The organism is Rhodoplanes sp. (assembly GCF_013377085.1).
Lineage (GTDB): Bacteria > Pseudomonadota > Alphaproteobacteria > Rhizobiales > Xanthobacteraceae > Rhodoplanes.
On sequence record NZ_JACAAX010000033.1, the window covers coordinates 1 to 57491 of the forward strand.

52 protein-coding genes (1 of these 52 running past the window's edge) are annotated in these 57491 nt (G+C 69.5%); 41 read left to right on the forward strand and 11 right to left on the reverse strand.

All coding sequences use genetic code 11. From position 1 onward, the window contains the following. Positions 1-121: 121 nt before the first annotated feature. Positions 122-454 (reverse strand): heat shock protein HspQ, encoded by a 333-nt coding sequence (hspQ, locus tag HXX10_RS20545; RefSeq protein ID WP_296524745.1) that lies wholly within the window; start codon positions 452-454, stop codon positions 122-124. Between the two features lie 123 nt (positions 455-577). Then, positions 578-1621 (reverse strand): CoA ester lyase, encoded by a 1044-nt coding sequence (locus tag HXX10_RS20550; protein ID WP_296524747.1) that lies wholly within the window; start codon positions 1619-1621, stop codon positions 578-580. A 232-nt stretch (positions 1622-1853) separates the two neighbouring features. Here HXX10_RS20550 and HXX10_RS20555 point away from each other — a divergent pair, with 232 nt between their 5' ends. Beyond that, positions 1854-2831 (forward strand): AEC family transporter, encoded by a 978-nt coding sequence (locus HXX10_RS20555; RefSeq protein ID WP_296524749.1) that lies wholly within the window; start codon positions 1854-1856, stop codon positions 2829-2831. 24 nt (positions 2832-2855) lie between these two features. On the opposite strand, the gene HXX10_RS20560 is transcribed toward HXX10_RS20555, so the two are convergent. Continuing rightward, positions 2856-4079: a UbiH/UbiF family hydroxylase gene (locus tag HXX10_RS20560; protein WP_296524751.1), complete on the reverse strand. Its 1224-nt coding sequence runs from the start codon at positions 4077-4079 to the stop codon at positions 2856-2858. A 199-nt stretch (positions 4080-4278) separates the two neighbouring features. Between HXX10_RS20560 and HXX10_RS20565 the strand changes: the two genes are divergently transcribed. From HXX10_RS20565 to HXX10_RS20590, 6 genes are all read left to right on the forward strand, one after another. Then, positions 4279-5334, forward strand: coding sequence for a putative sulfate exporter family transporter (locus HXX10_RS20565; RefSeq protein ID WP_296524753.1), 1056 nt, complete (start codon positions 4279-4281; stop codon positions 5332-5334). 28 nt (positions 5335-5362) lie between these two features. Further along, the gene (locus HXX10_RS20570) at positions 5363-6247 is read left to right on the forward strand and encodes a LysR family transcriptional regulator (RefSeq protein ID WP_296524755.1); all 885 of its coding nucleotides are present in this window, start codon (positions 5363-5365) and stop codon (positions 6245-6247) included. Positions 6248-6409: 162 nt separating this feature from the next. Continuing rightward, entirely contained in the window at positions 6410-7291 is an 882-nt protein-coding gene (locus HXX10_RS20575; protein WP_296524756.1) for a DUF2182 domain-containing protein, read from the forward strand. Between the two features lie 146 nt (positions 7292-7437). Beyond that, positions 7438-8193: a TerC family protein gene (locus HXX10_RS20580; RefSeq protein WP_296524758.1), complete on the forward strand. Its 756-nt coding sequence runs from the start codon at positions 7438-7440 to the stop codon at positions 8191-8193. Positions 8194-8492: 299 nt separating this feature from the next. Then, on the forward strand, positions 8493-9470 hold the full coding sequence (locus HXX10_RS20585; RefSeq protein ID WP_296524760.1) for a quinone oxidoreductase: 978 nt from the start codon (positions 8493-8495) through the stop codon (positions 9468-9470). 10 nt (positions 9471-9480) lie between these two features. After that, positions 9481-10176, forward strand: coding sequence for a CPBP family intramembrane glutamic endopeptidase (locus tag HXX10_RS20590; protein WP_296524762.1), 696 nt, complete (start codon positions 9481-9483; stop codon positions 10174-10176). Between the two features lie 7 nt (positions 10177-10183). On the opposite strand, the gene HXX10_RS20595 is transcribed toward HXX10_RS20590, so the two are convergent. From HXX10_RS20595 to HXX10_RS20605, 3 genes are all read right to left on the reverse strand, one after another. Beyond that, complete coding sequence (locus tag HXX10_RS20595) at positions 10184-11185, reverse strand: FkbM family methyltransferase (RefSeq protein ID WP_296524764.1); 1002 nt, start codon at positions 11183-11185, stop codon at positions 10184-10186. A gap of 143 nt (positions 11186-11328) precedes the next feature. Next, positions 11329-12009, reverse strand: coding sequence for a dethiobiotin synthase (gene bioD, locus HXX10_RS20600; RefSeq protein ID WP_296524765.1), 681 nt, complete (start codon positions 12007-12009; stop codon positions 11329-11331). Further along, positions 12006-13166 carry an aminotransferase class I/II-fold pyridoxal phosphate-dependent enzyme gene (locus HXX10_RS20605; RefSeq protein ID WP_296524767.1) on the reverse strand — a complete coding sequence of 387 codons (1161 nt, stop codon included), beginning with the start codon at positions 13164-13166 and terminating at the stop codon, positions 12006-12008. The genes bioD and HXX10_RS20605 overlap by 4 nt, the downstream gene beginning before the upstream one ends. Positions 13167-13328: 162 nt before the next feature. On the opposite strand from HXX10_RS20605, the gene HXX10_RS20610 reads away from it, so the two are divergent. Next, positions 13329-14660, forward strand: a complete 1332-nt coding sequence (locus tag HXX10_RS20610) for an adenosylmethionine--8-amino-7-oxononanoate transaminase (RefSeq protein ID WP_296524768.1) — start codon at positions 13329-13331, stop codon at positions 14658-14660. Next, positions 14657-15568 (forward strand): 2-dehydropantoate 2-reductase, encoded by a 912-nt coding sequence (locus HXX10_RS20615; RefSeq protein WP_296524770.1) that lies wholly within the window; start codon positions 14657-14659, stop codon positions 15566-15568. The genes HXX10_RS20610 and HXX10_RS20615 overlap by 4 nt, the downstream gene beginning before the upstream one ends. Here HXX10_RS20615 and HXX10_RS20620 read toward each other — a convergent pair. Beyond that, positions 15519-16703, reverse strand: a complete 1185-nt coding sequence (locus HXX10_RS20620) for a hypothetical protein (protein WP_296524772.1) — start codon at positions 16701-16703, stop codon at positions 15519-15521. The genes HXX10_RS20615 and HXX10_RS20620 overlap by 50 nt on opposite strands. Positions 16704-17035: 332 nt before the next feature. Between HXX10_RS20620 and asnB the strand changes: the two genes are divergently transcribed. Genes asnB through nadE form a run of 4 tightly spaced genes read left to right on the forward strand, consistent with a single transcriptional unit; the run spans position 17036 to position 21910 of the window. Next, the gene (gene asnB, locus HXX10_RS20625; RefSeq protein WP_296524773.1) at positions 17036-18994 is read left to right on the forward strand and encodes an asparagine synthase (glutamine-hydrolyzing); all 1959 of its coding nucleotides are present in this window, start codon (positions 17036-17038) and stop codon (positions 18992-18994) included. Between the two features lie 8 nt (positions 18995-19002). Then, the gene (locus tag HXX10_RS20630) at positions 19003-19269 is read left to right on the forward strand and encodes an acyl carrier protein (protein ID WP_296524776.1); all 267 of its coding nucleotides are present in this window, start codon (positions 19003-19005) and stop codon (positions 19267-19269) included. A gap of 56 nt (positions 19270-19325) precedes the next feature. After that, complete coding sequence (locus tag HXX10_RS20635) at positions 19326-20870, forward strand: class I adenylate-forming enzyme family protein (RefSeq protein WP_296524778.1); 1545 nt, start codon at positions 19326-19328, stop codon at positions 20868-20870. Next, positions 20867-21910 carry an NAD(+) synthase gene (gene nadE / locus HXX10_RS20640; protein ID WP_296524780.1) on the forward strand — a complete coding sequence of 348 codons (1044 nt, stop codon included), beginning with the start codon at positions 20867-20869 and terminating at the stop codon, positions 21908-21910. Before HXX10_RS20635 ends, nadE begins: the two co-directional genes overlap by 4 nt. Before the next feature lie 137 nt (positions 21911-22047). Here nadE and rimO read toward each other — a convergent pair whose 3' ends face one another. Further along, complete coding sequence (gene rimO / locus HXX10_RS20645; protein WP_296524784.1) at positions 22048-23412, reverse strand: 30S ribosomal protein S12 methylthiotransferase RimO; 1365 nt, start codon at positions 23410-23412, stop codon at positions 22048-22050. 140 nt (positions 23413-23552) lie between these two features. Next, the gene (locus HXX10_RS20650) at positions 23553-24287 is read right to left on the reverse strand and encodes a TIGR02206 family membrane protein (protein WP_296524786.1); all 735 of its coding nucleotides are present in this window, start codon (positions 24285-24287) and stop codon (positions 23553-23555) included. Between the two features lie 283 nt (positions 24288-24570). Here HXX10_RS20650 and HXX10_RS20655 point away from each other — a divergent pair, with 283 nt between their 5' ends. The 12 genes from HXX10_RS20655 (at position 24571) to HXX10_RS20710 (ending at position 38933) form a co-directional block, all read left to right on the forward strand. Continuing rightward, the gene (locus HXX10_RS20655; RefSeq protein ID WP_296524788.1) at positions 24571-25053 is read left to right on the forward strand and encodes a hypothetical protein; all 483 of its coding nucleotides are present in this window, start codon (positions 24571-24573) and stop codon (positions 25051-25053) included. Between the two features lie 86 nt (positions 25054-25139). After that, positions 25140-26039 (forward strand): SDR family oxidoreductase, encoded by a 900-nt coding sequence (locus HXX10_RS20660; protein ID WP_296524790.1) that lies wholly within the window; start codon positions 25140-25142, stop codon positions 26037-26039. Positions 26040-26222: 183 nt separating this feature from the next. Then, complete coding sequence (locus tag HXX10_RS20665; protein WP_296524792.1) at positions 26223-26618, forward strand: hypothetical protein; 396 nt, start codon at positions 26223-26225, stop codon at positions 26616-26618. A gap of 316 nt (positions 26619-26934) precedes the next feature. Further along, positions 26935-30003 carry an autotransporter domain-containing protein gene (locus HXX10_RS20670; protein WP_296524795.1) on the forward strand — a complete coding sequence of 1023 codons (3069 nt, stop codon included), beginning with the start codon at positions 26935-26937 and terminating at the stop codon, positions 30001-30003. Positions 30004-30141: 138 nt separating this feature from the next. After that, complete coding sequence (locus HXX10_RS20675; RefSeq protein WP_296524797.1) at positions 30142-31245, forward strand: NAD/NADP-dependent octopine/nopaline dehydrogenase family protein; 1104 nt, start codon at positions 30142-30144, stop codon at positions 31243-31245. Positions 31246-31261: 16 nt separating this feature from the next. Next, a complete protein-coding gene (locus HXX10_RS20680) occupies positions 31262-32269 on the forward strand; it encodes an LLM class flavin-dependent oxidoreductase (protein ID WP_296524800.1) in 1008 nt (335 codons plus the stop codon). 117 nt (positions 32270-32386) lie between these two features. Next, positions 32387-33370: a tripartite tricarboxylate transporter substrate binding protein gene (locus tag HXX10_RS20685; RefSeq protein WP_296524802.1), complete on the forward strand. Its 984-nt coding sequence runs from the start codon at positions 32387-32389 to the stop codon at positions 33368-33370. A gap of 184 nt (positions 33371-33554) precedes the next feature. After that, positions 33555-34004 carry a tripartite tricarboxylate transporter TctB family protein gene (locus HXX10_RS20690; RefSeq protein WP_296524803.1) on the forward strand — a complete coding sequence of 150 codons (450 nt, stop codon included), beginning with the start codon at positions 33555-33557 and terminating at the stop codon, positions 34002-34004. Between the two features lie 163 nt (positions 34005-34167). Continuing rightward, complete coding sequence (locus HXX10_RS20695; protein ID WP_296524806.1) at positions 34168-35670, forward strand: tripartite tricarboxylate transporter permease; 1503 nt, start codon at positions 34168-34170, stop codon at positions 35668-35670. 311 nt (positions 35671-35981) lie between these two features. Beyond that, entirely contained in the window at positions 35982-37013 is a 1032-nt protein-coding gene (locus HXX10_RS20700) for a tripartite tricarboxylate transporter substrate binding protein (protein ID WP_296524807.1), read from the forward strand. A 223-nt stretch (positions 37014-37236) separates the two neighbouring features. Continuing rightward, positions 37237-38121, forward strand: coding sequence for a DUF2147 domain-containing protein (locus tag HXX10_RS20705; RefSeq protein WP_296524809.1), 885 nt, complete (start codon positions 37237-37239; stop codon positions 38119-38121). A gap of 299 nt (positions 38122-38420) precedes the next feature. Further along, a complete protein-coding gene (locus tag HXX10_RS20710; protein ID WP_296524811.1) occupies positions 38421-38933 on the forward strand; it encodes a MarR family winged helix-turn-helix transcriptional regulator in 513 nt (170 codons plus the stop codon). A 119-nt stretch (positions 38934-39052) separates the two neighbouring features. On the opposite strand, the gene HXX10_RS20715 is transcribed toward HXX10_RS20710, so the two are convergent. Further along, positions 39053-39421: a hypothetical protein gene (locus tag HXX10_RS20715; RefSeq protein ID WP_296524813.1), complete on the reverse strand. Its 369-nt coding sequence runs from the start codon at positions 39419-39421 to the stop codon at positions 39053-39055. A gap of 386 nt (positions 39422-39807) precedes the next feature. On the opposite strand from HXX10_RS20715, the gene HXX10_RS20720 reads away from it, so the two are divergent. The 4 genes from HXX10_RS20720 (at position 39808) to nrdR (ending at position 43440) form a co-directional block, all read left to right on the forward strand. Continuing rightward, on the forward strand, positions 39808-41148 hold the full coding sequence (locus HXX10_RS20720) for a L,D-transpeptidase family protein (RefSeq protein ID WP_296524815.1): 1341 nt from the start codon (positions 39808-39810) through the stop codon (positions 41146-41148). Between the two features lie 42 nt (positions 41149-41190). Next, positions 41191-41397, forward strand: a complete 207-nt coding sequence (locus HXX10_RS20725; RefSeq protein WP_296524817.1) for a serine hydroxymethyltransferase — start codon at positions 41191-41193, stop codon at positions 41395-41397. 151 nt (positions 41398-41548) lie between these two features. Then, complete coding sequence (glyA, locus tag HXX10_RS20730; RefSeq protein WP_296524818.1) at positions 41549-42850, forward strand: serine hydroxymethyltransferase; 1302 nt, start codon at positions 41549-41551, stop codon at positions 42848-42850. Between the two features lie 107 nt (positions 42851-42957). Beyond that, positions 42958-43440, forward strand: a complete 483-nt coding sequence (gene nrdR / locus HXX10_RS20735) for a transcriptional regulator NrdR (RefSeq protein WP_296524820.1) — start codon at positions 42958-42960, stop codon at positions 43438-43440. Between the two features lie 56 nt (positions 43441-43496). On the opposite strand, the gene HXX10_RS20740 is transcribed toward nrdR, so the two are convergent. Next, a complete protein-coding gene (locus tag HXX10_RS20740; RefSeq protein WP_296524822.1) occupies positions 43497-44195 on the reverse strand; it encodes an alpha/beta fold hydrolase in 699 nt (232 codons plus the stop codon). A 275-nt stretch (positions 44196-44470) separates the two neighbouring features. Between HXX10_RS20740 and ribD the strand changes: the two genes are divergently transcribed. From ribD to nuoG, 12 genes are all read left to right on the forward strand, one after another. Beyond that, entirely contained in the window at positions 44471-45568 is a 1098-nt protein-coding gene (gene ribD, locus HXX10_RS20745) for a bifunctional diaminohydroxyphosphoribosylaminopyrimidine deaminase/5-amino-6-(5-phosphoribosylamino)uracil reductase RibD (RefSeq protein WP_296524874.1), read from the forward strand. Between the two features lie 201 nt (positions 45569-45769). Further along, positions 45770-47038, forward strand: a complete 1269-nt coding sequence (locus tag HXX10_RS20750) for an amino acid ABC transporter substrate-binding protein (RefSeq protein WP_296524825.1) — start codon at positions 45770-45772, stop codon at positions 47036-47038. A gap of 509 nt (positions 47039-47547) precedes the next feature. Further along, on the forward strand, positions 47548-50259 hold the full coding sequence (locus HXX10_RS20755; protein ID WP_296524826.1) for a bifunctional acetate--CoA ligase family protein/GNAT family N-acetyltransferase: 2712 nt from the start codon (positions 47548-47550) through the stop codon (positions 50257-50259). A gap of 505 nt (positions 50260-50764) precedes the next feature. Continuing rightward, positions 50765-51130 (forward strand): NADH-quinone oxidoreductase subunit A, encoded by a 366-nt coding sequence (locus tag HXX10_RS20760; protein WP_296524828.1) that lies wholly within the window; start codon positions 50765-50767, stop codon positions 51128-51130. Beyond that, a complete protein-coding gene (locus tag HXX10_RS20765) occupies positions 51121-51696 on the forward strand; it encodes an NADH-quinone oxidoreductase subunit B family protein (RefSeq protein WP_296524830.1) in 576 nt (191 codons plus the stop codon). Before HXX10_RS20760 ends, HXX10_RS20765 begins: the two co-directional genes overlap by 10 nt. A 15-nt stretch (positions 51697-51711) precedes the next feature. Continuing rightward, positions 51712-52317, forward strand: coding sequence for an NADH-quinone oxidoreductase subunit C (locus HXX10_RS20770; protein ID WP_296524832.1), 606 nt, complete (start codon positions 51712-51714; stop codon positions 52315-52317). 11 nt (positions 52318-52328) lie between these two features. After that, the gene (locus HXX10_RS20775; RefSeq protein WP_296524833.1) at positions 52329-52781 is read left to right on the forward strand and encodes a thioesterase family protein; all 453 of its coding nucleotides are present in this window, start codon (positions 52329-52331) and stop codon (positions 52779-52781) included. Between the two features lie 8 nt (positions 52782-52789). Continuing rightward, entirely contained in the window at positions 52790-53980 is a 1191-nt protein-coding gene (locus HXX10_RS20780) for an NADH-quinone oxidoreductase subunit D (RefSeq protein ID WP_296524835.1), read from the forward strand. Beyond that, positions 53980-54735 carry an NADH-quinone oxidoreductase subunit NuoE gene (gene nuoE, locus HXX10_RS20785; protein WP_296524837.1) on the forward strand — a complete coding sequence of 252 codons (756 nt, stop codon included), beginning with the start codon at positions 53980-53982 and terminating at the stop codon, positions 54733-54735. Before HXX10_RS20780 ends, nuoE begins: the two co-directional genes overlap by 1 nt. Then, a complete protein-coding gene (gene nuoF / locus HXX10_RS20790) occupies positions 54735-56036 on the forward strand; it encodes an NADH-quinone oxidoreductase subunit NuoF (RefSeq protein ID WP_296524876.1) in 1302 nt (433 codons plus the stop codon). Before nuoE ends, nuoF begins: the two co-directional genes overlap by 1 nt. A gap of 4 nt (positions 56037-56040) precedes the next feature. Further along, positions 56041-56244, forward strand: coding sequence for a hypothetical protein (locus HXX10_RS20795; RefSeq protein ID WP_296524839.1), 204 nt, complete (start codon positions 56041-56043; stop codon positions 56242-56244). Between the two features lie 14 nt (positions 56245-56258). Continuing rightward, positions 56259-57491, forward strand: partial view of an NADH-quinone oxidoreductase subunit NuoG gene (nuoG, locus tag HXX10_RS20800; RefSeq protein ID WP_296524841.1) — the 5' portion only. 849 nt of this gene lie beyond the right edge of the window; only the first 1233 of its 2082 coding nucleotides appear in the window; its start codon is at positions 56259-56261; the stop codon falls past the right edge of the window.

Here is a 57491-nt window from a genome sequence, read left to right on the forward strand (position 1 = left end):
AGACCGGGGTTATGGGTCCCGGGCTCGCGGCCTACAGCCGCGCCCCGGGACGACGGAGGCTGCGGATGTCGGCTCCTCCATCGCCCACTCGTAAACTTAGCCGGGCGACAGGACCGCCGCCTCAGTTCAGCACCTCGAAGCGGCGGCGGTAGGAGCCGTCCTCGCTGCGCTCGAACACCTCGGAGACCTGCGGGTGGCGGACCGGCTCGCCCGACTCGTCGGGCAGCAGGTTCTGCTCCGACACATAGGCGATGTACTCGGTCTCGGCGTTCTCGGCGAACAGGTGGTAGAACGGCTGGTCCTTGTGCGGCCGCACGTCCTCCGGGATCGCCTCGTACCACTCGTCGGTGTTGGCGAACACCGGGTCGACGTCGAAGATCACGCCCCGGAACGGATAGATCCGGTGCCGGACAACCTGGCCGATCGTGTACTTGCCGGTGCGCGCTCTACTCATGGGGCGAAAATAGCGCAGCTTCACGTCGGCGAACAGCCTCCCGGCCGCAGGACTGACCTCCGGCCGGAACCATCGGCCGGCCGGAGCGGGTTCGCGGCCGGCCCGGTCGGACCGAAGCCCGGGTCACAGCCCGTAGCGGGCCGCCATCTCCGGGTCCTTGGCGGCGACCAGCCGGGCGAGGTCGACCACCACCTTGGCCTGCTTCCAGGTGGCGTCGTCCTGCATCTTGCCGTCGATCATCACGGCGCCCGAGCCGTCCGGCATGGCATCGAGGATCTTGTGGGCGAGCTTCACCTCGTCCGGGTCGGGCGAGAACACCCGCTTGGCGATGTCGATCTGGGACGGGTGCAGCGACCAGGCGCCGGCGCAGCCGAGCAGGAAGGCGTTGCGGAACTGCGCCTCGCAGGCCTCCGGGTCGGAGAAGTCGCCGAACGGCCCGTAGAAGGCCTTGATGCCGGTCGCTGCGCAGGCGTCGACCATGCGGGCGAGCGTGTAATGCCACAGATCCTGCTGGAAGCTTTCGCGCGGCGCGCCGGCGGCGGTCGCGTCGGCCAGCACCTTGTACTCCGGGTGGCCGCCGCCGACCCTTGTGGTCTTCATGGCGCGCGAGGCGGCCAGATCGGCCGGGCCGAGGCTCATCCCGTGCATGCGGGGCGAGGCCGAGGCGATCCTCTCGACATTGTTGACGCCTTCCGGGGTCTCCAGGATGGCGTGGATGAAGATCGGCTTGCGCAGCGCGAAGCGCGCCTCGAGCTGGGCCAGGAGCTGGTCGAGATAGTGAATGTCCCAGGGCCCTTCGACCTTGGGAATCATCACCACGTCGAGCTTGTAGCCGACCGCCTCGACGATCTCCAAAAGGTCGTCCAGCACCCAGGGCGAGTTGAGCGCGTTGATGCGCACCCACAGGCCGGTGGCGCCGAAGTCGTTCACCCGCGCCATCTCGATGAAGCCGCGGCGGGCATCCTCCTTGGCGTCGGCCGGGATCGCGTCCTCGAGATTGCCGAGCACGACGTCGACCTGGCCGGTCAGCTCGCGGACCTTGGCCCGCAGCTTCTCGATGTGCGGGGGGACGAAATGGATCATCCGCTCGAGCCGCACCGGGAGCTCACGGCACGGCGCTGGCGCGCCGATCGCGAGCGGCTTGTAGAAATTGCGTGGAAGCTTCATCGATCTTGTTTCCGCCCTTGGGCTCGTCCCAGGAGGCTGGCGCGTCACGCGGGCAGCCGGACAGGGCGCCGGCCGCTGCATGGCTGCGCGTGCCCGAAACGCTGCACGAGCCGCCGTGAAATGCTCTAATCGAGATCGCTTGGTCGCCCCTCCAACCTAGAGGAAGCTGCGTCGTCCGCCAAGCCGGACCGGCGGTTCCCTCGCTGCAACCTTCGTCGGCTCGCCCACCGCCATGATGGACGTCCTCAACCTCGCACTGCCGTTCTTCGGCCTGATCTTTCTCGGCATGGCCTGCGGGAGGTTCGCCCGCATCCCGGACGCCGGTCTCGCCTGGATGGATTTCTTCGTCATCTATGTGGCGCTGCCGGCGCTGTTCTACCGGGTGCTGGCACAGACGCCGGCCGGCGAGCTGACCCAGCTCTCCTTCATCGTCGCCACCACGCTCGCCACCTTCGCGGCCTTCGTCGTGACCTTCGGGATCGCCATCGCGGTCGAGCGCGGCCGGCTGAGGGTGGCGACCATCATCGGGCTCGCCGGTGCCTACGGGAATGTCGGCTATATGGGGCCCGGCCTCGCCGTGTCGGCCCTCGGCACCGAGGCGGCGGCGCCGGTGGCGCTGATCTTCTGCTTCGACACGCTCCTGGTGTTCACCGTCGCGCCGCTGCTGATGACCATGGCGGGCCACCACGGCAAAGCCGGGGGCGACAGGAGTGCGCTCGCCACCGCCGGCCTGGTGGCCCGCCGCATCGTGCTGCATCCGTTCATCGTCGCCAGCGTGCTCGGCGTCGCCTCGGCGGCGATCGGCCTGCAGCCGCCCGTGGCGCTCGACCGGCTGCTGCAGTTCCTGCAGAACGCCGCGGCGCCCTGCGCCCTGTTCGCTCTCGGCGTCACCGTGGTGGCGCGCCCGGTCGACGCCGTGACGATCGAGCTGCCGATCGCCATCGGCGTCAAGCTGCTCGTCCATCCGGCGATCGTGCTGGTGCTGATGTCGCTGTTCGGCCCGTTCGCCGAGACCTGGGTCTACACGGCCGTGCTGCTCGCCGCGCTGCCGACGGCGCTCAGCGTCTTCGTGCTGGCTCGCCAGTACGACACCTGGGTGGCGGAGGCGTCGAGCCTGGTGATGTACGGCATCCTCGTCTCGGTGTTCACCGTGACGGGGCTGCTGTGGCTCCTGAAAGCCCACCTTCTGCCGCTGAACATTTTTGGGTGAAATCCCCCGTCGGCTGGTGGCCGGTCAGCTCAGCGGCTCGCCGCGCAGGAGCTTCGGCTCGGCCAGGGCCGGGGCGACGCCTTCGCGCATGACGGCGCGGCGCAGCGGGCCGAGGCGGCCGAGCATCCACAGGCCGACGCCGCGGACGCCCTGCACGGGCAGGAGGTCGCTTAAAAGGCTGCGGTTGAGCAGGTCGACGGCCAGCGTGCGGCTCGCCACGTCGGCGCGGCGGCGACGGTCGTACTCGTCCGTCACAGTCGGGCCGCCCGGGTCGGTCCCCTCCCGGCGGGCGTCGGCGATCAGCTCGGCGACGGTCGCGGCATCGCGAAAGCCGAGATTGAGGCCCTGGGCGCCGATCGGCGGCACCACATGGGCGGCATCGCCGACCAGCACGACGCGCCCGCCGGCAAAGCGCCGGGCGGTCTCGACCGAAAGCGGGAAGGCGCCGCGGCCGGGCTCGACCGTCACGGGGCCGAGGATCGAATGGGAGCGCCGCTCGACCTCGGCATTCATGGCCTCGGGGGTGAGCGCCTGCAGGCGGTCGGCCTCGGCGGGGGCGACCACGCACACCACGCTGACCCGCCGGCCGGGCAGGGGAACGACCGTGAACGGCCCCTCGGCGGAGTGGAATTCCGTCGATATGTCGTGATGATCACGCGAAATGCCGAGGTTGAAGGTGAGCGCCGTCTGGGGGTAGGTCCAGCCCCGCGTGGCGATGCCGGCGGCCTCCCGGCAGAGCGAGCGGCGGCCGTCGGAGCCGACCGCGAGCTTCGCCACGATTTTTCGCCCGTCGGCGCAGCCGACCGTGACGCCCGTCGCGCCGATCGCCACCGTGCTGGCGTTCTCGGCCATGACGGTAAGGTTCGACAGCGTCGCTGCGCGCGCTTCCAGCGCCGCGACGAGGTCGCGATTCGCAATGTTCCAGCCGAACGCATCGAGGCCGATCTCGGTTGCCTCGAACCGCACCTCGGGGGCGCGCCACAGCCGGCCGGTGTCGTCGACGATCCGCATGGCCCGCAAGGGAGCGGCCGCGCCCCGGCACGCCTCCCAGACGCCCAGCGCCGTCAGCGCGTCGACCGAGCCGACCAGCAGCGCCGTCGTGCGATTGTCGCGCGGCACCGGGCGGCCGGCGACCAGGACGGTCGCGGCTCCCGTCGAGGCGATTGCGACCGCGGCCATCAGCCCGGCCGGGCCGCCGCCGACCACCACCACGTCACAGGATACCGTCTCGCCGGTCGTCGGCGTCATCGTGCAGCTCCCCTGAGGACGAAGCTCGGCCGCGCTCCTCGTCGGCCCGTCATAGTCGATCCGCTGCCTCGAGGCGAAGCGGACGCTATGACGCGGCTTCCAGGACTAATCGAAAATATCGATTGAAACGACAAAAATAACTTGTTTGATAGAATAGAAGCAACCGGCTTCTCTGCTGCGGAACAGCGAGGAGACCGCCATGCCGCCGATCGCCGACCCGACCGCCGTTTTGCCGGAGGCCCCATGCCCCGAAGCGTCCCGTCCAATAATTCATCGTCGGGCGTTGTGGCCCGGGCTGGCGCTGGCTGCAGCCGTGGCGGCAGCGGCGCTGGCGCTGCGCAGCCTGCCCGGCGTGGCGATCCTCAGCCCGATGATTCTTGCGGTGGTGATCGGCATCGCCGTCCGAAACACGGTCGGGACTCCCGCGGCGGCGCAGCCGGGGCTCGGGGTGGCGATGCGGCCGCTGCTGCGGATCGCCATCGTCCTGCTCGGGCTTCAGCTCACCCTCGCCGACATCGCCGAGCTGGGCTTTTCGAGCGTCGCGATCCTGGCCGCTACTCTGACGGCGACGTTCCTGTTCACGGTCTGGTTGGGCCGGCGCCTCGGCGTCGATCCGGGTCTCGCCCGGTTGGTGGCGGCCGGCACCTCGATCTGCGGTGCGTCGGCCGTGGTTGCGGCCAACACGGCGACCCGGGCGAGCGACGAGGACGTCGCCTATGCGGTCGCCTGCGTGACGCTGTTCGGCTCCCTCGCCATGGTGCTCTACCCGCTGCTGCCGGGCCTGCTGCATCTCGGCCCGCGCGCCTATGGCCTGTGGGCGGGCGCCTCGATCCACGAGATCGCCCAGGTGTTGGCGGCCGCCTTCCAGGGCGGCAGCGAGGCCGGGCATGTCGGCACCATCGCCAAGCTCTCCCGGGTCATGATGCTGGCGCCGGTGGTGCTGGCCCTCGGCTTTGCCACGGCGAAGCCCGCTGCGGCCGGCGGGTGCGCAGCGGCGCCGGCGCCGGTACCTTGGTTCGTGCTCGGCTTCGTGGCGCTCGCCGTCGCCAACAGCGTGGTGACGATCGACCCCATGGTGCGGCAGTGGATCGTCCTCGCCACCACGGTTCTGCTGGCGATCGCGCTCGCCGCCATGGGGCTGGAGACCGATATCCGGCGGCTCGCCGCCAAGGGCCTGCAGCCGCTGCTGCTCGGCGCTGCCGCCAGCCTCTTCATCGCGGTGTTCAGCCTCGTCCTGGTGGAGGTCTTCGCCTGAGACCGGCCGGCCCGGACGGGGCGGCCCGATGACGCTCGAGCAGCTCCGCATTTTCGTCGCGGTCGCCGAGCGCCAGCACATGACCCGCGCCGCCGAGGCGCTCGGCCTGGTGCAGTCCGCCGTCAGCGCCGCGGTCGCGGCCCTGGAGGCGCGCCACGCGACCGTGCTGTTTCATCGCGTCGGGCGGCGGATCGAGCTGACCGAGGCGGGGCGGGTCTTCCTGCCCGAGGCCAAGGCCGTGCTGGCGCGGGCGGCGGCCGCCGAGCTGGCGCTGACCGAGACCAGCGGCCTCGTGCGCGGCAGCCTGGCGGTCGCCGCCAGCCAGACCATCGCCGCCTATTGGCTGCCCGGCCTCCTGGTGCGGTTCCGCCGAGACCATCCGCAGATCGCGGTGCGGCTCGTGGTCGGCAACACGGCGCAGGTCGCCCAGGCCGTGGTGGATGGCGTGGCCGATCTCGGCTTTGTCGAGGGGGCAATCGACGAGCCCGCCTTGAACGACCACCCGTTCGCCGGCGACCGCCTGATCCTGGTGGCTTCGCCGGCGCATCCTTTCGCGGCGGCGCCGGCCCTCGAGCCCGCCGACCTGCTCGCCGCCGATTGGATTCTCCGCGAGCCGGGCTCGGGCACGCGCTCGGAGTTCGAGGAGGCCTTGCGGGCCGCGGGGCTCGATCCCGGCCGGCTGCGGGTGGTGCTGGAGCTGCCGTCCAACGAAGCGGTGCGATCGGCGGTCGAGGCGGGCGGCGGCGTCACGGTGGTGTCGGATCTCGTCGCCGCGTCCGGCCTGCGCTCCGGCCAGCTTGCCCGTGCCGCTTTCGCGCTGCCCGTGCGAAATTTCCATCTGCTGCGCCACCGCGAGCGGTATCACAGTCTCGCGGCCCGGACCCTGGCGGCCCTGATCGGCTCGAAACCGTAAAAGGGCCAGGCCTCGGGGGCTTTGCCGATGTCCGCGTCGGAGCGAATGCGCTAAGACTCGGCGCGATCGCGGACGCGCCGCCGCACATCGCCCGGGCTCGCCATGACCGATACGCCCCATTCTCCTGCTACGGCCGAGCCGCCCAGTGGCCGCGGACCGGCCGTGTTGCTCCTCTCGCGGCCCGTTGTGGTCGCGGTCGGCTGCCTGGTCGTGCTCGGGGGGCTCGGCTGGGTCTATCTCGGCCTGATGATCGCCGGCATGGCCGGCAGCGGATCGATGGCCACCTTCGGGCCCGGCATGGGACTGCTCGACCTCGTCACCGGCGGCGTCGAGCTCGACGGCTTCGCCAAGGCGCTGGCCGACGCGATCTGCCAGCCGAGCTTCGGCCATCACGGCGGCGCCAGTCCGGCGGCGCTCGCGACGCTCGCTTTGATGTGGGCCGCCATGGCGCTCGCCATGATGCTGCCGACCGCCGGACCGATGATCCTCACCTATGCGGAGATCGCCGCCACGGCGGCGCGCCGCGGCGAGCGCATCGCCTCGCCGCTCGCGCTGATCGCCGGCTATGTCGGGGTTTGGCTCGCCGTCGCGCTGGTCGCCGCGGTCCTGCAAGCCGTGCTCGCCCAGGCGGCGCTGCTCGACCCGGCGATGGCCTCGGCGAGCCCGCTGTTCTCGGGTGGCGTCTTCGTGGCGGCCGGGGCCTACCAGTTCTCGGCGCTGAAATATGCCTGCGTGACGCGCTGCCAGCGGCCGTTCCCGTTCTTCCTGGTGCGCTGGTCGAGCGCCACCGGCGACGTCTTCCGGCTCGGGGTCCGGCAGGGCCTGTTCTGCCTCGGCTGCTGCTGGGCCATGATGCTGCTGATGTTCGCGGTCGGGGTGATGAATGTGGTCTGGATGGCGCTGCTCGGCCTGGTGATGGGGGCCGAGAAGATCGCCACCACGACACGCTTCAGCAAGGCGATCGGCGTCGTCTTCATCCTGATCGGCGCCTGGATGATCGGCGACGCCGTGCTGGCGCACTGGCCGACCGCCCGCGCCGCGTGATCGGCCCGCCCTGACGCCGGGTGGCCCGAGCATTCGCGTTCGATGGTGTCGCGCGCAGCCGCGCCGATGCGCCGCACCGCGGCCGGCTTGCGCGCGGTGGGCCGAGCCGCCGATATCTCGGCTGCCGAAATTGGAACCCCCTCCGCATGCTCGACCTCCTGACCGACCCGAACGCCTGGGCCGCCCTCGTCACCCTGAGCGCCCTCGAGATCGTTCTCGGCATCGACAATGTCGTGTTCATCTCGATCCTGGTGTCCCGCCTCGATCCCAAGATCGCCGACAAGGCGCGAAAACTCGGTCTCGGGCTGGCGCTCGTCTTCCGCATCCTGCTGCTGTTCACCCTGACCTGGCTGATGGGCCTGTCCGAGTCGCTGTTCTCGGCGTTCGGCCGCGGCTTCTCGTGGCACGACATCATCCTGATCGTCGGCGGCCTGTTCCTGATCGCCAAGGCGACGCACGAGATGCACGCCGAGATCGAGGCGGCGGAGGACGCCGACGAGCCAGGGGCCGGGCCGGCCGTCGAGGCGGCGTTCGGCCTCGTCATCGTGCAGATCATCGCCGTCGACCTCGTCTTCTCGATCGACTCGATCGTCACGGCGATCGGCATGGCGCAGGACATCCGCATCATGGTGATGGCGGTGCTGATCGCGGTCGCGGTGATGTATGTGGCGTCCGGACCGGTGGCGCGCTTCGTCGCCGCCCACCCGACGACCAAGATGCTGGCGCTCGCCTTCCTGGTGCTGATCGGCGTCGCGCTGGTCGCCGACGGCTTCGAGGTGCATATCCCGCGCGGCTACATCTACTTCGCCATGGCGTTTGCCGGCGCGGTCGAGGCCTTCAACATCATCGCGCTGCGCAAGCGCCGCCGGCGGCGCATGGTCGAGCCCCAGAAGCCGGGGTGAGCGACCGTCGTCAAGGGGCGAGGCCATAGGCCGCGAGCCCGGGACCCATACCCCCGGTGCTGGTGGCTCACGACAGGCAGGGGATATGGGGTCCGGGCTCGGCCCTGCGGGTCGCCCCGGAACGACCGAGATTCTCCCATGCCAGCTCTGCGCGCGGTACCCGGGCCTTCGTCCGTCGCGCCGCTTGCGCCGGCAGGGCGAGTTTCTATGATCGCGCTCCCGAGCGGGGCGCCGCTCGTCCTCGTCCGCACCATTTGCCCGGGCGTCGTCCCGGGATCCGACATCCGAAGGAGAGTTCCATGGTGGCTGCTGTGCGCGTGCACAAGGTCGGCGGACCCGACGTCCTGACCTACGAGGAGGTCGACGTCCCGGCTCCGGGGCCCGGCCAGATCCGCATCAAGCAGGCCTCCTGCGGCATCAACTTCATCGACACCTATTTTCGCGAGGGCATGTACCCGGCGCCGAACGGGCTGCCCTTCATCGCCGGCAACGAGGGCGCCGGCACCGTGACGGCGGTCGGCCCGGACGTCGGCGACTTCAAGGTCGGCGACAAGGTCGCCTATGTGGTCCCGCTCGGCGGCTACGCGGCCGAGCGGCTGCTGCCGGCCGCCCGCGCCATAAAGGTGCCGGACGGCATCGATCTGGTGCAGGCCGGCGGCATGATGCTCAAGGGCATGACGGTGTGCTACCTGCTGCGCCGCACCTTCAAGGTCGGCCCGGGCCACACCATCCTGATTCACGCGGCCGCCGGCGGCATCGGCCTGATCGCCTGCCAGTGGGCGAAGCTGCTCGGTGCCACCGTGATCGGCACGGTCGGCTCCAAGGAGAAGGGCGAGCTCGCGAAAGCCAACGGCTGCGATCACCTGATCTACTATCGCGACGAGGACTTCGTCGCTCGCGTCAAGGAGATCACCGGCGGCGCGCTGTGCGACGTCGTCTATGACGGTGTCGGCAAGACGACCTTCCCGGCCTCGCTCGACTGCATCCGGCCGCTCGGCCTGTTCGTCTCGTTCGGCAGCGCCTCGGGCCAGATCGACGCCTTCAACATCAACATCCTGCAGGCCAAGGGCTCGCTGTTCGCCACCCGGCCGACCCTCAACCACTATGCGGCGAGCCGCGCCGACCTCGAGGGCCTGGCGAACGAGCTGTTCGACGTGGTCAAGAGCGGCCGCGTGAGGATCCCGATCCAGCAGACCTACGCCCTGAAGGACGCCCAGAAAGCGCATCGCGAGCTCGAATCGCGGGCGACCACGGGCGGCTCGATCCTCGTGCCCTGACGGCGCGGGGGTGCCCTGGGGTTTTGTCGCAACGGTCGCGATCGCCGTCCTGGCCTTCGGGCTCGGGCAGGCGGTCGCGGCCGTCGGCCTGTCGGTCTTTCTCAGCCCGGAGGCGCTCGCCGCCCCGGCGCTGCCGGCCGACGGCGCCGCCGTGGCGTGGGTGGTGGTCGCCGCCAATGTGGTCCAGACCGTCACGCTGGTGCTGGCCGCACGCGTGCGCGATCCGTCGGCGCGCGCCTATCTCGGCCTCGACCTGCCGGGCCGCCGCGACCTGCTGATCGGCTTTGCCAGCCTCGTCGTCCTGGTGATAGCCGCCGATGCGGCGACGCTCGCGGCCGGGCGCGACCTCGTGCCGCAAGTCCAGATCGAGACCTATCGCAGCGCCGCGGCGCAGGGCGTGCTGCCGCTGCTGTGGGTCGCGCTGGTCGTGGTCGCGCCGGTCGGCGAGGAGCTGCTGTTCCGCGGCTTCGTGTTCCGCGGCTGCGCCGTCTCCGACACCAGCGCGCCGCCCACCATCGTCATCTCGAGCTTCCTGTTCGCGCTCCTGCACGTCCAGTACGACTGGGTCGGCATCGTGCTGATCTTCTTCGTCGGCCTGCTGCTCGGCGTGCTGCGCTGGAGGAGCGGCTCGACCACGCTGGTCATCCTGCTCCACGTCGCCCTCAACCTCGAGGGCACGATCGAGACGATGATCATGGCGGGGTAGGCGAGGATCACTCCCCGAGAATCTGGCCGCCGTCGTAGCCGCAGGCGATGCGGCCGAGGGCGAAGCGAAAGGCTTCGCCGGTCAGGTCGGGCAGAGGCGCGGCGTCGCCACGCGCTGCCGCGCCGCGTGCAAGGATCTCCGCCAAAACCGTGTCGTCGAGCCAGGGCAGGCTGGCGAAGAAGCCGTGCGCGAGCGTCTCGGCCAGCGCGTGGTCGGGATGCGCGGCGTTCTCCGGGGCGCGGCCGATCTCGTACATGTGGCGGACCGCGTGCCAGTCGGCCCGCTCCCTCGGGACGCGCGCAAAAATCTCCGGATGCTCCTCGGCGACGTAGAAGCGGTTGAGCGTGTCGAACAGTGCGAAGCGGTAGCCTTGCGCCAGCAGGGCCGGCTCGAAGGCCTCCCAGGCCGGCTCGCCGGTGACGGGCGCCACCGCCTCGACCAGCACGAGCTTGGGTCGCCAGCGCGTCCAGTCGTTGCCGGCCAGGACCTCGGCCTCGCCGCCCTCGACGTCCACTTTCAGAAGGTCGATGTCGGTCAGGCCGTGCGTGGCGAACACGGTCGCCAGCGTCGCCATGGGCCGGCGCTCGGTGGAGAACGCCGCCCCGAAGGCGCCGGCCTTTTCGGCATGCGCCGCAATCGTGGTGGAGAAGCCGTGCAGCCGGTCGACCTTGTGGAAGTCGGCCTCGCCGTCGCGGGCGCCGACCAGCGCGCCGACGCGGATGTCGCGCGGCCGCAGCCGCGCGTAGAGCGCGAGGAGGTCGGCCTGCGGCTCGACCACGAGGCCCTGCCAGCCGCGCTGGTAGAACCAGAACGACACGTTGTCGGCGACCGGATGGCCGGCGCCGATGTCCACATAGGTGCCGGTCGCCTGGCCCGCGAAGGCGAGCGCGACGTGATAGTCCTCGAGGTTCTGGGTGTAGGAGAGATCCACGGCGCCGCCCCGGTTCGCGATGACGGCGCAGTGCATCACGACACGCGACGGCACGCCACCGCGGCCGTCAAAAGCCATGCCGATCGTTCATTCGCGCGTCATTCCGGGGCGCTGCGAAGCAGCGAACCCGGAATCCAGCAACAGGCTCGGGCGTCGTGGTTGGATTCCGGCTCCGGCGCGACGCGCCGTCCCGGAATGACCCGGCTTCGAGCTCGCGCCGCTCAGAGCTTGGCGACGAGCTCGGCGAAGACCGCGTGGTCGGGGCTGCTCTCGGGCGGCAGGCGCGGCAACACCAGCACCGGCACGCCCTTGGCGAAGGCCTTCAGCGACGACACCGTCTCGTCGAGCGGGATCGAGCTGCCGGGCGTCTGGCTCACCACCACGGTGCCGACCGTCAGGCCGCGGCGCGCCAGCACGTCGAGGGCCGTCAGGGTGTGGCTGATGGTGCCCAGATAGCTGCCGGCGACCAGCACGACCGGAACCCCGAGCGCGACCATCAGGTCGAGCACGGTGCGGGTCTCGTCGAGCGGCGCCATGATGCCGCCGACGCCCTCGATCACCAGCGCGTCCTTGCGCTTGGCGATGCGCTCGCGGCACATCGCGATCACGGCGTCGCCATCGATGCTGCGGCCCTCGCGACGGGCGGCGAGATGGGGCGAGAGCGGGGCCTCGAACCGCCAGGGCGCCACATCGGCGATCCGCTCCGGCGTGACCTCTGCGCCGGTTGCCGCGATCAGCAGGCCGGCATCGCTGCCTTCGGCCTCACGCGGGTCGTAGCCGCTCTGCACCGGCTTGAGCACCTCGACGGTGCGGCCGCGGCCCTTCAGGGCCCGGATCAGGCCGCGGGACACGAACGTCTTGCCCACCTCGGTGCCGGTGGCGCTGACGAACACGACAGTCATGAGACATTCCCCAGTACGCGGCCGCGGATCAGGTCGGCGAGCCGCTCGATCTCCTTTTCCGGGTGGGCGGGCGTGAAGGTCAGCCGCAGCCGCGCCGTGCCGGGCGGCACGGTCGGCGGCCGTATCGCCACCACCAGGAAGCCTTCGTCGGCGAGCATGCGCGAGGCGGCGAGGGCCGCGTCCGTGTCACCGACCACCACGGGCACGATCGGGCTCTGAGGGTCCGGCAGCCCGACCCGCCGAGTGAACAGCCGCGCGCTGGCGAGGGGGCCCTCCGCCAGGCTCGGATCGGCCTCGATCAGGTCGAGCGCCGCGACCGCCGACGCCACCACGCTGGGCGGCAGGCCGGTCGAGTAGACCAGGGTGCGGGCCCGGCTCTTCATCAGCTCGATGACGGGACGCGTCGCGCACAGATAGCCGCCATAGGCGCCGATCGCCTTGGAGAGCGTGCCCATCTGCAGCGGCACGTCGGCGGGCTCGTCATGGGCGTAGGTCGAGCCGCGGCCGCCGCCGATCACGCCGATGCCGTGGGCGTCGTCGGCCATCAGCCAGGCGTCGTGGGCGCGGGCGAGCCGGCCGAGCGCCGGCAGTGGCGCCAGATCCCCGTCCATCGAGAAGACGCCGTCGGTCAGCATCAGGGCGTGGCGATGCGCGGCGCGGTGCGTGGCCAGCAGCTCCTCGGCATGGGCGAGATCGTTGTGGCGAAAGACGCAGAGTCGCGCCCGGCTCATCTGGGCGCCGGCGAACAGGCAGGCATGGGCGAGCTCGTCGATGACGATCAGATCGTCCGGCCCGACCAGGGCCGGGATCACGCCCGTATTGGTCAGATAGCCGGAGCCGAACACGCAGGCCGCCTCGGCTCCCTTGAGGCGGGCGAGCCGTTCCTCGAGGGCGCCGTAGAGGGGATGATCGCCGGTGACGAGCCGCGAGCCGCCCGATCCGGCGCCGTAACGATCGAGCGCCTCGCGAGCGGCTGCCAGGATTGCCGGATGATGCGAGAAGTTGAGATAGTCGTTGCAGGAAAAGGACAGGTATCGCTTGCCGCCGCGCTCGACCACGACACCCGGCTCGCGGGCCGTGTGGACGATGTTGCGGCGCAGGCTCGCGGCCGCGAGGGAGTCGAGCTTGGCGGTGGCGAAGGCAGTGAGGGAATCCATCGGCTCAGCTTGAAGACGGGTGAAACGCGCGTATCGAGAAGGGTTTCGCCCCGATTTGCGTTGCGGTACTGCAAGGTCGCGCCGCACGGGTCGCCGTGCGACGATAGGTCAGGGTGGCCGGCCGCGATGACAAGAGCAACCGACGATGGTGAGGGTCACGCCATGCATGGCCCGCATGATGGTGGCCCGAACGAACTACTTAAGGGGGGCGGCGCGTCCGCAGAACCCCCACCATGGTATGGTGCCGGTTGCTCGCATGTCTGGCTGCCCTATACGCAGATGAAGACCAGCGCGCCGCCGCTGCCGGTGGTGCGGACGCAGGGCAGCCGCATCGAGCTGGCCGATGGCCGCGAGCTGATCGACGGCGTCGCCTCGTGGTGGACGGCCTGCCACGGGTACAATCATCCGCACATCAGGGCCGCGCTCGCCCGCCAGCTCGAGATCTTGCCGCATGTGATGCTGGGCGGCCTCCTGCACGAGCAGGCCGCCCGGCTCGCCGCCCGGCTGGCGGCGCTGCTGCCCGGCGATCTCGACCGGGTGTTCTTCTCGGATTCGGGCTCGGTCGCCGTCGAGGTCGCCATGAAGATGGCGGTCCAGTACTGGATCAACAGCGGAGTTCGCGGGCGCAAGAAGTTCGTCGCCTTCCGGGGCGGCTATCACGGCGACACCACCGGGACCATGGCGGTGTGCGATCCCGACGAGGGCATGCACCGGCTTTTCAAGGGCCTGCTGCCGGAGCAGATCATCGCCGACCTGCCGCGCGACGAGACCTCGTCCGACGCGCTCGACCGCCTGCTGGCGGAACGCGGCGACGAGATTGCCGGCATCCTGGTCGAGCCGCTGGTGCAGGGCGCCGGCGGCATGCTGTTCCACGACGCCGCGGTGCTGGCGCGCCTGCGCGCCGCCGCCGACCGGTCTGGAATCCTGCTGATCTTCGACGAGATCTTCACCGGCTTCGGCCGCACCGGCGCGATGGTCGCGTGCGACTCCGCGGCCACCGGAGGCGCGGGCGTGGTGCCCGACATCGTCACGCTCGGCAAGGCGCTGACGGCCGGCACGCTGCCGCTCGCCGCGACGGTCGCGTCTAAAAAAGTCTTCGACGCCTTCTGGTCGGACGACCCGATGCATGCGCTGATGCACGGCCCGACCTTCATGGGCAATGCGCTCGCCTGCGCGGCCGCCAATGCCTCGCTCGATCTGTTCGAGCGTGAGCCGCGGCTCGACCAGGTGCGGGCCATCGAGGCGCATCTGACGACCGCCCTGGCGCCGTGCCGCGGCCTTCCGGGTGTCGTCGACGTGCGGGTGCGCGGCGCCATCGGCGTGGTCGAGCTGGACAGGATCGACATCGCAGCCTTGAAAGCACGGTTCGTGCAGGAGGGCGTGTATGTCCGCCCGTTCGGCCGCATCGTCTATCTCACGCCGGCCTTCACGATCGGCGAGGCGGATCTCGCCCGACTGACCGGCGCGATCGTGAAAGTCCTGAGCACGCGATGAGTGAAAAGCCCGGAGCCACGCCCGTCGCCGTGATCGGCGCTGGCGCCATCGGCGGCCTCCTGGCCGCGCATCTGGCCCAGGCGGGCCATGCCGTCACGTTGTGCGTGCGAACTCCATTCGAGCGGCTGGTGGTCGAGCGCGACGGTCGCGCCGACACGATCGACGCCACCATCGTGTCGTCGCCGGAGGGGCTCGTGCCGGTTCCGTGGGTGCTGGTGGCGACCAAGTCGCAGGACACGGCGGCGGCCGGGCCGTGGCTGCGCGCGCTGGTCGGCCCGGGCACCGCCGTGGTCGTCGTGCAGAACGGCATCGGCCATGCCGAGCGTGTCGCGCCCTTCGTCGGCGATGCGACCGTGCTGCCGGCACTGATCTATTCGGGGGTCGAGCGCCTGGCCGCCGGACATATCCGCCTGCACACGGAAGGCCGCATCACGGTGCCGGCCGGCCCCGCCGGCGACGCCTTCGCGGCCCTGATGGAAGGGTCGGGCCTGACGGTCCAGCGCGAAAACGACTTCACCACGGCGCTGTGGCGCAAGGTGCTGTCCAACGTGGCGGCGAACCCGATCACGGCGCTGACGCTTCGGCGCATCGGCGTCTTCAACGAGCCCGACATCGCCGCGCTCGGAGAAACCCTGCTGACGGAGGCTGTCGCGGTGGCCCAGGCGGAGGGCGCCGAGGTCGGCGCCGACGACGTCGCCCGCACGCTGCAGATGCACCGGACCTACAATCCCTCGACCGGCACCTCGATGCTCTACGACCGGCTCGCCGGCCGGCCGATGGAGCACGACTACATCACGGGCGCGATCGTCCGCATGGCGGCGCGGCACGGCATCGACGTGCCGTTCAACCGCGCGATCCTCACGCTGCTGCGGGCCCTGGATGCGGGCGAGCCGTCAGCCCGCCGATGAGCTGACTCCAGGCTTCGCCCGCCAGTCCGGTCAGCATGGCGTCGCCCTTGGCGATCGCGGCCAAGACCTCTGGATCGCGGGAGTGGACCGTGGTCGATCCGCGCTGGAGGATGACGCAGTTGGCCTGCAGCAGGGCTTCGAGGATGCTGGGCTCGCAGCGGCCGGCGAGTGCCACGGCGCCACGCGCATGGGCGTCGCGGATCAGGCCGGCGACGACGCCGTCGGCTGCGTTTTCGCGCGCCAGAATCTGCAGAACCGTGGCGAGGCCGTTGCGGCGAACGTGATACAGGAACGCGCCGGCCGGCGCCCCGTCGCGATCCGTCACCTTCGCGCAGACCAGATCGCCGAAGGCCGGCATGTACGCCGCATGGGCGAGGCGGCCCGCGAGATGCGCCGCCGACCAGGCCGGCCGCAGGGCGAAACGGCTGCTCAGATCCGTGATCAGCGATACGGCGGCATCGCCCTCGACCGGGGTGGTCGAGTAACCGTCGGGAGCCGGGGGAACGTCCCACCAGGTTTCGCCGAGCTTGTTGGCGACGACGCGATCGGCGAACGCGCCGAGCGGATGCAGCGCGCCGAGCGCCCGCCATCGCCGCGCCGCGAACGTGATGGCGGCGCCGGCCGGCCGCAGCACCCGCAGCCACTTCATGCTGAACGCCGAGACGGCACGTCCGCCGAGCCGCGTCCACATGCGCCGCGACAGCGCGCTCGACGTCTCGCTGAACGCCAGATCGGGCGCGCTGCCGACGAAGGAGCGCAGCAGGCGGGCGCCGGCGAGCGAATCCTGCTTCGGATCGGCGACCATCAGGCTGCACGCATGCGCGGCCCGAACCGCACGCCCGTTCACCGTCATCGGCTGCGACAGCGAGCCGACGAAGCCGGACACGTGCCCGGCCGCCGTGACATGCACCAGCGAGGGCGACGCGGCATGGAAGTCGGGGCCGTCGATGAACAGGTCGCGCAGATAGGTCTCGACGGCGGGCAGCGGCACGTCGTCGCCGGGCCGGAAGGTCGTCTTGAAGAGACGAGCCACCGCCGGGACGTCGGCTGCGGCGAAGGCGCGGATCTCGGACCGCTGGGGCACGACCGCCGGAGCGGTGACGGCCGGGGCAGCGCCGTGAGCCTGAGTCGTCAAGGCAGTCGTCATGAATACCGACGGTTTGTCAGAACCAAAGGGATCGAGCTCGATCCTGCCGGATGCGTCGAGCGGGTGGCATCGAGACAGGGCACATGTGTAGCACCCGGTCCGATTACCAGAAGAGAGCGGGCGCAGGGCGGCTGGCCGAAGTGATTTGTGCGGTTACGGTTATCGCGGGAGCTGTGCACCCTTATCCACGGCAGGCGGCCGGCCATCGGCAAGCGGTTTAACGTTAACCCTCGATTGACGCTGCATTCGCCGGACCGATCACCTAGGTTCAATCGGCCAGCGTGCAGGGGCGGCACGCATCACGATGAAGGAGCAGGTTCGTGTGCGGCATCGCCGGATATTTCGGACGCCCGGGTTCGGCCGAGCCACCCACCGAATTGCTCGGTCGGATGATCGCGACGATCGCACATCGCGGTCCTGACGCGCGTGGCATCCATGTCGAGGACGGGGTCGGCCTCGCACATGCGCGGCTCAGCATTCTCGATCTCGCCGGCGGCGCCCAGCCGATGGCCGACATCGACGACGAGGTGGTCGTCACCTTCAACGGCGAGATCTTCAACTATGTCGAGATGCGCGACGAGTTGATCGGACGCGGCTGCCGGTTCCGCACCGCCTCCGACACCGAGACGATCCTGCAGGCCTATCGCGTGTGGGGGCCGGACTGCGTCGAAAAATTCAACGGCGACTTCGCCTTCGCATTGTGGGACAGGCGCGCGCGTCGGCTGATGCTGGCGCGCGACCGCGTCGGCGTGCGCCCGGCCTTCTGGGCGCGGCGCGGGGGCTGCCTCTATTTCGGCTCGGAGATCAAGGCGCTGCTCGCGGCGCCCGGCTTCGCGCCGGAGATCGACCCGATCGCGCTCGACCAGGTGCTGACCGTCTGGTTCCCGCTGGCGCCGCGCACCATCTTCAAGGATATTTTCGAGCTGCCGCCCGGCCATCTGCTGGTCGCCGATGCCGATGGCGTGCGGGTGAAGCCTTACTGGCAGCTTTCCTTCCCGGACGCACAGGACCGGGCCGGCTGCGACACCCGCGATCCGCGCGACGTCGCCGACGAGCTGCGGGCTTTGCTGGAGGATGCCACCCGGATTCGCCTGCGCGCGGACGTGCCGGTCGGCGCCTATCTGAGCGGTGGCCTCGACTCCTCGATCGTCACCGCGATGATGAAGTCGCTGGCGCCGGAGCAGTTGCGGACCTTCTCGGTCGCCTTCGAGGACGCCGAGTTCGACGAGCGGCCGTTCCAGGAGCTGATGGCGGCCGCGCTCGGCACCGAGCATCGCGTGATCACCTGCACGGCCGACGACATCGGACGGCTGTTTCCGGAGATCGTCGCCCATGTCGAGCGGCCGCTGGTGCGCACCGGTCCGGCGCCGCTCCACGGGCTCGCCGCCTTCGTGCGGTCGCAGGGCTTGAAGGTGGTGCTGACGGGCGAGGGGGCCGACGAGGTCTTTGCCGGCTACGACCTGTTCAAGGAGGCGAAGCTGCGGCGCTTCTGCGCGGCGCAGCCGGGCTCGCCGCGCCGAAAGCTGCTGCTGCAGCGCCTCTATCCGTATCTGCCGCAACTCAAGACCCAGTCGCAGAGCTATCGCGAGGCGTTCTTTCTCGGCGACGGCGACGATCTGGGCGATCCGCTGTTCTCTCACCTGCCTCGCTTCCGCACGATGCGCGGCATCAAGACGTTCTATGGGCCTGCCCTGCGTGAGGCCCTCGGCGCCTACGATGCACTGGCCGAACTGCGCGAAAAATTGCCGGCCGACTTTTCGCGCTGGCACCCACTGTCGCAGGCCCAGTATCTCGAAACCGCGTTCCTGCTGCCCGGCTACATCCTGTCGTCGCAGGGCGACCGGGTGTCGATGGCGCACGCGGTCGAGGGTCGCTTCCCGTTCCTCGACCCGCGGGTGATCGACTTCGCCACCCGTATCCCGCCGCAGCTCAAGCTGCGTGCCTTGCGCGAAAAGCACATCCTGCGCGAGGCGACCCGCGACCTGCTGCCGGCCGCGATCGCCGACCGGCCGAAGCAGCCCTACCGCGCCCCGGACAGCCACGCCTTCCTGCGGTCCGGACGGCACGGCTATGTCGAGCAGGCGATGTCACCCGTGGCGCTCGCCGCGGCCGGGCTGTTCGAGCCGGCGGCCGTGCAGAAGCTGTTGCGTAAATGCTCGACCAGCCGCGCCGTCGGCGCCCGCGACAACGCCGCCTTCGTCGGCATCCTGTCGACCCAGCTTTTGCACGGGCGGTTCGTCGGCCGTGCGACCGCCGAGAGCTCATCACAAGCAGCCTGAGGACCCCCATGCCCGCACTTCATCGTGACAAGATCCGCGCCTTCATCCGCGACAACTTCCTGTTTCGCGAGGACCGCGACGCCATCGCCGACAGCGACTCGCTGCTCGACGCCGGCCTGATCGACTCGACCGGGATTCTCGAGCTGGTCGCCTTCCTCGAGGCGGAGTTCGGCCTGGCGATCGCCGACGCCGACATCGTTCCGGAGAATCTCGACTCGATCGAGCGCATCGACGCCTTCGTCGCGACCAAGCTGCACACCTCGGCCGCCGCCTGAGCCGCGGTCCGGCACCGTTTGGTCGCAGCACAGTCCGTCATCGAGGAGCCGAGCCCATGCGGGTCGAGGAATTTCTGGTCGCGAGCGCGCAGCGATCGCCCGGCAAGCCGGCGCTGGTCGCCGGCGCCCGGCGGCTGACCTTTCGCGATCTCGACGTCGCGTCCGATCGCCTGGCCGGTGCGTTGCAACGGCACGGCGTAAAGCGCGGCGACCGCGTCGTCGTCTTCATGGACAACTGCGCCGAGGCCGTGATCGCGATCTTCGCGAGCCTGAAGGCCGGCGCCGTGTTCAGCCCGATCCATCCCTCGACCAAGGCCGACAAGCTCGCCTTCGTCCTCGACAACTGCCGCGCCGCCGCGCTGGTGACGCTCGGCCGTCTGGCGAAGCCGGCGGCGGCCGCGTTGGTGCAGGCCCCGAGCGTGACGACGACGATCGTGGCCGATCCGCGCGGCGACAGCCCGGCCGAGTGGCTGCGCTTCGATGAGCTGGTCGCGGCCGAACCTGCACCGCTGCGGCCGGCCGGAATCGCGCCCGACCTCGCCATGCTGATCTACACGTCGGGGTCGACCGGGTTCCCCAAAGGCGTGATGATGACCCACGACAACGTCGTGGCGGCCGCAGCGTCGATCACCACCTATCTGGACAGCCGCGCCGACGACGTCGTGCTCAGCGTGCTGCCGCTGTCCTTCGACTACGGGCTCTATCAGGTCCTGATGGCCGCCAAGGTCGGCGCCACCCTGGTGCTGGAAAAGTCCTTCGCGTTCCCCCAGGCGATCCTGCAGAAGATCATGGCCGAGCGCGCGACCGTGTTCCCGCTGGTGCCGACCATGGCGGCGCTGCTCTTGGAGATGAGGGATTTGCGGCCCGGCAGCCTACCGACGCTGCGGACCATCACCAACACGGCCGCGGCCCTGCCGGCCACGCATATCGCCCGGCTGCAGGCCTTGTTCCCCGGCGCGCGGCTGTTCTCGATGTACGGGCTCACCGAGTGCAAGCGCTGCACCTATCTGCCGCCCGAGCAGCTCGGCGTCCGGCCGGACTCTGTCGGCATCGCGATCCCGGGCACCGAGGCTTACGTGGTCGACGAGACGGGCGCGCGGGTGCCGCCCGGCGTGGTCGGCGAGTTGGTGATCCGCGGGCCGCACGTGATGAAGGGCTACTGGGAGAATTCCGAAGCGACCGCGCGGGCGCTGCGGCCGGGGCCGTATCCCTGGGAGAACGTGCTCTACACGGGCGACCTGTTCCGCGCCGATGCCGAGGGCTTCCTCTACTTCGTCGCCCGCAAGGACGACATCATCAAGTCGCGCGGCGAGAAGGTGAGCCCGAAGGAGATCGAGACCGTGCTCCACGCCATCCCGGGCGTGCGTGAGGCCGCCGTGATCGGCGTCGACGATCCGATCCTGGGCGCCGCGATAAAAGCCTTCGTGGCGGCCGAGCCGGGCCGCCTGACGGTCCAGGACGTGATCCGCCACTGCGCCCAGCGCCTGGAGGACTTCATGGTGCCGAAATACGTCGAGTTCCGTGACGTCCTGCCCAAGTCGGACAACGGCAAGATCGACCGCCGCGCGCTCGCCGCGCCCGTGATGGAGGCCGCCGAATGAACAAGCCGCTCCGCCTGCACTCCATCGATACGATCGACGAGGCACCGGTTGCGCCGATCGCGCCGGCCGCCGTCGACTTCTCGGTGCAATCGCTGCATCTCGATCCGGCCGCCGAGACGGCCCGCATCGTCGCGGCGTTGAAAACCCAGGTGCTGCGCACGCTGCGCCGCCGCGGCGTCGTCGTCGGCCTGTCGGGCGGGATCGATTCCAGCGTCACGGCGGCGCTGTGCGCCCGCGCCTTCGGTCCGGACAGGGTGCTGGCCGTGCTGATGCCGGAACAGGATTCCGATCCCGACAGCCTGCTGCTCGGCCGCCGGATGGCGGCAGCGGTCGGGATCGAGACCGTGACCGAGGACATCGCGCCGATGCTGCAGGCCGCCGGCTGCTACGCGCGCCGCGACGCCTTCATCCGCACGGTCGTTCCGGAGTATGGCCCGGGCTGGAGCTGCAAGGTGGTCATCGCCAATGCGCTGGAGGGCTCGCCCTACAGCCTCACCTCGCTGGTGGTGCAATCGCCGCAGGGCGTTCAGCGCAAGATGCGCCTGCCGATCGAGGCCTATCTCGGCATCATCGCGGCGACCAACATGAAGCAGCGCACCCGCAAGCAGCTCGAGTATTTCCACGCCGACCGGCTCAACTACGCGGTCGCCGGCACGCCGAACCGGCTCGAATACGACCAGGGCTTCTTCGTCAAGAACGGCGACGGCGCCGCCGACTTCAAGCCGATCGCCCATCTCTACAAGACGCAGGTCTATCAGCTCGCAGCACATCTGGGCGTGCCGGAGGACATCCGCCGGCGGCCGCCGACCACCGACACCTGGTCGCTCGCCCAGACCCAGGAGGAGTTCTACTTCTCGCTGCCGTGGGACCGCATGGACCTGTGCCTCTTCGCGCTGAATCACGGCATCGCCGCCGCTGTCGCGGCGCCCGTCGCCGGCCTCACGGTCGCGCAGATCGAGCGGGTGTGGCGCGACATCGCGTCGAAGCGCCGCGTCGCCCAATACCTGCACGCCGCACCGCTGCTGGTGGAGACGGTTTAGAGGCTGGTCATTCCGGGGCGCGGACCTTCAGGTCCGGGAGCCCGGAATCCATAGCCCCGGTGCCGGTGGCTCACGGGAGACAGTGGTTATGGGTTCCGGGATCGCCGCTTCGCGGCGCCCCGGAACGACAGACTCGGTCAAAACCCCACCGCGGTCCCGTGCAGATCATACGCGTCGGCGCGCTCGATCTTGACGGTGGCGATCTCGCCGACCCGCAGCGGGCGGCGCGAGGCGACGTAGACGGCGCCGTCGATCTCGGGCGCGTCGGCCTTGCTGCGGCCCTTGGCGACGCTCGCCCCCACCTCGTCGATGATCACCTGCTGGCGGCTGCCGACCTTGCGCTTGAGGCGGCGGGCCGAGATCGCCTGCTGGCGCTGCATGAAGCGGTGCCAGCGCTCTTCCTTGACCTCGTCCGGCACGGCGTCGCCGAGGTCGTTGGCCGGAGCGCCGCGCACCGGCTCGTACTTGAAGCAGCCGACGCGGTCGAGTGCGGCCTCGTCGAGCCAGTCTAGCAGCTCCGAGAATTCCGCTTCGGTCTCGCCCGGGAAGCCGACGATGAAGGTCGAGCGCAGCGTCATGTCGGGGCACAGCTCGCGCCAGCGGGCGATGCGTCCGAGAGTCTTCTCCTGCGCGGCCGGACGGCGCATGCGCTGAAGCACCGCGGGCGAGCCGTGCTGGAACGGGATGTCGAGATAGGGCAGCACGCGGCCCTCGGCCATCAGCGGGATCACCTCGTCGACATGCGGGTAGGGGTAGACGTAGTGCAGCCGCACCCAGACGCCCAGCTCGCCCAGCGCCGCCGACAGATCCAGGAACTTCGCCCGCACCTCGCGGTCGCGCCAGGTGCTGGCGGCGTATTTGAGATCGACGCCGTAGGCCGAGGTGTCCTGCGAGATGACCAGCAGCTCCTTGACGCCGGCCGCCACCAGCTTCTCGGCTTCTCGAAGAATATCGGCGGCGGGACGGGAGACGAGGTCGCCGCGCAGCTTCGGGATGATGCAGAAGCTGCAGCGGTTGTTGCAGCCCTCGGAAATCTTCAGGTAGGCATAGTGCCGCGGCGTCAGCTTGATGCCTTGCGGCGGCACCAGATCGAGGAACGGCGCATGCGTCGGCGGCACGGCGCGGTGCACGGCCTCCATGACGCTCTCGTATTGCTGCGGCCCGGTGATCGCCAGCACGTTGGGGAATTTCTCGGTGATGGCCTCCGGCTCGGCGCCCATGCAGCCCGTCACCACCACCTTGCCGTTCTGGGCGAGCGCGTCGCCGATGGCGGCGAGCGACTCCTGTTTGGCGCTGTCCAAAAACCCGCAGGTGTTGACCAGCACCAGGTCGGCGCCCGAATGGGTGCGGGTCAGCTCGTAGCCCTCGGCGCGCAGCCGCGTGACGATGCGCTCGGAATCGACCAGCGCCTTGGGGCAGCCGAGCGAGACGAAGCTCACTTTTCGCGGGGCGGGCGCCGTGTCGTCGGGCACGCGGTCGGACAGGGTCGAGGGGATCTGCATCGAGACAGCCGTGCTGTGGCGGGAGGGCCGTGTCCTAGAGCATTTTCCGGCGAAGTGGAAACGGCTTCGCCGGAGAGCTTGCGCCCGCTCGAAAGCCCGCGGCGAATCGGGAAGGGCCTTCCCGGGCACTCACGCCCCTCTTATGCCGCCTCGGCCTCCGCCTCGGGTGCCGACTTTCCCCGCAAACGCCACGGCAGCAGCACCAGCAGGAAGCCGAGGCCGGCGAGCCCCGCCATCACGGCGACCCGGGCCGGCCAGGGGCCGAGCAGGGCGACGAAGGGCGGGATCAGGCTGGTGTCGGCCGGATTGCCCACATAGGCGTAGTTCGAGCCGAGGACGACGTTGACGGCAAAGACCAGGCCCACATAGCCCAGCGTGAAGCCGGCGGCGCGGCGGAAATCGCTCCAGTCCGGGCGGAAGCCCAGCACGGCGATGTCGTAGACGGCGTAGCCGAAAATGATGGTGTGGGCGGTCCAGAAGCACCAGAACAGCAGCGAGGCAGGGCCCTGGGCGAGGGTCGGCTGGATGAAGGCCTGGGTGGTCAGGGCGAAGGCCCAGAAATACAGGGTGGCGCGCAGCCAGCGCTTCTGGCTGAGCAGCGCGAGCGGCGCGATCAGGCCGCCGACGTCGCAGATATGGAGCGGCAGGCCGGCGACGATGTCGATGCCGGACCAGTTCCAGGCGACGTTGTAGACGCTCCACTCGGCGAAGGCGAAGGCGCCGAGCACCAGCCGCAGGCGCTTCTCGCCGGCATCCGACAGGCGGCGCCCGAGTATGACCAGGGCGGTGATCGCCGCGAAGCAGATCAGCACCGTGACCAGGTGCAGGCTGCCATAGGGCGTGAACACGTCGAAACGACCGACCGCGGCGTCCATCGGCATCCCCCTAAAAATACCGCTCCGGCGCGAATCGCGGCCGGCCCTTCACCACAATTTGCGCCGGCCAGGTTGCACCAATAAGGCAGTCTCCCGGCAGACCTGGGGCCGGCCGACTCGGCCGGCTGGTGGGCGCCGGCGGCGCAGGGCGTGAACCGGACCATGGCCCCGATGCACCGATCGTCGAGTGGGAATCCGGGACGGGGATCACGCCAGGAGGCGACGGCCTTCGGCCTTCCGAGGAGGACTTGGCATGCAAGGACTTGGGACGAGAGGACGTCGTGTGACCGGGCTGGGCGTGCGAGGGCTCGGCGTGATCCGCTCCGCGGGGCTCGCCGGCGTGGCCGCGGTTGCGATCCTGGTGCTCGCCGCTCCGGCGCCCGCACAGGCGCAGATGGCCGGCTTCGGCGGCGGCGGCCAGGAGCAGATGATGACCCAGATGGCGCCCCTGATGGAGATGATGAAGCAGCGCATGGGCAAGCGCCGCTACGCCCAGCTCATGCAGACCTTCGGGCCCATGATGGCCAACATGATGGACTCGGGCGGAGGCGGCGGCTTCGGCGGCTTCGGCGGCGGCTTCGGCGGCGGCCCCGAAGGCTATGGCGGGGGCGGCGGCTACAGCCCGGCGGGCTTCGGCGGCATGGGCGGAATGAACTTCGGCGGCATGGATATGGGCTCGATGATGGGCATGATGGGCTCGTTCGACTGGCGCTCCATGCAGGGAATGATGGGCACGTCCCGCCGCGCCCGCCGCGCCCGGCACTGAGGCGTCTCCTGCGGCCCGGCCTGCCGGCTTGCCGGCGGGCCGCGGAACCGCCACATCCGGGCCTGGACGGGCGCCGGGGCGTCCGCGTGAGCAGGGCGGGCGAGATGGCGAGCGGTGCGGCGAATCCGGTCGGTCAGGATTTGGACGGCAAGACGGTCGTCATCACCGGGGCGACCGGGGGCATCGGGCTGGAGACCGCCGTCGTTCTCGCCAGCCGAGGCGCCCGGCTGGCGCTGGTCGGCCGCGACCGGACGCGCGGCGAGGCGGCGCTCGCCCGCATTCGCGGCGCCGCGCCGGGCGTCGTCGCCGAGATGCACCATGCCGATCTGTCGCGCCTCGACGAGGTGCGTTCGCTCGCCGAGACCCTGAACGCGGCGCTGCCGCGCATCGACGTGCTGCTCAACAATGCGGGCGGCATGTTCGCCCGCCGCGAGGAGACGGCGGACGGGCTCGAGCGCACGTTTGCGCTCAACCACATGGCCTATGTCGCCCTGTCGCTGGCCCTGCGCGAAAAGCTGGTGGCCTCGGCGCCGGCCCGGATCGTCAACGTCGCGTCCGAGGCGCATCGCGGCGTCACGCTCGATCTCGACGACCTGCAGGCGACGCGCGGCTATGCCTGGTGGCCGGTCTACCGACGCTCGAAGCTCGCCAACATCCTGTTCACCCGCGAGCTGGCGCGGCGCCTCGCCGGCACCGGCGTGACGGTGAACTGTCTGCACCCCGGCTTCGTCGCCACCGGCATCGGCAACAACAATGGCGGCGTCTACGGGCTGGGCATGCGGCTGGCCAAACTCTTCGCGCTGTCGCTCGATGCCGGCGCCAGGACCCCGATCCATGTGGTGACGGCGCCGGAGCTCGCGACCACCACGGGCACGTATGTGGTGAAGAGCCGCGTCACCGAGCCGTCCGGCGCCGCCCGGGACGATGCCGTCGCCCGCCGGCTGTGGGACCAGAGCCTGGCGATCGCCGGCCTCACGGACTCGTGAGCGCCCGAAACGCCCGTCGGGCCGTGATGGTTAATTTAAATGCACGCAGTTCGGGAACCTTCGCTGAACCTGTTGGTTACCTAGTCCGACAACCGGGGGAAACGATCGGTGGAAAGAAACCAGGTCTTCACCGATTTCGCGCATGGTGGCGCACCCGATCGTATCGAGGGGAGATATCGACAGATGAAGACAGCTTTCGTCCGCTGCGCCGTCGGGGCGCTCGCCGGGGTGTCGATCGGCGCCGCCGTCGCCTTGTCGTCGGTCGCGGTGTCGGCACCAGCCTTTGCCAAGACAGGTTATGACGGAACGTGGAGCGTCGTGGTCGTCACCGAGCAGGGCGATTGCGACCGTGCCTATCGTTACCCGATCCGGATCAATGACGACGGCAGCCTGATGAATGCCGGCAGCACCTCGTTCGACATCTCCGGCAAGGTCGCCCGCGACGGCAAGCTCATCGTCCGCCTGAGCTATGCGGGCAAGAGCGCCACCGGCCAGGGCCGGCTGTCGGGTGCGAGCGGCGAAGGCCGCTGGACCGGCGGCGCCTGTGCCGGCTCCTGGACGGCCGAGCGCCGCGGCTAGACCGCGCGCGGGCCGGGACCCCGGTTCCAACGAGAATCGCCGAATCGTTTCGAGTTCTGTGGCGGCCCGGGCAACCCCGCGGCCGCCGCAGCCGTTTTGGGCGTTGCCGGGACGGTCGCGGATAGCGCTCGGTCTGTTTCGGCGCTCCTCCTCGGAGTGGGTGTGGCAGCGACGACACGCCAGCTCGTCATTTCGAACTATCCACACTGGTTAGCCGATTATTATCTATCTGGGGCTGGAGCCGGCCCCGGCGAGCATCGTATGCGGGTAAATGCCCGTGGCGCGGTTCGCCGCCACCTTTCCCCAGGAGGCGGTCGTGACCCCCACCGGGACTCCGTCCATCATCGCGTCGGCCCGGCCACGGAAGCATCCTCTGCGGACGTGGCTGGCGAGCGGCGTCGCCGCGGCAGCCCTGCAGGCGATGGCGCCGGCCGAGGCGCTGGCCGGCTGCACCCTGACCAGCGATCTGGTCCCGGTGTCCAGCACCTGCAGCAGCACCTTCGTGCAGGTCCTCTCCAGCACCGGTGCCACCGCGCTGACGGTCTCCGACATGATCACGGTCGGTGTCGAGCTGACGCCCGCCAATGCGGGAACGACGCCGACCAGTCACAACCTGATCGTCACGGGCAACACGACGATCTTCAATCCGAGCTACAGCGCCGTCTACTCGGAGACCTTCGCGCCGAACCACGACCTCGTCGTCAGCCTCGGCGCCGGCGTGACCATCGGCTCGGTCGGCGGCTTCGGCGCCGTGTGGCTGCGTAACGACGTCTCCGGCAACATCACGCTCGACAGCGCCGCGACCGTGACGGCCACCGGCGGCCCCGGCATCACGGCGACGACCAATCTCGGCTCGGTGGTCGTCACCAATTCCGGGCGCGTGACCTCGACCGACGACCGCGGCGTCTATGCCGACGGCGGCTTCAACAACACCATGGCGAGCCCGGCCCTGGTGTCGGTCGTCAACACCGGCACGGTCTCGGCCTATCTGGCCGGCATCCGCACCATCAACTATCACGGCCTTTCGACCATCACGAACGGCGGCACCGTCACGGCGACGACCCGCCAGGGCCTGGTGGCGTGGTCCGCCAACGGCGACGCGTCGATCACCAACACCGGAACGGTCACGGCCTACGACGACAACGCCGTGCACGCCATGTCCGAGACCGGCAAGGTCACGGTCCTCAACAGTGGCCGCCTCACGGCCTATGACAACGCGGCGGTGGCGGACAGCGGCGTCGGCCATGCCGGCATCTGGGCCGAGGTGGGAGTCGCGGGCAACATCGCGATCACCAATGCGGCGACCGGCGTCATCACGGCGCCGAGCGACTTCGGCATAGTCGCGCTGACTCCCTCGGGCGACGTCACCGTGACCAATGCCGGCACCATCGCGGCGCGCGGCGGCATCTCCGCGGCCAGCACGGCCGGCAACGTCACGGTGGTCAACAGCGGCACCATCACGGCGACCGCCACGACCAACCCGGTCGCCGTCGCCCTGTCGGCGGCGAGCGGCACCGCGACTCTCACCAACACCGGCACCATCAACGGCGGCTTCACCACCGCAGGCGGCACCAACCTGATCGTCAACCAGGGCACCTGGAACCTGCTGACCGCCGGCGTGACCAGCGCCGTCTACACGGCGTCGGGCACCACCACGTTCAGCAATTCCGGCACCGTCGCGGTCGCCTCCGGCGGCGTCGTCACCATCTCGGGCCTGACGCGGTTCACCAACGAGGCGACCGGGAACCTCTCGCTCGGCGCCGGATCGAGCCTGGTGCTGACCGGCGCCGTGTTTCAGAACCTCGGCCGCATCGACATCGCCGCCGGGGCCAGCCTGACCAGCGCCACGGTGCAGGTTGGCGGCACCATGTCGGTCAACGGAGCCCTCGGCGGTGCCGTGGTGGTCGACAACGGCGGCCTGCTGCAGGGCTCGGGCAGCGTCGGCGAGGCGACCGTCACGGCCGGCGGCACCATCGCGCCCGGCAACTCGATCGGAACCCTGACGGTCGCCGGCAACTACACCCAGGCGGCGGGCTCGACCTATGCGGTCGAGGTCGGCCCCAACGGCACCTCGGATCGCATCCACGCCACCGGCACGGCGACCATCCTGGGCGGCACGCTCGCCGTCACGGCCAACGGGACGCCGACGGTCGCCACCCGCTACACCATCCTGACCGCCGACGGCGGCGTCACCGGCACCTATGCGAGCCTCGCCGGCGCCGGCACCATGTCGGCCTTCGTCACCGCCATCGCGGCCTACGACGCCAACAACGTCTATCTGGATCTGACGCAGACGCGCGCCTTCACGGCGGCGGCCCTGACCGCCAACCAGTATTCGGCCGCGGCCGGGATCGGGTCGTCGCCGACCGGCAGCGCGCTCTACTCGGCGCTGGCCTTCCTGCCGACCGATCAGGCGGCCCGCGCCGCCATCGACCAGATCTCCGGCGAGGTCCATGCCTCGATCCAGGGCGCTCTGGTCGAGACCAGCAGCCTTCTACGCGATGCGGCGCTCGACCGCGTCCGCACCGCCGTCGGGGCGGCAGGCGCCGCCCAGACGCCGGGCGGCGAGCATTTCATCCTGTGGAGCCGCGGCTTCGGCGCCTGGGGCACGGCCAAGGGCGACGGCAACGCCCGCTCCCTCGATCGGTCCACCGGCGGCGTGCTGATCGGCGGCGACGGCACCGTCCTCGGGGACTGGCGGGTCGGCATGCTGGCCGGCTACAGCCGCACCACCGTCTCGGGCGCGGCCGGCAGCGGCGCGAGCGACAACTATCACGTCGGCGCCTTTGGCGGCCGCCAGTGGGGTGCGCTCGGTTTTCGCGGCGGCGCCGCCTACACCAAGCACGACGTCGCGACGTCGCGCGCGGTCGGTTTCAACGGTTTCTTCGATGCGCCGACGGCCGGCTACGACGCCGGCACGGCGCAGGGCTTTGCCGAGATCGGCTACGGCCTCGCGGCCGGCCGCACCGCGCTCGAGCCCTTCGCCAATCTGGCCCATGTCGATCTGCGCACCGACTCCTTCCGTGAGGTCGGTCGCGGCGCGGCGCTCACCGGTGCGGCGCAGGACACCGCCGTGACCTTCGCGACGCTCGGACTGCATGCCGGCACCGACGTGACGCTCGGCGCCGCGACGGGCAGGGCCTACGGCACCGTCGGCTGGCGGCATGCCTTCGGCGACACCACCCCGTTCGCGACCCTGGCGCTCGCCGGCGGGGCTCCGTTCTCGATCGCGGGCGCACCGATCGCCGCCGATGCGCTGGTCACCGACATCGGTCTCGACGTCGCCGTCGCGACGTCGACGACGCTCGGCGTCTCCTATCGCGGCCAGTTCGGCGCCGACATCACCGACCAGGGCGTGCGCGGCACCCTCGCGGTTCGCTTCTGAGAAACGTGCGGCGCCACGCGGCATGCGTGTGCGCGGCGCCGAGGCCGTGCGGGCCGCGCCCGGACTTTGCATGAAGACCGGGTTGCGCCGTGCGGGCGCTTTGTGCACAACTCGGGTCATGTCTCTCGGACCCGCCTCATGAGCATCAGATCGGTCGCCGTCCTCGGGGCGGGCCATGGCGGCTTTGCGGCCGCCGCCGACCTCGGCCGCCGCGGCTTCTCGGTGCGGCTGCACGCCCGCAATCCCGACCGGCTCGCGCCGATCCGCCAGCAGGGCGGCATTTTGGCCCGCGGCATCGTCGAAGGGCTGGTGCCGGTCGACATGCTGACCACCGACGTCGCCGAGGCGGTGCGCGGCGCCGACCTGATCATGCTGGTGGTGCCGTCGGTCGCCCACGAGACCTATGCGGTGGCGCTGGCGCCGCTGATCGACGGCAGCCAGCCGATCTTCGTCAATCCCGGCCATACCGGCGGCGGGCTGCACTTCGTCCACGAGCTGCGCCGCGCCGGCTGGCGCGGGCCGGTGCGCACCTGCGAGACCGTGACGCTCACCTACATCACCCGGATGGAAGGCCCGGCGACCGTCAACATCTACAGCTATACGAAGCGGCTGCGCTTCGCGACGCTGCCGGGCCGCGAGCGCGCCGCGCTGTTCGCCCTGATGAAGCCGCTCTATCCGGAGATCATCGAGGCGTCGAGCGTGCTGGAGACGGCGCTCGCCAACATCAACGCGGTGTTCCATTCGCCCGGCATGATCATGAATGCCGGCTGGATCCAGCACACCGGCGGCGACTTCCTGTTCTATCGCGAGGGCATCACCGACGCGGTCGGCCGCGTCACCGCGGCCGTCGACGCCGAGCGGATGGCGATCGCGCAGGCGCTCGGCGTGCCGGCCGTGTCCTTCCTCCAGCTCTTCCACGATGCCGGGCTCACCACGGCGGCGGCCCGCGACTCTGGCGACATCTCGCGCGCCTGCATCGAGAGCGAGCCGAACAAGACGATCAAGTCGCCGGGCTCGCTCGACCATCGCTACGTGCACGAGGATGTCGGCTACGGCCTGGTGCCGATGGCGGCGCTCGGCCGCGTCGCCGGCTTGCCGACCCCGACCATGGACGCGCTGATCCAGCTCGCCAGCCTGTCGCTCGGCCTCGATTTTGCGCGCGACGGGCTCACCCTCGACAAGCTGGGGCTGGCCGGGAAATCCACCGCCGAGCTGCTGACGCTCGTCGAGAACGGTGTTTGATCCGAGGGGCAGGGCGATGACCGGCGCGGTGCGGATCGGAGTCAATTTCGACGGCTTCGTGCCCACCGCCGAGGCGATCGCGCTCGCCCGAGACTCGGTCGCGGCCGGCGCCGGCAGCCTGTGGGTCGCCGAGCATCTCGGCTACCGCGAGGCGATCGCCACCTGCATGGCCTTTGCCTTCACGGTGCCGGGCGACGCCCGCATGGTGCCGACCGCGGTGAGCCCCTACGTCAATCATCCAGTTCCGATCGCCATGGCGATGGCGACACTCGACGAGGTCGCGCCCGGTCGCGCCGCCATCGCGGTCGGCACCGGCAATCCGATGTTCCTGAAAGAGTCCGGCCAGGCCATGGTGAGGCCGGTCAAGGCCGTGCGCGAGTTCGTCGCGGCGCTGCGCGCGCTGTGGTCGGGCGAGCCCGTCCATGCCGACGGCGAGTTCGTCAAGCTCGCCGGTGCCCGGCTGGCGTTCACGCCGAGCGCACCGATCCCCGTCTACGTCGCCGCCATCGGGCCCGACATGCTCAAGCTCGCTGGCCGCATCGGCGACGGCGTCGTGCTGTCGGCCGGCGTGTCGACCGACACGGTGCGGCGCTCGATCGCGGCATGCGCCGAGGCTGCGGCGGCCGAAGGCCGCGCGCTGACCGATTTCCGCCGCGCCGGCTACATCTTCTACGCCGCCTCCGAGAACGGCCGCGACGCCGTCGATGCGGTGCGCGAAAAGCTCGCCTTCGTGATGCGCAACAAGTTCCTGGCCGAGAACATCAAGGCGTCCGGCATCGCCGTCGACCACGAGGCCGTCATCGCCGCCATCGCCCGGCGCGACATTGCCGGCGCCGCCGCCCTCGTCTCCGACGAGGCGGTCGACGCCTTCGGCATCGCCGGCACGCCGGCGCACTGCATGCGTCGGATCGAGGACTTCGTCGCGGCCGGGCTCGACGAGCCGGTCCTCGGACTGTTGGGGACGCCGGAGAACTGCCGGCTCGGCCTCGACGTCATCCGCCGGTTCGCCGGCGGTACGTCGTGAGGGCGGCATGAGGCAGGCGCGCGGCACGGTTCTCGAGCGCTCCGCACGTCCTGCGTCACGCCGCGCGCATGACGCATTCCGAAACGCCCGGACCTCGTCACCGATCAGGAGAGAGCCATGAAGCGCAGGGATCTGTTGAAGCTCGCCGGCGCCGGCCTGGCGGCCGGAGCAATGCCCGCCGTGATCACGGGAGCGCGGGCCCAAGCCTTTCCGTCGGGACCGATCACGCTGATCGTCGCCTGGCCGCCGGGCGGCGGCAGCGACATCAGCATGCGGCTCCTCGCCGACGCGCTGTCCAAGAAGATCGGCGTGCCCGTGGTGGTGCTCAACAAGCCAGGCGCCGGCGGCGCCATCGGCCATCGCGAGGTTGTGACGGCGAAGCCGGACGGGCAGACCATCGGCATGTTCGCCTCCGGCGGCGTCTCGCTGCCGTACTTGAATGCGCAGGCCAACACGCTCGACGAGATGGAGCCTATCGCCTATTTCGGCGAGGATCCGTTCGCCCTGCAGGCGAGCAATGCGAGCGGCATCACGTCGTTGAAGGACATGATCGAGCGCGCCCGCGCCGCTCCCGGCAAGCTGCGCAACGGCAACGACCAGCCCGGCGGCTCCTCCTTCGTCGCCATCTCGCTGTTCGAGAAGGCTCTCGGCTTCAAGGTCACCAAGGTCTCCTATGGTGGCTATGCCCCGACCGTCACGGCCCTGATGGGCGGCGAGATCGACACGGCGTCGGTGCCGGTGCCTGACGCGATCGAGCAGCACCGCTCCGGCAAGCTCAAGATGCTCGGCGTCTCCTCGGCGGAGCGGTACTTTCTCGCCCCCGAGATCCCGACCTTCAAGGAGTTGGGTTTCGACGTGGTCGCCGGCTCGTGGCGCTGCATCATCGGCCCGAAGGGCATTCCGGAGGACCGGCTGCGTTTCCTGGAGAGCAACATCCTCGGCGTGCTCAAGGACCCGGAGTTCGTGGCGCGTGCCAAGCAGGCGGGTTTCGCCATCCAGCCCGCGGACGCCAAGGCGACGGCCGCGCGCTGGAAGAAGGACGACGCCGAGCTCTATCCGATCCTGCTCGAGGCCGGCCTGGTGAAGGCGCGGCAGAAGTAGCAGAACGGCGCTGGTCCTTCCGGGACGGCGCCCCATCGGCGCCGAGATAGCGAGGACGCTCTCCTTCGTCGTGCTCCGCGAAGGCGGAGCACCCGGTACGCCGCAGCGCCAAGGTGAAAACAACGGACTCGGTGGATCCTGGGTCGTCCGCCTTCGCGGACGACGACCACCAAAGGGCAGGGCGGTGCGGATCAGCCTGACCAAGAACGTCCTCGCGGGGCTCCTGTTCGTCGGCTTCGGGCTTTTCGGCCTGTGGCTGTCGCACAGCCTCGACATGGGAACGGCCGACGCCATGGGCTCCGGCTACTTCCCGCGCATGGTCTGCAGCCTGCTGATCGTCTGCGGCGGCGTGCTGGCCGTGCTAGCGCTGGTGTGGCCGGACGAACGGCCCGAGGGCTGGCACTGGCGACCGCTGGTCTGCGTCACCCTGGCGTCGCTCGCCTTCGCGCTGCTGCTGCGTCCGCTCGGTCTGGTCGCGGCGCTCGCCGTCACCATCCTGCTCGGCGCGCTGTCGGGGCCGCTGCTGCCGCCCCTCAAGCTGGCGTTCCTGGTCGTGGTGCTGATCGCCGTCAATGTCGGCATCTTCGTGCTGGCGCTGGGCATGCCGATCCCGCTGTGGCCGGCGTTGACGTGACGACGAACCGCATCACCAACCTGCCGTCATTCCGGGGCGCGCCGAAGGCGCGAACCCGGAATCCAGCCGCGAACTCCGAGCTCTTGGCTGGATTCCGGGTCCGGCGCTGCGCGCCGGCCCGGAATGACCACCAGTTTTGTTCCTGGCATTCGATGTGAGCCCGATGCCCGATCTTCTCGCCAACATCGCCATGGGCTTCGGGGTCGCGCTGACCTGGCAGAATCTCGGCCTCTGCCTGTTCGGTTGCGCGCTCGGCACCGCGATCGGCGTGCTGCCCGGCATCGGCCCGCTGACCACCATGGCGTTGATTCTGCCGATCACCTTCTGGCTGCAGCCGGTCGGCGCTCTGATCATGCTGGCGGGCGTGTTCTACGGCGCCCAGTACGGCGGCTCGACCACGGCCATCCTGGTCAAGATTCCGGGCGAGACGTCGTCGGTCGTCACCATTTTGGACGGCCATGCGATGGCCCAGCAGGGCCGCGCCGGCCCGGCGCTCGCCATCGCGGCGCTCGGGTCGCTGTTCGCCGGCACCGTGGTGACGCTGCTGATCGCCGTCGCGGGCCCGCCGCTCGCGAGCGTCGCGCTGATGTTCCAGTCGGCCGACTACGTCTCGGTGATGCTGCTCGGCCTCGTCTCCGCCGTGGTGCTGGCGCACGGCTCGGTGCTCAAGGCGATCGGCATGATCGTGCTCGGCGTGCTGTTCGGCCTGGTCGGTACCGACGTTTCCACCGGCGACTACCGGATGACGGGCGGCTTCGACGTGCTGTTCGACGGCATCGGCTTCGTGCCGCTGTCGATGGGCCTGTTCGGCCTCGCCGAGATCATGACCAATCTGGAGGAGCCCGGGCGGGCGCCGCCCGCCACCATGCGGGTGCGCGAGCTGATGCCGACACGCGCCGATCTCCTGCGCTGCCTGCCGGCCATGATCCGCGGCACCGTGGTCGGCACCGTCTTCGGGATCCTGCCGGGCGGCGGCCCGACCATCGCGGCCTTCTCGGCCTACAGCCTGGAGAAGAAGGTCTCGCGCAACCCGGAGCGTTTCGGCAAGGGGGCGATCGAGGGCGTGGCGGCGCCCGAGACCGCCAACAACGCCGCCGCGCAGGCCTGCTTCATCCCGATGCTCAGCCTCGGCGTGCCGCCCAACGCCCTGATGGCGCTGATGATCGGCGCCATGATGGTGCACGGCATCACGCCCGGCCCGGAGATCATCACCAAGCAGCCGGTGTTGTTCTGGGGCCTGATCGCCAGCATGTGGATCGGCAACGCCATGCTGGTGGTGATGAACCTGCCGCTGATCGGACTGTGGGTGAAGCTTCTGCAGATGCCTTACGGCTATCTGTTTCCCAGCATCCTGGTGTTCTGCTGCATCGGCACCTACACACTCAACTCGAGCCCGGCCGAGGTCTTGATCATGACGGCCTTCGGGGTGGTCGGCTACGTGTTCCGCAAGCTCGACTGCGAGCCGGCGCCGCTGCTGCTCGGGCTGGTGCTCGGTCCGATGCTGGAGGAGAACTTCCGTCGCGCCATGGTGCTGTCGGGCGGCGACTGGAGCATTTTCGTCAGGCGACCCTTGAGCCTGGCGTTTCTGCTCGCCGCCGCCGGCCTTTTGGTCGCCGTCGCGCTGCCCAGCATCCGCAGGAGCCGCGAGGCAGCGTTCCGCGAATAGCGAGGGACGGACGCGAGCCGATTCGGCTACGCGCGTTCTTATGGTTCATGAACCGTAAACATTCGGTTCATCCAGCCCGGCGCACAGCGCGCAACAGGCTGCATGGATACGCATGTGCAACTACGTGGTCCGACAGATTCAAGAATTTGCACGAGTGCATAAATATGAGTCTGGACGGTGCCGTGTGCCGCTCCCCGCGTGTCGGCGGCGAGTTCGCTTCCTTCTCCCGCCAGATTTTCCCCCGACATGCGTGAGCCGGTCACGCGCACCGCGATGCGGAGCCTTCTCGGGCACCGCGACGGGAGACGGTCGTGTTGCGCCGAATGCTCGCCTGGATCGCCGCCGCGCTGCTCCTCGGAGCGGCCGCGGGCGTGTGCGAGGCGCAGATCTACCCGACTCGCCCGGTCCACATCATCGTCGGCTTCCCGGCCGGCTCGACCACCGACATCCTGGCCCGCATCTACGCCGACAAGCTGACCGAGTACTTCAACCAGCGGTTCACCGTCGACAACATTTCGGGCGACGCCAGCAACATCGCGGCGGCGACGGCGGCGCGGGCCGAGCCGGACGGCTACACGCTGTTCCTGGCCAGCAATGCGCAGTCGGCCAACGCGGCGATCATGCCGGAGCAGCCGTTCGCCTTCCCGCAGGCCTTTGCGCCGATCGCCATGCTGGCGCGGGTTCCGCCCGTGCTGGTGGTCAACCGCGAGCTCGGGGTCGACACCGTCGCCGGGCTGATCGCGCTCGCCAAGAAGCGGCCCGGCGAGCTTCGCTATGGCTCGTCCGGCGTCGGCACCGGGCCGCAGCTCGCCGCCGCGCTGCTCGAGGCCGCGACCGGCGTCCGCATGACCCATGTCACCTATGGCGGCACCCACGAGGCCGCCGCCGACCTCATCGCCGGGCGCATCTCGGTGCTGTTTGCGCCGCTGCCGACCGTCACGGGGATCGCGACCGACCGCCGCATCGTGCCGCTGGCAACCACCAGCGCCCGCCGCAGCTCGGTCGCGCCGACCCTGCCGACCCTCGCCGAGGCCGGCGTCGCCGGCATCGACGTCTCCCTGTGGTTCGGCCTGATGGCGCCGCGCGGCACGCCGACCGAAATCCAGCGCGAGCTCGCCAATGCGGTGACGCGCGCCATCGACTCGCGTTTCTTCAAGGAGAATCTCACCGCCAACGGCGCCGAGCCGGTGCGCGCCTCGCTCGAGGCCTTCGGGTCCTTCCTCGATCTCGACGTGCCTCACTGGGCCGCCCTGGTCGGCCGCGCCGGCGTGACGGTCGAGGACCTCGACCGCCCGGCGGCCGTGCCCAGCGTGACGGCTCTCCCGGTCGACAGCGGGCACTGACGACAATCCACCACGTCCGTCACGGCCGGGCTTGTCTCGGCCCATCGGCGTCTGTGCGTCAGGCCCCCGGAGAACCTTGGTGCCGGGCGGGGCCGGTAGGGCAGGGGTTCAGCGCCCCGGGCCGGTGGCGCATCCCTGTGTGATCCACCTCACGGTTGCGGCCCGGCGGTTCCGGCATCCTCCACTCGACAACGGGCTACGGCCCCTTCGACGGGAGGCTCCCATGACTGGTTCGAGGACGCTTGGTTTCGCCGCCGCTATCGTGCTCCTGAGCAGCGTTGCGCATGCGGGCTCGATCTCGATCCCGGTCAATGGCGGCACAGTCCGGGTCGACATCGACGAGAGCTGCCGCAACAAGCTCTGCGGCACCGTCTCCTGGCGTGAGCACGGCGCCCGCGATGCCCAGCAGTTCGACCTGCCGGCGATCGGCTGGAAGGACATCAAGGGCCTCGCCAAGGGCGACCTCGGCAAGCTCGGCGGCTTCGGCAAGACCGATGACGAGCCCGATGCGCCGGCCGTGACCACCGACGTGCCGGCCCCGCAGTGGCGCTCGCGCCCCGGCACGACGGCCGCCCCGACGGTCCAGCCGACCCCGACCCCGACGACCAGCGTCGCCGTGCCGCCTCCGCCGCCGGCGCCCCCGCCCGTCGTCGATCGCACCGATCCGGCGCCCGTCACGGCCCCGACGACCTATGCTCCGCCTCCGCCGCCGGCGCCGGTCGCCGCTCCGGTGGCCGCCCCGGCGCCCGAGCAGCGCGTCGCGGCACTGCCGCCTGCGCCGGCCCCTGTGGCCGAGCCCGCCACCGGCCCGCTCGGCCTGTGGATGACCGAGAAGAAGGAAGGCATGGTGCGGGTCGAGCCGTGCGGCCAGAACCTCTGCGGCTACGCCGTCGACGCCAAGACCGGCCGCAACGGCGACAAGGTGCTGATCGACATGAAGGCGAGCGGCAAGACCTGGACGGGCCGGATCAAGGACACCCGCAACGGCGGCGGCGGCATCTACGACTCGACGCTGGCCATGAAGGGCGACAATGCGATGCGCGTGCAGGGCTGCGCCTTCGGCGGCATGTTCTGTGGCGGCCAGACCTGGACCCGGGTGGTGAACTGAGCCGTCCTCGACCAGCGAGCATCGGCGAACGCAGCGGCGGCCCGGGTGGCCGCCGCAGCCGTTTTCAGGCCGCCATCTGGCTTTGTTAACAGGGCAGGGGAATCCCCCGGTCCAGTCGAAAGGAGGTAAAGCAGAGGTAAAAAACACCCCTCGGATTCCATCCTTAGTCGTTGGTTTACCTCGGCAAATAAACCGGTTCTTTATTGTGTTGTTTAAACTGATTTTAGAGCGTGTCGCCTAGTAATGGGGGCGAGCGAGGAATACAGGGCCTCGTCGTACAACAACCAATAGGCGTCGTCATGAAAGCAGTCGCTAGGCCGGCGGAACCCGCCGAGCGGGATATGCGCTTCGACCATATCCGGCCGCTCTATCTCGAATCGCTGACTCTCGTGGAACGGCTGCACCGCCGGCTTCTCGACGTCATCAAGGACGAGTTCGACCGCCGTGGCCGCGCCGACATCAACTCGGTGCAGGCGCTGCTTCTCTACAATATCGGCGACAAGGAGCTGACCGCCGGCGAGCTGCGCACCCGCGGCTACTATCTCGGCTCGAACGTCTCCTACAATCTGAAGAAGCTGGTCGAGATGGGCTTCCTCGACCACCAGCGCTCGCGCGTCGACCGCCGCTCGGTCCGCATCAAGCTGACCGAGAAGGGCCGCGAGGTCCGCAACATCATCGAGGCGCTCTACCAGAAGCACGTCCGCACGGTGGAGCAGGTCGGCGGCGTCAACGCCGAGGAGTTCGCCACCCTCAACAAGGCGCTGCATCGGCTCGAGCGGTTCTGGACCGACCAGATCCTCTACCGGCTCTGACCTGCACCGGGCTCGCGGCGCCTGCAAAGCCCCCGGACCAAGGCCCCGATCCGTTCCCGCGGACCGGGGCCTTGGCGTTTGGGCGGCCGCGCCGGGGCGGCACGGGACGGTCCGCAAGCCTAGTCGAACGTCGCCGACGTGGTGTCGGTCTTGCGGTTGTAGCGAATCGTGACCTTCTCGACCTGGCACAGGTTGATGTCGTGCCAGACCGCGGATGAGTCGTCGTCGCTGTAGACGACCTTGAGATCCCAGATGCAGGTCTTGCCGGCGCGGCGGAACGTGATGGTCACACTGTCGCCGTCCTCCAGGCCGTCGTCGCCCAGAATGTCCTCCTCCCAATCGTTGGTCTTGCTCGGGGAGACGTAGACCTCGCTGATGTCGTAGCCGGTGCGGTTGACGAGCGTGAAGTCTTGCCGGCTTCCCTGGGCGAGTGCCGTCGTTGCGACGATCGAGGCGATGGTCGCGGCGGCCATGACAGTCATCTTCATGCGAGGCGGCTCCAATGCCGATGGGGGAACGAGCCCGCACGAGGCCCCGAGCGGAACGGCTGGCCTCGTGCGTGTCGGTGCACGACGAGCTTAAGGAACGCCCTTCGATACCGTCAATGTGCACCTTCGCGGCGAACGACGACTCTCGACCGTTGCGCGATACGCGGCCTGGGGCTCGCCCTATGCGCGTCGCATAGCGCGGCGAATGCGGCCTTGCCCCGGGTTGACATAAATTCGCCGGCTCGTCTCCGTACTCGACCGGGCCGTCGTGTCGCGTCGCGGCTTTGCGGAGCGTGCGATCGGTCGGCGCAGGACCGGCGCGGATCCCGGTTGCGGGGCCGCGCGGCCACGAGACGGTAGTGCTGCGAGGGGCAATGGACGGCGCAGTGAGGAACGACAGCGGCGCGGGGGATTTCGGCCAGCCCGACAGCCGGCAGGACAGGCGCGGCGGAGGTCATGACCACGGTCTCGACCGCCGAGCCGTGGTGCGTGCCCTGGCGGGCGGAGTGGCCGGCCTCGCGGCGCTCGCCGGCCGGGCACACGCCCAGGACGCCGTCCTCGAGCAACTCATCCAGCAGAGCCAGGGCCGCAATTTCGGGCAAGGGTTCGATTCGGCCTCGCGCACCATCCTGATGCCGAAGTCGTCCCTGCCGACCCTCGACCCGTCGACGGCGCAGACCACCGAGCAAGTGATCCCCCGCTACGAGGAGATCGTCGGGAAGGGCGGCTGGCCGTCCGTGCCGGCGGTCGAGCGGCTGCGGCTCGGCAACCGTCATGCTGCCGTGCCGGTGCTGCGCGACCGTCTCGCCGTCTCGGGCGACATCGACCCGGCCGCGGCCGGGGCCGGCGACATCTACGACTCCTACGTCGAGGCGGCGGTGCGGCGGTTTCAGGCGCGGCATGGGCTGACGGTGGACGGGGTGGTGCGCCAGCAGACCCTGAAGGCCCTCAACGTGCCGGCGCAGGTGCGCCTGGCGCAGCTCCGCATCAACGTGGTGCGACTGCGCACGCTGTCGAGCAATCTCGGGCCCAAGCTCGTCGTCGCCAACATCCCGGCCGCCCAGATCGAGGCGATCGACAACGGCGTCGTGGTGTCGCGCCACGTCACCGTCGCCGGCAAGCCGGACCGCGCCTCGCCCGACCTGCAGAGCCGCATCGTCGAGGTGAACTTCAATCCCTACTGGACCGTGCCGGTGTCGATCGTCCGCAAGGACCTGATCCCGAAGATGCAGGAGGAGCCGGACTACCTCGCCAAGAACCACATCCGCATCTTCGACGGGCGCGGCACCGAGCTGCAGCCCCAGCAGATCAACTGGTTCTCCAACGAGGCGGTGAACTACCGGTTCAAGCAGGACCCGGGCGACTTCAACTCGCTCGGCTCGATCCGCATCAACTTCCCCAGCAAGGACGGCGTCTACATGCACGACACGCCGTCGAAAGGCCTGTTCGGCGAGGACTTCCGCTTCCACTCCTCGGGCTGCATGCGGGTGCAGAACGTGCGCGAGCTGGTCAACTGGCTTTTGGCCGACACGCCCGGATGGTCGCGCCCCGAGATCGACGCCGTGATCAAGTCGGGCGAGCGCAAGGATGCCCGCCTCGCCGCTCCGGTGCCGCTCTACTGGGTCTATGTGACGGCCTGGGCGACGCCCGACGGCGTCGTCCAGTTCCGCGACGACATCTATTCCCGCGACGGCCTGGCCGCCTCGACCGCCTCGACGCGCGGGTAGGGACGCAGGCAGCGGAGGCCGGAGGGCGGCCGGAGACGAAAAATGCCGGCGAGCGAGTCGTCCCGCGAAATCCTGTTCGAGCTCACGGTGGTCGGTGGCGCCGTGCGGGTGGTGGCGATCGACGCCGCGACCGGGATCGAGGTCAGCATCATGGGGCCGGTGACGGCGCCGCGCGCGGCGTTGCAGCGAATCGCGCTGCAGAAGCTGGAACGGCGGCTGACCAAGGCCGGCGAGGCCGGAAGGCGCTGATTCGGCCCAAGAACCTAGATGTAGAGGGCCCCCGCGGGAGGCGTCCCACAACTTGGCGCTCGCCGGCCGATGTGCTAATCCGACGGCCCAAACCCCGGGACCAGCCTGTCGCAGGCCGCCCTCACGTTTCCCGCGGCGCCAGGAGACCACGATGTCGGTGACCCAAACGGCTTCCGTCGAAGCCGGTACGTTCTTTTCCGCGACCGTCCGCGAGAGCGACCCCGAGATCGCCGATGCGATCCAGAGCGAGCTCGGCCGCCAGCGCGACGAGATCGAGCTGATCGCCTCGGAAAACATCGTCAGCCGCGCCGTGCTCGAGGCGCAGGGCTCGGTGCTCACCAACAAGTATGCCGAGGGTCTGCCGGGCAAGCGTTACTATGGCGGCTGCCAGTATGTCGACGTGGTGGAACGTCTGGCGATCGAACGGGTTACCCGGCTTTTCGGATGTGGTTTCGCAAACGTGCAGCCGCATTCCGGCGCCTCCGCGAACGCCGCCGTGTTCTTCGCCCTGCTGAGCCCCGGCGACACCTTCATGGGGCTCAACCTCGCGGCCGGCGGCCACCTGACCCACGGCTCGCCCGTCAACGTCTCCGGCAAGTGGTTCAAGGTGGTGCCCTACAGCGTGCGGCCCGACGACCACCGCATCGACATGGACGAGGTGCGAAAGCTCGCCCACGCCAACAAGCCGAAGCTGATCGTCGCCGGCGGCTCGGCCTATCCGCGGGTGATCGATTTCCGTGCCTTCCGTGAGATCGCCGACGAGGTCGGGGCCTACCTCATGGTCGACATGGCGCACTTCGCCGGCTTGGTGGCGGGCGGGGCGCATCCGAGCCCGTTCCCGCACGCCCATGTGGTCACCACCACGACCCACAAGACGCTGCGCGGCCCGCGTGGCGGCGTCATCCTGTCGGATGACGAGGCCTTGGCCAAGAAGATCAACTCGGCCGTCTTCCCCGGCATGCAGGGCGGGCCGCTGATGCACGTCATCGCCGCCAAGGCGGTCGCCTTCGGCGAGGCGCTGCGGCCCTCCTTCAAGCTCTACGCCAGGAACGTCGTCGAGAACGCCAGGGCGCTCGCCGAGACGCTCAAGTCGCGCGGCTTCGACATCGTCTCGGGCGGCACCGACACCCATCTGATGCTGGTCGATCTGCGGCCCAAGCGGCTCACCGGCAAGATCGCCGAGACGGCGCTCGGCCGCGCCAACATCACCTGCAACAAGAACGGCATCCCGTTCGATCCGGAGAAGCCGATGGTGACCTCGGGCGTGCGGCTCGGCACGCCGGCCGGCACCACCCGCGGCTTCGGGGTCGCCGAGTTCAAGGAGATCGGCGAGATGATCTCCGAGGTGCTCGACGTGCTGTCGCAGAAGAACTCCGACGAGGACGCCCTGGTCGAGGGCGCCGTGCGCGAGAAGGTGGCGCGGCTGGTCGGCCGCTTCCCGATCTACAACTAGTTTTCGAGCATGATCCGTCCCGTAAACCGGGTCCCACTTTTCGGGATCATGCTCTAGGTCGATACCGGTCGGCGGGGGCCGCCGGAGAAAGGGACAGGGGACGCGGAATGCGCTGTCCGAGCTGCGGCAGCCTCGATACCCAGGTGAAAGACTCGCGTCCGACCGAGGACTCCTCGGCGATTCGCCGGCGGCGGCTGTGCCTCGCCTGCGGGTTCCGCTTCACCACCTTCGAACGGGTGCAGCTTCGCGAGCTGACCGTCATCAAGCGCAACGGCCGCCGCGTGCCGTTCGACCGCGACAAGCTCGCCCGCTCGATCGAGATCGCGCTCCGCAAGCGCAATGTCGATCCCGACCGGGTGGAGCAGACCATCTCGAAGATCGTCCGTGACCTCGAGAGCCTGGGCGAAGGCGAGGTGACGACCGAGACGATCGGCGAGACCGTGATGGCGCATCTGCGCGACCTCGACGACGTCGCCTATGTGCGCTTCGCCTCGGTCTACCGCAATTTCCGCGAGGCCAAGGACTTCGAGCAGGCGCTCGCCGAGCTCGCCGGCGAAGAGGACGAGGAAGACGTCACGCCGACCCGCTGAGCGGAGCGGACGTCGTCCCGACGGTCCCGCGGGCGGCGCCGGCGCAAGACGAAAGATCACGCCTCCAGCAAAAGCCCCGCCACGCCCTCCGGGTCGGCCACCATGGCGTCGTGGCCGCAGGCGAGATCGAGGACGCGCCAGGTCGGGTCGGCCGCGACCTTCGCCACCGCGGCGTCGAACGCCGTGCTGGCGAACCCCCTGGCCCGGACGTAGGTCTTGCGCGCGACCCTCTCGCGTGCGCCGGTGAGGACGAGCCGGTCCGTGTAGGTCTTCATCGGGTGCGGCGTACACAGGGAATCGACCCAGGGACAGTCGACCGCCGGAACGCCGAGAGCCGCGGCCGCGTAGGGCTTCAAAGTGATCTCGCCGGTCTGCGGAGCCGCCGCGATCGCATCGCGCACCCCTTGCGACGTGACATCCAGTCCGGTGGTGCCGTCGTCCGGCATGAAGGCGTCGAGAAAGACGAGAGCGCCGATCTGCGGCAACACCTGCTCGACGACGCCGGACACGACGAAGCCGGCATAGGAGTGGCCGACCAGGACGACGTCCGCAAGGCGTTCCCACTTGATCACGTTGACGACGTCGGCGATGTGGGTGTCTAGCCCGACCGTCGGGCCGAGCAGATGCGAGCGCTCGCCCAGTCCGGTCAGGGTCGGGGTGAACACGCGATGGCCGCGGGCGACGAGGAGATCGGCGACGCGGCGCCAGCACCAGCCGCCGTGCCACGCCCCGTGCACGAGCACGAAGGTTGTCATGGTGATGAACTCCGGATCAGCCGCGGGAGCCCGCGGCAGTGTTACGGCGACGATTACATACCCAGGAACCGTCTCCGTCCACGCCACCGTCTCGGATCGGCGATGCGAAAATGGGGCTGCCTCGCTTGCGGCGGCAGCATGGAGCGGGCAAGGTCGCGGCCCGCCGGAACGGACGGGCGCGGATCCGCGCCGCGTTCTCGGTCCACACCCGACCGAAGCCTGCCGTGACCACGCCCCCCGAGCCTCCCGTCGCCGAAAACATCGATGCCCGCTTCATGGCGCTGGCGCTGGCGCTGGGGCGTCGCGGGCTTGGCAACACCTGGCCGAACCCGGCCGTCGGGGCCGTCGTGGTGCGGTTCGACGGCGGCGCGCCGAGACTCGTCGGGCGTGGGTGGACGCAGCCGGGCGGGCGGCCGCATGCGGAGCCCGTGGCGCTGCGCCGGGCCGGCGACCTCGCCCGCGGTGCCACCCTCTATGTGACGCTGGAGCCGTGCTCGCATCATGGAAAGTCGCCGCCCTGCGCCGACGCCATCATCGCGGCCGGCATCGCCCGCGTGGTGTCGGCGATCGAGGATCCCAATCCGCTGGTGGCGGGGCAGGGGCACGCGCGCCTCATCGCCGCCGGGATCGCGGTCGAGGTCGGCGTCGGTGCCGCCGAGGCGGTCGCGGCCCATGCGGGCCATATCCGAAAGGTCCGCGACGGCCGCCCGCACGTCATGCTCAAGCTCGCCGTGTCGGCCGACGGCAAGGTCGCGGCCGCCGGCCGCCGCCCGGTCGCCATCACGGCGCCGGCCGCCAACGCCCGCGTTCACCTGATGCGGGCCATGACCGACGCCATCCTGATCGGGATCGGCACGGCGCTGGCCGACGACCCGGTACTGACCTGCCGGCTGCCCGGGCTTTTTTCCCGCTCGCCCGTGCGGGTGGTGCTCGATGCCGGGCTGCGCCTGCCGGCGACGTCGCGGCTGGTGCGGACAGCGCGCGAGACGCCGTTGTGGGTGATGGCGGCTCCCGATGCGCCGGCCGATGCCGAGGCGAGGCTGACCGCGGCCGGCGCCGAGGTGCTGCGGGTCCCGGCTTCGCTCGATGGGCCAGGGCTCGATCTGCCCGCCGTGCTGCAGGCGCTCGCCGGGCGCGGCATCACCCGCCTGATGGTCGAGGGCGGCCCGACCGTCGCGTCTGCCCTCCTGCGTGCCGACCTCGTCGACGAGGCCGTGCTGATCCACGGGCCCGCCGTGATCGGGCCCGACGGCATCGACGCCCTGGCGGGCCTGCCGCTCGCCGCCCTGACGGCGGCGCCGAGCCTCGTTCTGCGCGAGACCGTGATGCTCGGGCCGGACCGGCTGGACGCTTACGCTCGCCCATCGGGCTGAGGCCGCCATACCCTGCCGTTGCGGCGCGCCGGCAGGCGACCTATCGTTCGTATGCAAACCGCGCGGGCGGCCAGCGTCGTCCCGCCAACAACGATCAACGGACCGATCCGCACTTCGGTCCCGCCGCGGCGTGCGAGCGTGTCGCTCGCCTCTCCGGTGCGGACGCGACGGGGACAGGATCGGCCACAGGGAGAGAGACACGTGACCGATTTCACGCGACGCGATACCCTTGTCCTGGGCGGAACAGCACTCGCCGGAAGCTTGGCCGGCTTGTCCGTCCCGGCCGCCGGGCAAGGCGCCCCGATAAAAATCGGCTTCAGCATGGCGCTGACGGGCGGCCTCGCCGGCGGCGGCCGCGCGGCGCTGCTCGCCTACCAAATCTGGGCCGAGGAGGTGAACCAGAAGGGCGGACTTTTGGGCCGCAAGGTCGAACTCGTCTACTACGACGACCAGTCGAACCCCGCCACGGTGCCCGGCATCTACACGAAGCTGCTCGACGTAGACAAGGTCGACCTGGTGATCTCGGGCTACGCGACCGTGCCGACCGCCGCCGCCATGCCGGTGGTGATCCAGCGCGGTAAGCTGTTCATGTCGCTGTTCGCGCTCGCTGCCAACGACCAGTTCCGCTACGACCGCTATTTCCAGATTCAGCCCAACGGGCCGGAGGCGAAATTCGAGTTCTCCAAGGGCTATTTCGAGCTGGCGAGCGCGCTGACGCCGAAGCCGCAGACGGTCGCGCTGGTCGGCGCCGACGCCGAGTTCTCCATCCTGGCGCTCGAAGGCGCCCGCGAGAACGCCAAGAAGGGCGGCTTCAAGATCGTCTACGACCGCACCTATCCGCCCTCGACCGTCGACTTCGCGCCGATCGTGCGGGCCATCAAGGCGGCCAATCCGGATCTGTTGTTCATCGCGTCCTATCCGCCGGATTCCTCCGGCATGATCCGCACCATCCACGAGGTCGGGTTCGGCGCCCGCATGGTCGGCGGCGGCATGATCGGGCTGCAGTTCGCCGCGCTCAAGCAGCAGCTCGGGCCGATGCTCGAGGGCGTCGTCGCCTACGACCTCTATGTGCCCGAGCCGACCATGACGTTTCCGGGCATCGAGCAGTTCCTGGTCAAGTATCGCGAGCGTGCCGCCCCGGCCGGCGTCGATCCGCTCGGCCTCTACATTCCGCCTTTCGCCTATTCGGAGATGCAGATCCTCGAAGCCGCCGTGAAGGCGGTCGGATCGCTCGACGACAAAAAGCTCGCCGATCACATTCGCGCCAACACGTTCCCCACCATCGTCGGCGATCTCAAGTTCGGCGACCGCGGCGAGTGGGCCGAGCCGCGCATCCTGCTGGTCCAGTACCGCGGCGTGGTCGGCAACGATCTCGAGCAGTTCAAGCAGCCCGGCAAGCAGGTGATCCTGCATCCGGCCAAATACAAGTCGGGCGACCTCAAGGTGCCGTTCGAGCCGATCAAGCGCTGACAGCATCGAAGCGTCGAGCGCGGGCTCGACCCGCGCAACCATCTGCAGAGCAAAGACGGCGTGCTTCGGTTGGATGGATCGCCGGGTCGAGCCCGGCGATGACGTCCGTGGGACGCGGGCGGGGCCCGGCCGGCGCGTCGTGCGGTCGCGCTCAGGGAAACTGCGCACGCGCGCCGATCGCGAGTCAGTTTAGACACACAGCCGGTCGTACCTCGGCTCGGGACCCGCGCTTTCGCGGCGCTGCGTGATCGGCCCGCAGGCCCGCGGCCGCATGTCCACCAGCACGCGTGTCCGAGATCGGTTTCATTCGCGTTCGGCCACCCGAAAATTCCCCGTCGGCCGCTGACATCCGGTATCTTCCGGTCTGCCGTTTTTGCGTTGCAACAATCTTTTTCGCGTTGCAAAGGTGCAGCCTTACCTTGCCCCCCGGGCAGTGTCGCATCCGGTCCCCGAACCTGCAGCCGAGTCCCTGACGGCCCCGTGCGCTCGGCTCCACACGAGGCGAATTCATGAGCACCTACCGACTCCAGTCGCTCTTCGCCCCAAAATCGCTGGCGCTCGCTGGGGCGAGCCCGCGCGACCTTTCTCTCGGTCGTATCGTACTTCGGAACATCCGCGAGGGCGGCTACAAGGGACGGATCCAGCTCGTCAACCCGCGCCACGCCGAGATCGACGGCGTTCCCACCGTGAGCGGTCTCGACAAGCTCGATGGCATACCCGACGTGCTGGTGATCACGGCGCCGCCGGCCGAGGTCCCGAAGCTGGTCGCCGATGCGGCCGCGCTCGGCATCCCGGCCGCCGTCGTCATCACGTCCGGGCTCGGCCATGGGCCGGGTTCGCTGGCCGAGGCGACCGCGCAAGCGGCGCGGCCGCACGGCCTGCGCATCCTCGGGCCGAACTGCCTCGGCCTCCTGGTGCCCAGCATCAGCCTCAATGCCAGCTTCGCCACCCGCACCCCGAAGGTCGGCGACCTCGCGCTGATCTCGCAGTCGGGCGCCATCGCGTCGAGCCTGGTCGAATGGGCCTCGAAGCGGTCGATCGGCTTTTCGGCCGTGGCCTCGATGGGGGACGCCGTCGACGTCGATTTCGGCGACCTGCTCGACTACTTCGCCCTCGATCGCAAGACCCGCGCCATCCTGATGTATGTCGAGTCCATCACGGACACCCGCAAGTTCATGTCGGCCGCGCGCAGCGCCGCCCGCGTCAAGCCAGTCATCGTGGTGAAGTCCGGTCGCCAGGCACTGGGGGCCCAGGCGGCCGCCACCCATACCGGGGCACTGGCCGGGTCGGACGCCGTCTACGACGCCGCGTTCCGCCGCGCCGGCCTCTTACGGGTGCTCGACCTCGACGAGCTGTTCGCCGCCGCCGAGACGCTCGGCCATCTGAGCCCCTTCGAGGGCAAGCGGCTCGCCATCCTGACCAATGGCGGCGGCATCGGCGTGCTGGCGGTCGACCGGCTGATCGATTTCGGCGGGATCCTCGCCACTCTGTCGGAAAAGCGCATCGCCGAGCTCGACGCCGTGCTGCCGTCCGGCTGGTCGCATTCGAACCCGGTCGACATCATCGGCGACGCCGGCGCCAAGCGGTATCGGGCGGCGCTGGAGCAACTCATCTCCGACCGCGACAACGACGCCGTGCTGGTGATGAACTGCCCGACCGCCCTGGCGTCGCCCGCCGACTCCGCCGCCGCCGTCGTCGAGGTGATCCAGCGCGAGCGCAGCCGCAGCATGATGCGCAAGCCGGTCCTCACCGTCTGGGTCGGCGATCGCGGCGACGCGACCCGCATCTTCGACGAGGCCGGAATTCCCCACTACGACAGCGAGACAGAAGCGATCCGCGGCTTCATGCATCTGGTCCGCTACCGCGAGGCGACCGACTCCCTGATGGAGACGCCGCCGAGCGTGCCGACCCAGTTCGTCTCCGACACCGAGACGGCCCGCAGCGTCGTCGCCGCCGCCATCAAGGCGCGAAAAACCTGGCTCGATCCGATGGAGATCGAGGCCGTGCTGACGGCCTACAGCATCCCGATCGCGCCGAGCCACCTGGCCCGAAACGGCTTCGAGGCGGCACGGGCGGCACGGGCGTACCTCGCCAAGGGCCAGGCCGTGGTGCTCAAGATCCTGTCGCCCGACATCGTCCACAAGTCGGAGATCGACGGCGTACGCCTCAACCTGCTGACCGAGGATGCGGTCTGGCGGGAGACCGACGACATCCTGGCCCGCGCCAGGGCGGCGCGTCCCGGCGCAAAGCTGATCGGCGTCACGGTCCATCCGATGGTGGTGCGGCCGAAGGCGCGCGAGCTCATCGTCGGGGCGACCGACGATCCGACCTTTGGGCCCGTCATCGTGTTCGGCCGCGGCGGCATGGCCGTCGAGGTGCTCAACGACACGGCGCTCGCCCTGCCGCCGCTCGACATGAAGCTCGCCCGCGACCTCATCGACCGCACCGGCGCGGCGCCGCTGCTCGGCGGCTACCGCAACGTCCCGCCGGCCGACCGCCAGGCGCTGGAGCTGGTGCTGGTGAAGATCTCCCAGCTCCTGGCCGACATACCCGAGCTGCGCGAGATCGACCTCAATCCGGTGCTGGCCGACGAGAACGGCGTCATCGCGGTCGACGCGCGGGTGACCATCGCGCCGGTGGCGCAGGGGGCGCGGACCCGCTTCGCCGTGCGGCCCTATCCCAGGGAGTGGGAGAGCCATCTCGCCTCGTGGGAGGATCTGCGGGTGCTTCTGCGCCCGGTGCGGCCGGAGGACGAGGCCCTCTACCTCGATTTCTTCAAGCATGTCAGCGAGAACGACCTGCGGCTGCGGTTCTTCGCCCCGGTCAAGGAGTTCAGCCACACCTTCATCGCCCGCATGACGCAGATCGACTATGCGCGGGCCATGGTGTTCGTCGCCGTGGACGAGCGCACCGGCGAGATGCTCGGCGGCGTCCGCATCCATTCCGACGCCAATTACGAGAAGGGCGAATATGCCGTGCTGGTGCGCTCCGACCTCAAAGGGCGGGGGCTGGGCTGGATCCTGATGGCACGGATGATCGAGTATGCCCGCGCCGAGGGCCTGATCGAGGTCGAGGGCCAGGTGCTGCGCGACAACACCACCATGCTGCGCATGTGCACGGATCTCGGCTTCCGGATCGAGCACGACAACGACGATCCGGGCCTGTGCAAGGTGGTCCTCGACCTGACCAAGAAAGGGACCGTCGCCAGCGCCGCCGAGTAGGCCCGCGGCAGGGACGATGCGGGGCGGAGCAGGGCGCTCTCCGCTCGGTGTCTGCCGGGTGACCGGCGATTCCTGATTCGCCGGATGCCGCATCGCAGCATCGCCGTCACGGATCGGGCCGGGACGGCGTTACGGGGCGGGCGCCCGTAGCGGCGCCACAGATCGGAAAACTGCTCGCCGCAGGGCGACAATGCCCGGCCCGATGCCGATTTTTCCGGCGCCCTCCCGGGTCGTTCTCCCGCGCGTCCGCCGCACGGTCCGGGCCTCCGATCGCGGGCCGCCGGCCGGCTGCCGTTTCTTGTATCATCGGGCCGCTTGCGGCCGTGGGGGCACTGCGGTAAGCGTCACGCGTCGCCGCCCTGGAACGTCTCTAACGGGAGTTCCGAGCGCGTGGACACGGGCGCAGCGGCGACCCGGACGGTCCTGTCCGGGACCGGAAGCACGAGATCGGCCGCCGGCAGGGCATTCCTCCCGACGGAACGTGGGTCGCGATCAGAGGTCTCGCATGAACGCCTTGCTGCTCGACTACCTGCCCATCGTGGTGTTCATCGCCCTCGCGCTGGTGATCGTGCTCGGCCTGATGGTCGCGCCGTTCCTGATCGCGTACAAGAATCCCGACGCGGAAAAGCTTTCGGCCTACGAATGCGGATTCAACGCATTCGACGACGCCCGCATGAAATTCGACGTCCGATTTTATCTCATCTCCATCCTGTTCATCATTTTCGACCTCGAGGTTTCCTTCCTTTTTCCCTGGGCGGCGGCATTCGGCGAGATCGGTACGTTCGGTTTCTGGTCGATGATGGTCTTTCTCGGCGTTCTGACCATCGGCTTCGTCTACGAGTGGAAGAAGGGAGCCCTCGAATGGGATTGACCGATCGGACCCTGGTGGCGCCCGCCGCGACCGGTGTTCTCGACCCGCGCACCGGCAAGCCGGTCGGGGCCGACGATTCCTTCTTCGCCGGGGTCAACGACGAGCTCGCCGACAAGGGCTTCATCGTCACGGCGACCGACGAGATCATCAACTGGGCCCGCACCGGCTCGCTGATGTGGATGCAGTTCGGCCTCGCCTGCTGCGCCATCGAGATGATCCACGCGGCGATGCCGCGATACGACCTCGAGCGCTTCGGCTTCGCGCCGCGCGCCTCGCCGCGTCAGTCCGACGTCATCATCGTGGCGGGCACGCTGACCAACAAGATGGCCCCGGCTTTCCGCAAGGTCTACGACCAGATGCCGGAGCCGCGCTACGTCATCTCGATGGGCTCCTGCGCCAATGGCGGCGGGTATTACTATTACTCGTACTCGGTGGTGCGCGGCTGCGACCGCATCGTGCCGGTCGACGTCTACGTCCCGGGCTGCCCGCCGAGCGCGGAAGCCCTGCTGTACGGCGTGCTGCTCCTGCAGAAGAAGATCCGCCGTACCGGCACCATCGAACGCTGACCGCGAGGACGCGCCATGGACGACAGGCTCGACGAGCTCGGACAGGCCATCGCACGCGCACTTCCCGGCGTCGTGACGGGTTACACGGTGGCGGTCGGCGAGCTGACCGTGACGGCGGCCGCGGCCGAGATCGTCGCCGTGATGACGCGACTGCGCGACGACCCGGCCTTCCAGTTCGTCGCCTTCGTCGACGCGACGGCTGTCGACTGGCCACAACGCGACAAGCGCTTCGACGTCGTCTACCATCTGATGTCGCCGACCATGAATTGGCGCGTGCGCATCAAGACCGAGACCGACGAGGCGACTCCGGTGCCCTCGATCATCTCGGTGTTTCCGGGCGCCGACTGGTTCGAGCGCGAGGTGTTCGATCTCTACGGCGTGGTCTTCACGGGCCATCCGGATCTGCGCCGCATCCTCACCGACTACGGCTTCGAGGGGCATCCGCTGCGCAAGGACTTCCCGCTCACCGGCTTCCTCGAGGTGCGCTGGGACGACGAGCAGAAGCGCGTCGTCTACGAGAAGGTGCAGCTCGGCCAGGAGTTCCGGAACTTCGACTTCCTGTCGCCCTGGGAGGGGACCGACTACGTGCTGCCGGGTGACGAGAAGGCCAAGGCGGGCTGAGACCGGATCGCATGAAAACGACCCTGCAGCCCGGGCTGACGCATCGTTTGGCCTTCACGGTGTCGGCCTCCAAGACGGTGCCGCAGCTCTATCCGGAGGCGCCCGAGTTCCAGACCATGCCGGCCGTGTTCGCCACCGGCTTCATGGTCGGGTTGATGGAGTGGACCTGCGTCCAGCTCATCGCGCCGCATCTCGACGCGGGCGAGGGCAGCCTGGGGACGCATATCGACGTCAGCCACACGGCGGCGACGCCGCCGGGTCTGACCATCACGGTGGAGGCGGAATGCGTCTCGGTCGAGGGCCGCAAGCTCGGCTTCCGGGTCAAGGCGCATGACGGCGTGGATGCGATCGGCGAGGGGCGCCACGAGCGGTTCGTGGTGGCCTGGGACAAGTTCAACGCCCGCGTGGGCGACAAGGCGAAGGCGGCGCTCGGTGCGTCGCCCGGTCAGAGCGTCGAGGCTTAGAGGTCGACATGGGTGAGGCGTCGGTACGCAGCTTCACGATCAATTTCGGACCGCAGCATCCGTCCGCCCACGGCGTGCTGCGCCTGCTGCTCGACCTCGACGGCGAGGTGATCGAGCGGGCCGATCCGCATATCGGGCTCCTGCATCGCGGCACCGAGAAGCTGATCGAGCACAAGACCTATCTCCAGGCGGTGCCGTATTTCGACCGGCTCGACTACTCGGCGCCGATGAGCCAGGAGCACGTCTTCTGCATGGCGATCGAGAAGCTGCTCGGCATCACGGTGCCGCGCCGCGGGCAGCTCCTGCGGGTGCTGTTTCTCGAGCTGACCCGGGTCAAGAACCACATCCTCAACATCACGACGGGCGCGCTCGACATCGGCGCGCTGACGCCGCCCTTGTGGGGCTTCGAGTTCCGCGAGCAGATCATGGGCTTCTACGAGCGCGCCTCGGGAGCCCGGATGCACGCCAACTATTTCCGCCCCGGCGGCGTCCACCAGGACGTGCCGCAGAAGCTGCTCGACGACATCGAGGCGTTCTGCGATCCCTGCCTGGCGATGATCGACGATCTCGACACGCTTTTGACCGGCAACCGCATCTTCAAGCAGCGCATGGTCGACATCGGGGTGATGACCCTGAAGGACGCCTGGGGCTGGGGCTATTCGGGCCCGCTGATCCGCGCCGCCGGCGGCGCCTGGGATCTGCGCCGCGCCCAGCCCTACGAGTGCTACGACGAGATGGAGTTCGACATCCCGGTCGGCAAGCACGGCGACTGCTACGACCGCTATCTGGTGCGCATGGAGGAGATGCGGCAGTCGATCCGCATCTGCAAGCAGTGCCTGGCCAAGCTGAAGCTGCCGGACGCGCAGGGGGCCGTGCTCACCGAGGACAACAAGGTGACGCCGCCGCGCCGCGGCGAGATGAAGAGCTCGATGGAAGCGCTGATCCATCACTTCAAGCTGTTCACCGAGGGCTTCCACGTGCCGGCCGGCGAGGTCTACGCGGCGGCCGAGACGCCCAAGGGCGAGCTCGGCGTCTATCTGGTCTCCGACGGCACCAACAAGCCCTACAAGTGCAAGATCCGCGCGACCGGCTTCGCCCATCTGAGCTCGATCGACTTCATCAGCAAGGGGCACATGCTGGCCGACATGACCGCCATCATCGGCTCGCTCGATCTGGTGTTCGGGGAGGTTGACCGCTAATGGCCGTCCGTCGTCTCGCTCCTGCCGAGCAGCAGCCGAAAGCCTTTGCCTTCACGGCCGAGAATCTCGACTGGGCCAAGGGCCAGATCGCCAAGTATCCGGACGGCCGCCAGGCCTCCGCCGTGATCCCGCTGTTGTGGCGGGCACAGGAGCAGGCCGGCGGCTGGGTGCCCCAGAAGGCGATCGAGCACGTCGCCGAGGTTTTGGGGATGCCGACCATCCGGGTGCTGGAGGTCGCGACCTTCTACACGATGTTCAACCTCGAGCCGGTCGGCCGCCTTCACGTCCAGCTCTGCGGCACCACGCCTTGCGTGCTGCGCGGCGCCGACGCGCTCAAGAAGATCTGCCACGAGAAGATCGGCCACGAGCACCACGTCACGGCCGACGGCACCTTCTCCTGGGTCGAGGTCGAGTGCCTGGGCGCCTGCGTCAACGCCCCGATGGCCCAGATCAACTACGACTACTACGAGGATCTGTCGCCCGAGAACTTCACCAAGTTGCTCGACGACCTCGCGGCCGGGCGCCCGGTGAAGACGGGACCGCAAATCGACCGCCAGCTTTCGGCGCCGGTCGGCGGGCCGACCACGCTGACGGGCGACGTCGGCACCGGCGCGCCGGCGACCCCACAGGAGCCGGCGCTCGCCGACAGCGACGCCAAGCGGCCGGGCGCGGCCGGCAATGTCCGTGAAGAGCCAACCCCGAAGCCGCCGGCCGGCGACGGATCCCGGGGCCGCAGAAGCACCAGGCGGGAATGATGCTGCACGATCGCGATCGCATCTTCACCAATCTGTACGGCCTCCACGACTGGGGGCTCGAGGGCGCGCGCAAGCGCGGCGCCTGGGACGGCACCAAGGCGCTGCTGGAGAAGGGGCGCGACGGCATCGTCAACGAGATCAAGGCCTCGGGCCTGCGCGGCCGCGGCGGCGCAGGCTTCCCGACCGGCCTCAAATGGTCGTTCATGCCCAAAACCTCGGACGGGCGGCCGAACTATCTCGTGGTCAACGCCGACGAGTCCGAGCCCGGCACCTGCAAGGACCGCGAGATCCTGCGCAACGACCCGCATATTCTGGTCGAGGGCTGCCTGGTGGCGGGCTTCGCCATGGGGGCGAATGTCGGCTACATCTATGTGCGCGGCGAGTTCATCCGCGAGCGCGAGCGCCTGCAGGCCGCGATCGACCAGGCCTATGCGGCCAAGCTGATCGGCAAGAACAACATCCACGGCTTCGACTTCGACCTCTACGTCCATCACGGCGCCGGCGCCTATATCTGCGGCGAGGAGACGGCGCTGTTGGAGAGCCTCGAGGGCAAGAAGGGCATGCCGCGGCTGAAGCCGCCGTTCCCGGCCAATGTCGGCCTCTATGGCTGCCCGACCACGGTCAACAATGTCGAGAGCATCGCGGTGACGCCGACCATCCTGCGCCGCGGCGCGGCGTGGTTCTCCTCGATCGGCAAGCCGAACAACACCGGAACGAAGCTCTTCTGCATCTCCGGGCACGTCGAGAAGCCGTGCAACGTGGAAGAGGAGATGGGCATCCCGCTGCGCGACCTGATCGACACCCATGCGGGTGGCGTGCGGGGCGGCTGGGACAATCTCCTGGCCGTGATCCCGGGAGGCTCGTCGGTGCGCTGCCTGCCGGCATCGCTGTGCAACGACCTGCCGATGGATTTCGACTCGCTGATGAAGCTTCGGTCCGGCCTCGGCACGGCGGCCGTCATCGTGATGGACAAGTCGACCGACATCGTCCGGGCGATCGCCCGCATCTCCTACTTCTACCGGCACGAGAGCTGCGGCCAGTGCACGCCGTGCCGCGAGGGGACGGGCTGGATGTGGCGCGTCGTCTCTCGCATGGCGGAAGGCCGCGCCCACAAGCGCGAGATCGACATGCTGCTGCAGGTGTCGCAGCAGGTCGAGGGCCACACCATCTGCGCGCTCGGCGACGCCGCGGCGTGGCCGATCCAGGGCCTGATCACGCATTTCCGCGGCGAGATCGAGAAGCGCATCGACGACTACGCGGCGAACCCGCATCACGAACCAGTCGCCGTGGCGGCGGAGTAGGGGCATGACCGACGCACCCGACAGTGTCGTCCTGGTGCTGCTTCGCCGCATCGACGAGCGGACCGAGCGGATGGCGCAGGATCTGTACGACCTGAAGGTTCCGATGACGGGCGTCGAGGAAGGGTTGGCGGGCGTGAACCGTCGGATCGATCGGCTGGAGAGCCGAGTCGAGCGCATCGAGCGCCGGCTCGAGCTCTCGGACGCGTAGCTGGAAGACAACGGATGACCAAGCTCATCGTCGACGGCATCGAAGTAGACGTCCCGCCCGAATACACGCTGTTGCAGGCGTGCGAGGCGGCGGGCGCCGAGATTCCGCGCTTCTGCTTCCACGAGCGCCTGTCGATCGCGGGCAATTGCCGGATGTGCCTGGTCGAGCTGAAGGGCTCGCCCAAGCCGGTGGCGAGCTGCGCCTGGGGCGTGCGCGACTGCCGGCCGGGCCCCAAGGGCGAGCCGCCGGAGATCAACACGCGCTCGCCGATGGTGAAGAAGGCGCGCGAAGGCGTGATGGAGTTCCTGCTGATCAACCATCCGCTCGACTGCCCGATCTGCGACCAGGGCGGCGAGTGCGACCTGCAGGACCAGGCCATGGCCTATGGCGTGGACTCCTCGCGCTTCCAGGAGAACAAGCGCGCCGTCGAGGACAAGTACCTGGGCGCCCTCGTCAAGACCGCGATGAACCGGTGCATCCAGTGCACCCGCTGCGTGCGCTTCGTCACCGAGGTCGCCGGCGTGCCGGAGCTCGGCGCCATCGGGCGCGGCGAGGACATGGAGATCACCACCTATCTGGAGCAGGCGCTGACCTCGGAGCTGCAGGGCAACGTGGTCGATCTCTGCCCCGTGGGCGCGCTGACCTCGAAGCCCTACGCCTTCTCGGCACGGCCCTGGGAGCTGGCAAAGACCCAGTCGGTCGACGTGATGGACGCGGTCGGCTCGGCCATACGGGTCGACTCGCGCGGTCGCGAGGTGCTGCGCATCCTGCCGCGCCTGAACGAGGACGTGAACGAGGAGTGGATCTCCGACAAGACCCGCCATGTCGTCGACGGGCTGCGGGTGCAGCGCCTCGACCAGCCCTATCTGCGCGAGAACGGCCGCCTGCGGCCGGCGACCTGGAGCGAGGCGTTCCGCGCCATCGCGGCCAAGGTCGACACCACGGGCCCCGGCCGCATCGGCGCCATCGCGGGCGATCTCGCCAGCGTCGAGGAGATGTTCGCCCTGAAGGAGCTCTTGGCCGGTCTCGGCTCCAAGAGCATGGATTGCCGCCAGGATGGCTCGGCGCTCGACCCCGCGCTCGGGCGCGGCACGTATCTCTTCAACCCGACCATCGCCGGGATCGATAGGGCCGACGCCCTGGTGATCGTCGGCGCCGATCCGCGCCACGAGGCGGCCGTGCTCAACGCCCGCATCCGCAAGCGCTGGCGTTCCGGGCCGTTCGCCGTCGGCGTCATCGGCCAGCGG

What these genes read in the sequence shown, in the direction of transcription:
- hspQ (WP_296524745.1), bottom strand. Translation starts at nt 454, where the DNA reads ATGAGTAGAGCGCGCACCGGCAAGTACACGATCGGCCAGGTTGTCCGG.
- HXX10_RS20550 (WP_296524747.1), bottom strand. Translation starts at nt 1,621, where the DNA reads ATGAAGCTTCCACGCAATTTCTACAAGCCGCTCGCGATCGGCGCGCCA.
- HXX10_RS20555 (WP_296524749.1), top strand. Translation starts at nt 1,854, where the DNA reads ATGATGGACGTCCTCAACCTCGCACTGCCGTTCTTCGGCCTGATCTTT.
- HXX10_RS20560 (WP_296524751.1), bottom strand. Translation starts at nt 4,079, where the DNA reads ATGACGCCGACGACCGGCGAGACGGTATCCTGTGACGTGGTGGTGGTC.
- HXX10_RS20565 (WP_296524753.1), top strand. Translation starts at nt 4,279, where the DNA reads ATGCCGCCGATCGCCGACCCGACCGCCGTTTTGCCGGAGGCCCCATGC.
- HXX10_RS20570 (WP_296524755.1), top strand. Translation starts at nt 5,363, where the DNA reads ATGACGCTCGAGCAGCTCCGCATTTTCGTCGCGGTCGCCGAGCGCCAG.
- HXX10_RS20580 (WP_296524758.1), top strand. Translation starts at nt 7,438, where the DNA reads ATGCTCGACCTCCTGACCGACCCGAACGCCTGGGCCGCCCTCGTCACC.
- HXX10_RS20585 (WP_296524760.1), top strand. Translation starts at nt 8,493, where the DNA reads ATGGTGGCTGCTGTGCGCGTGCACAAGGTCGGCGGACCCGACGTCCTG.
- HXX10_RS20595 (WP_296524764.1), bottom strand. Translation starts at nt 11,185, where the DNA reads ATGGCTTTTGACGGCCGCGGTGGCGTGCCGTCGCGTGTCGTGATGCAC.
- bioD (WP_296524765.1), bottom strand. Translation starts at nt 12,009, where the DNA reads ATGACTGTCGTGTTCGTCAGCGCCACCGGCACCGAGGTGGGCAAGACG.
- HXX10_RS20605 (WP_296524767.1), bottom strand. Translation starts at nt 13,166, where the DNA reads ATGGATTCCCTCACTGCCTTCGCCACCGCCAAGCTCGACTCCCTCGCG.
- HXX10_RS20610 (WP_296524768.1), top strand. Translation starts at nt 13,329, where the DNA reads ATGCATGGCCCGCATGATGGTGGCCCGAACGAACTACTTAAGGGGGGC.
- HXX10_RS20615 (WP_296524770.1), top strand. Translation starts at nt 14,657, where the DNA reads ATGAGTGAAAAGCCCGGAGCCACGCCCGTCGCCGTGATCGGCGCTGGC.
- HXX10_RS20630 (WP_296524776.1), top strand. Translation starts at nt 19,003, where the DNA reads ATGCCCGCACTTCATCGTGACAAGATCCGCGCCTTCATCCGCGACAAC.
- HXX10_RS20635 (WP_296524778.1), top strand. Translation starts at nt 19,326, where the DNA reads ATGCGGGTCGAGGAATTTCTGGTCGCGAGCGCGCAGCGATCGCCCGGC.
- nadE (WP_296524780.1), top strand. Translation starts at nt 20,867, where the DNA reads ATGAACAAGCCGCTCCGCCTGCACTCCATCGATACGATCGACGAGGCA.
- rimO (WP_296524784.1), bottom strand. Translation starts at nt 23,412, where the DNA reads ATGCAGATCCCCTCGACCCTGTCCGACCGCGTGCCCGACGACACGGCG.
- HXX10_RS20650 (WP_296524786.1), bottom strand. Translation starts at nt 24,287, where the DNA reads ATGGACGCCGCGGTCGGTCGTTTCGACGTGTTCACGCCCTATGGCAGC.
- HXX10_RS20665 (WP_296524792.1), top strand. Translation starts at nt 26,223, where the DNA reads ATGAAGACAGCTTTCGTCCGCTGCGCCGTCGGGGCGCTCGCCGGGGTG.
- HXX10_RS20675 (WP_296524797.1), top strand. Translation starts at nt 30,142, where the DNA reads ATGAGCATCAGATCGGTCGCCGTCCTCGGGGCGGGCCATGGCGGCTTT.
- HXX10_RS20680 (WP_296524800.1), top strand. Translation starts at nt 31,262, where the DNA reads ATGACCGGCGCGGTGCGGATCGGAGTCAATTTCGACGGCTTCGTGCCC.
- HXX10_RS20685 (WP_296524802.1), top strand. Translation starts at nt 32,387, where the DNA reads ATGAAGCGCAGGGATCTGTTGAAGCTCGCCGGCGCCGGCCTGGCGGCC.
- HXX10_RS20695 (WP_296524806.1), top strand. Translation starts at nt 34,168, where the DNA reads ATGCCCGATCTTCTCGCCAACATCGCCATGGGCTTCGGGGTCGCGCTG.
- HXX10_RS20705 (WP_296524809.1), top strand. Translation starts at nt 37,237, where the DNA reads ATGACTGGTTCGAGGACGCTTGGTTTCGCCGCCGCTATCGTGCTCCTG.
- HXX10_RS20710 (WP_296524811.1), top strand. Translation starts at nt 38,421, where the DNA reads ATGAAAGCAGTCGCTAGGCCGGCGGAACCCGCCGAGCGGGATATGCGC.
- HXX10_RS20715 (WP_296524813.1), bottom strand. Translation starts at nt 39,421, where the DNA reads ATGAAGATGACTGTCATGGCCGCCGCGACCATCGCCTCGATCGTCGCA.
- HXX10_RS20725 (WP_296524817.1), top strand. Translation starts at nt 41,191, where the DNA reads ATGCCGGCGAGCGAGTCGTCCCGCGAAATCCTGTTCGAGCTCACGGTG.
- glyA (WP_296524818.1), top strand. Translation starts at nt 41,549, where the DNA reads ATGTCGGTGACCCAAACGGCTTCCGTCGAAGCCGGTACGTTCTTTTCC.
- nrdR (WP_296524820.1), top strand. Translation starts at nt 42,958, where the DNA reads ATGCGCTGTCCGAGCTGCGGCAGCCTCGATACCCAGGTGAAAGACTCG.
- HXX10_RS20740 (WP_296524822.1), bottom strand. Translation starts at nt 44,195, where the DNA reads ATGACAACCTTCGTGCTCGTGCACGGGGCGTGGCACGGCGGCTGGTGC.
- ribD (WP_296524874.1), top strand. Translation starts at nt 44,471, where the DNA reads ATGGCGCTGGCGCTGGCGCTGGGGCGTCGCGGGCTTGGCAACACCTGG.
- HXX10_RS20755 (WP_296524826.1), top strand. Translation starts at nt 47,548, where the DNA reads ATGAGCACCTACCGACTCCAGTCGCTCTTCGCCCCAAAATCGCTGGCG.
- HXX10_RS20760 (WP_296524828.1), top strand. Translation starts at nt 50,765, where the DNA reads ATGAACGCCTTGCTGCTCGACTACCTGCCCATCGTGGTGTTCATCGCC.
- HXX10_RS20765 (WP_296524830.1), top strand. Translation starts at nt 51,121, where the DNA reads ATGGGATTGACCGATCGGACCCTGGTGGCGCCCGCCGCGACCGGTGTT.
- HXX10_RS20770 (WP_296524832.1), top strand. Translation starts at nt 51,712, where the DNA reads ATGGACGACAGGCTCGACGAGCTCGGACAGGCCATCGCACGCGCACTT.
- HXX10_RS20775 (WP_296524833.1), top strand. Translation starts at nt 52,329, where the DNA reads ATGAAAACGACCCTGCAGCCCGGGCTGACGCATCGTTTGGCCTTCACG.
- HXX10_RS20780 (WP_296524835.1), top strand. Translation starts at nt 52,790, where the DNA reads ATGGGTGAGGCGTCGGTACGCAGCTTCACGATCAATTTCGGACCGCAG.
- nuoE (WP_296524837.1), top strand. Translation starts at nt 53,980, where the DNA reads ATGGCCGTCCGTCGTCTCGCTCCTGCCGAGCAGCAGCCGAAAGCCTTT.
- nuoF (WP_296524876.1), top strand. Translation starts at nt 54,735, where the DNA reads ATGCTGCACGATCGCGATCGCATCTTCACCAATCTGTACGGCCTCCAC.
- HXX10_RS20795 (WP_296524839.1), top strand. Translation starts at nt 56,041, where the DNA reads ATGACCGACGCACCCGACAGTGTCGTCCTGGTGCTGCTTCGCCGCATC.